The following is a 52899-nucleotide window of genomic DNA, read 5'->3' as shown; positions in this document are numbered from 1 at the left end:
TGGGGATCGCCGACACGCTGGGCGCGGCCTGGGCGCTGGCGCGGTTCGCGGGGCAGGGCGCGGGGCCGGATCGCAGCGGGGACGACATCGACCAGGAGGCCCGCGCCACCCGGTCGCGGGCGGGCCGGCGGCGGCACTGGACCCGGGGCGGGACCGCGCCGCAGATGCCCCCGGCCCCGGTGGGCACGGCCCGGATCGCGCCGCCGGGGCAGTCGCACGGGGCACTGTCGCCACTACCGGTGGCGGCGCTGCGGCTGGACGAGGCGACGGTGGCGCAGCTGTTGCGTCTTGGCCTGCGGCGGGTCGGCGACTTGCTGGGGCAGCCTCGCGCCGCCCTGGCCCGGCGCTTCGGGCGGGGGCTGGTGCATCGGCTGGACCAGGCGCTGGGCAGTACGCCCGAGCCGATCTCGCCCGCCCGCCCGGCCGAACGTTTCGCCGTGCGCCTGACCCTGCCCGAACCGATCGGGCTCAAGGACGACATCCTCGCCGGAATCGACCGGATGCTGCCGCGGCTCTGCGCCCGGTTGCGTGACCGCGGGCAGGGGGCGCGGGCGATCCGGCTCGAGGCGCACCGCACCGACCGGGCGGCCGAGGTGGTGACGGTGGGGCTGGCCCGCCCTTCGTGGGACGCCGACCGCATCCGCCCGCTGCTCGAGATGAAGCTGGATGCGATCGATGCGGGCTTTGGCATCGACCTGCTGCGGCTCGAGGCGGCGCGGACCGAACCCGTCCATGACCGCCACGCGGTGGGGCATCTCGAGGCCAGCCGGGCGGTGGCCGAAAGGTTCTCCGGAGGCTCCGCGCTGGATGACCTGATCGGGCGGCTCGGCGCGCGGGTCGGGATGGAGGCGATCACGCGCCTGCATCCGGCCTCCAGCCATATCCCGGAAAAGACGGCGACCGTGCTGGCGGCGGCCTGGTCCGAACCGGCCCGCGACTGGCCCATGCCGGCCGCGCCCCGTCCGCTGATCCTGTGGCGGCCCGAACCGGTGACGGCGCCCGCGGTCCCCGACCCGCCCACTCGGTTCCGCTGGCGCGGGCAGAAGCACGAGGTCGCCCACACCGCCGGGCCGGAACGGATCGCCCCGGAATGGTGGCTGGACGACCCTGACTGGCGGTCGGGGGTGCGCGACTACTGGGTGGTGGTCACCGCGCGGCAAGAGCGGCTGTGGCTGTTCTACGCCCATGGGAATGCCATGTCGGCAGGGTGGTTCTGCCACGGGCAGTTCGCCTGATACCGGCACGGTTCTTGGTGCCACAGGGGCACAAGCCCGTGCGCGTGACCGGCGGGGGACTTGATTCGCGCGGAAAATGCCGCAACTCTGATCCCATGACCATCCAGCCCCCCAGCCCCATGGCAACTGGCCCGGCTCCGGTTCAGGTCTCGTTCGACCGCCGCGAACTCTCGGTCATCCTGTCGCTCTACGGGCGCATGGTGGCGGCCGGCGAATGGCGCGACTACGGGATTTCCTGCCTGCGCGACGTGGCCGTGTTCTCGATCTTCCGCCGCACCGCAGAACACCCGATCTACCGCGTGGAAAAGGCGCCGCGCCTGCGCAACCGGCAGGGGCAGTATTCGGTGGTCGGCATGGACGGGCGCATCCTCAAGCGCGGGCACGACCTGAAAACCGTGCTGCGCGTGCTGGAGCGCAAGCTGATCCGCCCGATCGAGTAGGGCAAGGCGCAAACCGGCGCCCGCCCGACCGAATCCGACCGGCTCCCAACCCCTTCATCTTGCCCAAAATACTCCGGGGAGCGCGAGGGGCAGCGCCCCTCGCACCGGTCGGATTGGCGCAGCCAATCCGAAACCGGAATACCGGCTTCGACAGCGGCTCACCCTGTCCGTCTAGCGCAACCGCCTGTCCGTCTAGCGCAACCGTTTGTGCGCCGTCACCGGCCCGTCGCCCTGCCCCGCGATGCGGTCGATAGCCTTCTGCAACGGTTCAACCGCCACGGCCATGTGATGCGCATTGGCATGAAGCAGCACATCGGCATCCGCGAAGAACGCCACATGCCCCTTCCAGAACAGAAGGTCGCCGCGCTGCGGCGGCATGTTCGGCGGCAGTAGCTCTCCCAACTCCGCCTCTTGCTGGTCGCTGTCGCCGGGGCAGGGGATGCCGCAGGCCAGCATCGCCGCCTGCACCAGCCCGGAACAGTCGATCCCCCACCAGCTGTTGCCACCCCAGAGATAGGGCGTGCCAAGAAACAGTCGCGCCACGGCGACCGGATCGGACATCGGGACGCCGATCTCGCGCAAATGCACCCACGGCACAAAGCCATCCGGCGTTTCGGCAAACCGGCCCCGCGTGCCGGTCACGGTCAATCGGCTGCCCAGGCTCAGCGCCATGAGGTCGGGCGATTTCATGTCGGGCTCCGCGTAGGCATGCGTTGCCGGAGTCGCGACCCAATGCGTTGCCGTCCGTGCCGGGGCCAGCATGTCCGTGCGCAGATAGCCGACATAGCCGTCCCGTTCGGCCTGCACGAAGGCCCAGCCGTCACGATCCTCGTAAACCGTGACCGTTTCGCCGAACAAGAGCTGCCGATCCCGCGCGCCGCCCGGCACACGCAACAGATCGATGACCGGTCGGGCGATGCGGCGCGGCGCGCCCGACACCCGGACCGCGCCCGGCGCGGCATCGGGCAGATGCGCGGCCACCACGCGGGAATTGGCCGGAGTGCGGCGCGGATCGCTCATTCCGGCAACAGCCGGGGCAAGGCCTGCAGGATCGCCCGGGCACCCTGGCCCGTGCCGCCCTTGGGGCGCGCCGGGGCCGGCTTGGGCTGCCAGGCGTAGATGTCGAAATGCACATAGCGCGAAGCCGTCACGAACCGGCGCAGGAACAGCGCCGCTGTGATCGACCCGGCAAAGCCGCCGGCCGGGGCGTTGTCCAGATCGGCATTGGCCGGTTCGATCATCTCCTCATAGGGGGCATGGAACGGCATCCGCCAGACCGGATCGGCCACAGTTTCCGCCGCCTCGGCCAAGGCCGTCGCCGCGGCATCGTCATCGGTATAGAACGGCGCAAGATCCGGCCCCACCGCCACCCGTGCCGCCCCCGTCAGGGTCGCCATCGACAGGATCAATTCCGGCGCCTCTTCATCCGCCAGCGCCAGCGCATCGGCCAGCACCAGCCGCCCTTCGGCATCAGTATTGTTGACCTCCACCGTCAGCCCCTTGCGCGAGGTCAGGATGTCGCCCGGCCGCATCGCGCTGCCCGACACGGCATTCTCCACCGCCGGGATCAGCACCCGCAGCCGCAGCTTCTGGCCCAGCCCCATGATCGCGCGGGCCAGCCCCAGAACCGTCGCCGCGCCGCCCATGTCCTTTTTCATCAGCGCCATGGCCGAGGCGGGTTTCAGATCCAGCCCGCCGGTGTCGAAACACACCCCCTTGCCGACCAGCGTCAGCCGCGGCCCGGTCTCGCCCCAGCGCATGTCGATCAGGCGCGGCGCGCGCGCGGCGGCGCGGCCCACCGCGTGGATCATCGGAAAGTTGGCCGACAGCAGCTCTTCGCCCTCGGTCACCTGGACCGAGCCGCCAAAGGCCGCGGCAAGATCCCGTGTGGCGGCTTCCAGCTCATCGGGCCCCATGTCCGCCGCCGGCGTGTCGATCAGGTCGCGGGTCAGCGCCTCGGCCGCGGCCAGCGTTTCGACCCGCGCCGCGTCCACGCCGCGCGGCACCACCAGCCGCGCCTTGACCGGCGTCCGCGCCTTGTAGCGGTCGAACCGATGGGTGGACATCAGCCAGCCGAAACACTCGTTCTCGAGCGCCTGCCCCGTCAGCCCCGAAACGATGTCATAGGCGCCTTCGCCCAGCCCCGCCACCGCGGCGGCCAGCACGAAGCGGTGCCGCGCCCGGTCCTGCGCGTCGCCCAGCCCCGCGAGCGCCATGACCGGCGCGCCCTCCGGCCCCGGCACCATGAGCGCCTGTCCCCGCGCGCCGGTGAACCCGTTGGCATGAACCCAGCGCCCGACCGCGGCGTCCTGGCCCTTCAGCCAGTCGTCCAGATCGTCCTTGCCAATGGCGTGAAGCGGAATCGTGCCGTCTTCGCGTCGGGCGAATGTCGGGGCCATGTCGCGTCTCCTGCAGTTGTCGCGCCGAAGACTATCCCGGTGGTCGCTGCCTGCAAGTCCCGTCTCGTCACCCCGACAGATCCTGCAGATCCCATATTGCGGTCAGCGACCGTTCCCCCACCCGGATCAGGCGAAAGAGCGTCGCGCCCACCGCGGCGCTGTCCCCGGCGCGCGCGGCCTGGACCACGTCGCCGGCGATTCGGGCGAGCTTGGTCATGCCGACCTGATCGGCGATCGCGATCAGCGACCGCGCGGTCCGGGCCATTTCGTGCCAGTCGCCGTTGCGCCACTGCTGCTCTGTCCGCGTCAGGCGTATCGCAAGCTCTTCGACCGCGCGGCAGATCACGTCGTCGGCGGCGGCCTCTCCCATCTGGCTGTAGAGCAGCTCCAGCCGGTCCGGATCCAGCCGGACGGTTTCCACCTGTCTGAGCGTCAACAGTTGTCCCACCACATTCACCCCGATTGTTTCGTGGCCCCCACGACCGGGGGCGATCATGCGCCGGGCGGGGTTTGCAAATGGTTTCCGCGTAGGGCAGAAATGCGTCGAATTTTCCGTCAACCCGGTGTATCCGGGCGCGTGGAATAGAGGGAAGTGGGGTCATGACGAAACATGCAAGCCCGTTGCCGGGCTATCTGGTCCAGCGCTATCACGGATGGAGAGCCACCGCCTAGAAGGAAAACCAGGCCTGGTACCGCCACCTGGCCAGCGAGGGCCAGCATCCCCGCGCAATGGTGATTTCCTGCTGCGACAGCCGCGTGCATGTGACCTCGCTGTTCGGCGCCGACCAGGGCGAGTTCTTCATCCATCGCAACATTGCCAATCTGGTGCCGCCCTACGAACCCGACGGCGGGCATCACGGCACGTCGGCGGTTCTGGAATATGCTGTTCTGGCGCTCAAGGTCGCGCATGTGATCGTGATGGGCCATTCGCAATGCGGCGGGGTGAAGGGCTGCATCGAGATCTGCAAGGGAAATCCGCCGGTGCCGGGGGCGCAGGACAATTTCGTCGGCCGCTGGATGGACATCCTGCGGCCGAAATACGACCTGGTCGCCGGGATCGAGGACGCCGCCGCGCAGGAACGCGCGTTCGAGAAACAGGCGGTCGTGGCCTCGCTTGAAAACCTGATGACCTTTCCCTTCGTTCAGGAGGCCGTCAGCGCGGGCGTGCTGACCCTGCACGGCCCGTGGCACGACATCGGCGAGGGCGGGCTGGAATATTACGACCCGGAAACCGGCGCCTATCGACCGGTCTGAGGCAACGCGTCCGGTTCCGGCCGGGTGCGCAGGTAGGCGTCGATCCGCGCCACCTGCGCGTCGGTCAACTTCAGCCCCAGCCGGGTGCGGCGCCACACGAAATCCTCGGCGCAGCGCACCCATTCGTGGGCAGCGCCCCAGTCGAGTTCGCGGGCGGTGATCGTTGCGCCGAAATCCTCGCCCAGGTCCTCGCGCCGATCCGCGCCCTGCAAGATGGTCCGGGCCTCGGTGCCGTAGGTGCGCACCAGCCGCCGCGCCCAGGCAAGATCCAGGAAGGGATACGCTTGCCGCAGTTCGGCGATCAGGGCATCGACGCCATCCACCGGGAAATCCCCGCCCGGCAGCGCCACGCGCGCCGTCCAGTTGCCGCCGGCCGCGGGAAAGAACGTATTCAGCTTTGCCATCGCCGCCTCGGCCAGGCGGCGGTAGGTGGTGATCTTGCCGCCAAAGACATTCAGCAGCGGCGCGCCGCCCGTGCTATCCAGCGACAGCACATAATCGCGCGTCGCCGCGGTCGCCGACTTGGCCCCGTCGTCATAGAGCGGCCGAACCCCGGAATAGGTCCAGACGATGTCGTCCTCGGTCACCGGGTTGGCGAAATATTCCGACGCGCGCTCAGCCAGGTAGCGCTTTTCCTTGTCGGTGCAGACGGGCGGTTCGTCGGCGTCGGGGTGATCCTCGTCGGTGGTGCCGATCAGGGTGAAATCGTCCTCATAGGGTATGGAAAAGATGATCCGCCCGTCTGTGCCCTGAAAGAAATAGCACTTGTCGTGGTCGTAAAGCCTGCGCGTGACGATATGGCTGCCGCGCACCAGCCGCACGCCCTCGCGCGAGGGCACATGAATCGTATCGCGGATGATCTCGGCCACCCAGGGGCCGCCGGCATTGACCAGCGCGCGGGCGCGCAGGGTTTCTGACTGTCCCGATGCCTCGTCCAGCAAATCAACCAGCCACAGATCGCCCTCGCGCCGGGCCGAGGTGACGCGGGTGCGCGGCATGATCCGCGCGCCGCGGGCGGCTGCATCACGGGCGTTCAGCACCACCAGCCGCGAATCCTGCACCCAGCAGTCGGAATATTCATAGGCTTTGCGGAATTTCGGCTTGAGCGGGCGCCCGGCGGGGTCGTTGCGCAGATCCACCGAGGTCGTGCCCGGCAGGATCCTTCGCCCGCCCAGGTGATCATAGAGAAACAGTCCCAGCCGGATCAGCCAGGCCGGTCGCCGCCCCTTGAGCCACGGCATGAAGATCGACAGCAACCGCGAGGTCGGCGTGTCGCTGTCGAATCGCATGTCCGGGTGATAGGGCAGCACGAACCGCATCGGCCAGCTGATATGCGGCATCGCCGTCAGCAGAACCTCGCGCTCTTCCAGCGCTTCGCGGACCAGCCGGAACTCGAAATACTCCAGATAGCGCAGGCCGCCGTGGAACAGCTTGGTCGAGGACGATGACGTGGCCCAGCCCAGATCGCCCATCTCGGCCAGGGCCACCGACAGGCCGCGCCCAGCCGCGTCGCGGGCGATGCCGCAGCCGTTGATGCCGCCGCCGATGACGAACAGGTCGTAAACCTCGTGCCCGCTATCGTTCATCGTCCCCGTCCGCGATGACGATTTCGGTTCCCGCCTCGGCGGCGGCCCGGGCAAAGGCGGCCGGCGGGGGGGCGTCGGTGACGAAATAGTCCAGTTCGGCCAGATTGCAGATCCGCACCGGCGCGGTGCGGTCGAACTTGGAGTGGTCGCAGACCAGGACCGTCGTGCGCGCATTGCGCAAGATGGCGCGGGCCACCGACACCTCGCGCGGGTCGTGATCCAGCACGGCGCCGTCTTCGTCCAGCGCCGAGGCGCCGATCACCGCATAGTCCACCTTGTAGCGCGAGATGAACTCGACCGCGTCCTCGCCGACGATGGCGCCGTCGCTTTGCCGGACCGCGCCGCCGACCAGGACCAGCTCCTTCGACGGCGCCCCCAGCATCATGTTGATGATATTGATGTTGTTGGACAGCACCATCAGGTTTTCATGCCCCACAAGGGCGCGGGCGACCTGTTCGGTCGTGGTGCCGATATTCAGGGTGACCGAGCAGTCGTTGGGGATCAGCGATGCCGCCATCCGCCCGATCCGTTCCTTGGCGCCGGCATTCAGCTTGCGCCGTTCGTTGTAGTCGCGGTTCGACGCGGAGGTGACGCGCCGCGCGCCGCCATGCGTGCGAGCCACCAGCCCCGCCTGCGCCAGATCGCGCAGGTCGCTGCGAATCGTCTGTGTGCTCACGCCGAAGCGACGCGAGAGATCCTCGACGTTCACGCGGTCCTTTTCGCGCAGGAGATTCAGGATCTCCTCTTTCCTGTTGGTCACGCTCACGGTTGGTGTCTCCTCCACGGGGCGACATCTCGTTGCAATTTGTAGGCGGCGCGGCAAGGTTGAACAACGATTTTTTTCGTTTGACTTTCACTTTGTTTCCTACAACCATCTCGCCGCAGATTGACGCAAGCAATCTGAAACCAATTGGGAGGGCAACATGCGAAGAAGGGAATTCCTGACCGGAACCGCGGCGACCGCGCTGTCAACCGCGATGGTGGCAGGGGGCGGTAGCTTCTGGGCCACGCGCGCGGCGGCGCAGGGCATGGACGCGGCGCAGAAGTGGATCGAGACCGAATTCACCCGGTCCGCGCTCAGCAAGGACGAACAGCTGGCCGAGATGGAGTGGTTCATCAAGGCCGCCGAGCCGTTCAAGGGCATGGAAATCAACGTGCTGTCGGAAACCATCCCGACGCACAGCTACGAATCCGAAGTCCTGACCAAGGCGTTCGAGGAAATCACCGGCATCAAGGTCAACCACCAGCTTCTGGGCGAGGGCGAAGTCGTGCAGGCGGTGCAGACCCAGATGCAGACCAAGCGCAACCTGTATGACGGCTACATCAACGACTCCGACCTGATCGGCACGCACAGCCGGATGCAGCTGGCCTATACGCTGTCGGACATGATGGCGGGCGAATGGGCCGACGTGACCAACCCGGGCCTGGATCTGGACGACTTCATCGGCAAGTCGTTCACCACCGGCCCCGACGGCAAGCTCTATCAGCTGCCCGACCAGCAGTTCGCGAACCTCTACTGGTTCCGCAAGGACTGGTTCGACCGCGAAGATCTGAAGAAGAAGTTCAAGGAGCTCTACGGCTACGACCTGGGCGTGCCGGTCAACTGGTCGGCCTACGAGGACATCGCCGAGTTCTTTACCGAGCATGTGAAGGAAATCGACGGCGTGCGGGTCTATGGTCACATGGACTATGGCAAGCGCGCGCCCGACCTCGGCTGGCGGATGACCGACGCCTGGCTGTCGATGGCCGGCGCGGGCTCCAAGGGGCTGCCGAACGGCGTTCCGATCGACGAATGGGGCATCCGCATGGAGGCGGGTTCGTGCAACCCGGCCGGTGCCTCGGTCACGCGCGGCGGCGCGGCGAACGGCCCGGCGGCGGTCTATGCGATCCGCAAATGGGATGAATGGCTGCGCAAATACGCCCCGCCGGGGGCCGCGTCCTACGACTTCTACCAGTCGCTGCCGGCGCTCAGCCAGGGCAATGTGGCTCAGCAGATCTTCTGGTACACCGCCTTCACCGCCGACATGGTCAAGCCGCGGTCGGAAGGCAACAACACCGTGGACGAGAACGGCATGCCGCTGTGGCGGATGGCACCCAGCCCGCACGGCCCTTATTGGGAAGAGGGGCAGAAGCTGGGCTATCAGGACTGCGGATCGTGGACCTTCTTCAAGTCCACGCCGATGGACCGGGCCAAGGCAGCCTGGCTCTATGCCCAGTTCGTCACCTCCAAGACCGTGGACGTGACCAAGAGCCATGTCGGCCTGACCTTCATTCGCGACTCCACCATCCGGCACGACAGCTTCACCGAGCGCGCCCCGAAACTGGGCGGCCTGGTGGAATTCTATCGCTCGCCCGACCGGGTGCTGTGGACGCCGACCGGCATCAACGTGCCGGATTACCCCAAGCTCGCGCAGATCTGGTGGCAGCAGATCGGCGACGTGAACTCGGGCGCGTTCACCCCGCAAGAGGCGATGGACCGTCTCGCCTCCGAGATGGATCAGGTCATGGCGCGTATGGAGCAGGCCGACAAGGCGGCCGGCGTCTATGGCGGCTGCGGCCCGCGGCTCAACCCCGAAAAGCCGGCCGAGGAATGGCTGGGCAAGGGCGGCGCCAAGGCCAAGCTGGCGAACGAAAAGCCGCAGGGCGAAACCATCGACTATGACGAACTGATCAAGCGTTGGGCCAGCGCGAACTGATCGCGCGAACCTGACGGCCAAGATCGCGGCCGGGGCCTTTCGGGGCCCCGGCCTGTCGGCTGACCTGCCCGCCAAGGCGCGGGCACGGGGATGGAAGGACATGACGCTCGAACTGAGAAACGTCACCAAGCGTGTCGGTGCGGACACGCATATCCACGAGACGTCGCTGCGGCTCGAACCGGGGGAGTTCAATATCCTCCTCGGCGCGACCAACGCGGGCAAGAGCACGCTGATCAAGCTGATGGCCGGGCTGGAAAAGCCGACCAGCGGCGAGATCCGGGTGGATGGCGAGAACGTCACCGGCCTGTCGCCGCAAAAGCGCAACATCAGCCTGGTGCACCAGTTCTTCATCAATTACCCGCACATGACGGTGTTCGACAACATCGCCTCGCCGCTGAGGGTGGCCGGCATACCGAAATCCGAGATCGCCGGCCGGGTCGAACAAGCCGCCGATATCCTGCAATTGCGTCCGATGCTGCACCGTCGCCCCGACGAACTGTCCGGAGGGCAACAGCAGCGCTGCGCCCTGGCCCGCGCCATCGTCAAGGAAAGCAAGGCGATCTTTCTGGACGAACCGCTGGCGAACCTCGACTACAAGTTGCGCGAGGAGTTGCGCGAACAGCTGCCCGACCTGTTGGCCGGGCGCGGCACGGTGATCGTCTATGCCACCTCCGAGCCGACCGAGGCGCTGCTGCTGGGCGGGCGCACGGCGCTGGTGCATGAAGGGCGGATCGTGCAGTTCGGCCCGACCACCGAAATCTACCACAATCCGGCGAACCAGCTTTCGGCCACCGTGTTCTCGGACCCGCCGGTAAACCTTGCCCCGGTGGTGAAGCGCGGCAACCGGATCGAGCTGGCGGGGGGCCACGGCTGGACCGTCGAGGGCGCCGTCGCCGCGATCCCCGACGGCGCCTATACCGTCGGAGTGCGCCCCCATTTCGTGAGCCCGGTTCCGGTGCACGAACGCACCGTGCCGATCCGCGGCGTCGTGCGCATCACCGAACTGAGCGGATCCGAAAGCGTGGCGCATTTCGAGATGGGCGGCCATGTCTGGGTGTCGCTGTCCCCCGGTGTCCACGCTTACAAGGTGGGCGAAGAGCACGAATTCTACATGGCGCCCGAACATTGCTTCTATTTCGGGGAAAACGGCGATCTGGTGATCAAGGGGGATGCCGATGGCTAAGATCACGCTGGACAAGTTGCGCCACAGCTATCTGCCCAACCCCGCGGGGCCGGACGATTTCGCGCTGAAGCAGATCGACCTGGACTGGACCGATGGCGGGGCCTACGCGCTGCTCGGGCCATCCGGCTGCGGCAAGACCACGCTGCTGAACATCATCTCGGGGCTTCTGACCCCCAGCCACGGGCGCGTGCTGTTCGACGGGCAGGACGTGACGCATCTGCCGCCCGACAGACGCAACATCGCGCAGGTGTTCCAGTTCCCGGTGATCTACGACACGATGACGGTCTACGACAACCTGGCCTTTCCGCTGCGCAACCGCGGCGTGGACGAAGCGCGGGTCGATGCCCGCGTGCGCGAGATCGCCGCGATGCTGGAGCTTGAGGACCGGCTGGCGATGCGCGCGTCGAACCTGTCGCCGGACAACAAGCAGAAGATCTCGATGGGGCGCGGGTTGGTGCGCGAAGACGTGAACGTGATCATGTTCGACGAGCCGCTCACCGTGATCGACCCCGAGCTGAAATGGCGGCTGCGGTCCAAGCTTAAGGAACTGCACCAGCGCATCGCGGTGACCATGATCTACGTCACCCACGACCAGACCGAGGCGCTGACCTTTGCCGATCAGGTGGTGGTGATGCAGCTGGGCGAGGTGGTGCAGATCGGCACCCCGGTCGAACTGTTCGAGCGGCCCCAGCACACCTTTGTCGGCCATTTCATCGGCTCGCCGGGGATGAACATCCTGCCGGTCGAGGTCGACGGCGGCGTGGCCCGGTTTGCCGGTCATGCGGTGCAACTGGAAGGCCCGATCGTCCGACAGGGCGACCGGACCGAGATCGGCGTGCGTCCCGAATATGTCCGTCTTGCCGACAGCGGCATCCCCGCCACGGTGCGCAAGGCCGCCGATATCGGCCGCTACACCGTGGTCGAGACGATGGTCGGCGACCACGTTGTCAACGCGATCACCGACCGCCTCCCGCCCGCGCCCGGCGCGCGGGTGTTCCTGCATTTCGAACCCTCGCAGACCCGGCTTTACGCCGATGGCTGGATCGCCACGGAGGTATGGAAATGAAGACCGAGAACCAGCGCGGCTGGCTGTTCGTCCTGCCGGTCCTGATCCTTGTGGCGTTCAATGCGCTCGTGCCGCTGATGACGGTGGTCAACTATTCGGTGCAGGAAACCTTTGGCGACAACCTGTTCTTCTGGCACGGGGTGGGCTGGTTCGAGGACGTGCTGCGATCCGACCGCTTCCACGCCGCGCTGGGGCGGCAGGCGCTGTTCACCTTCACGATCCTGCTGATCGAGGTGCCGCTGGGCGTCGCCATCGCGCTGGCCATGCCGCGCAAGGGGTTCTGGGTATCGGTCTGTCTGGTGCTGATGGCGCTGCCGCTGCTGATCCCGTGGAACGTGGTGGGGGCGATGTGGAACATCTTCACCCTGCCCGACATTGGGCTGTTGGGCTATTTCATGAATCATGTGCTTGGCATCGACTACAACATGACGCAAAGCCCGTTGGCGGCCTGGGTCACAATCATCGTCATGGATGTCTGGCACTGGACCTCGCTGGTGGTTCTGCTGGCCTATGCCGGGCTGATCTCGATCCCCGAAGCCTATTACCAGGCGGCCAAGATCGACGGGGCGTCGAACTGGGCGGTGTTCCGCTACATCCAGTTGCCCAAGATGAAGCGGGTGCTGACCATCGCCGTGTTGCTGCGGTTCATGGACAGCTTCAACATCTATACCGAACCCTTCGTGCTGACCGGGGGCGGCCCCGGAAACTCGACCACGCTTCTGTCGATCGACCTGGTAAAGGTGGCGCTGGGGCAGTTCGACCTCGGCATCGCCGCGGCGATGAGCCTGATCTACTTTGCCTTCACGCTGCTGGTGAGCTGGCTGTTCTACACCATCATGACGAGGAACGAGCAATGAGACCCCGCGCGCTGATCCCGATCCTCTACATCCTGTTCCTGCTGCTGCCGATCTACTGGCTGGTGGCGATGAGCTTCAAGACCACCAACGAGATCCTGGGCGGCTTCTCGCTGTTCCCGCAGGAATGGACCTTTGCCAGCTACCGCACGATCTTTACCGACCCGACCTGGTATTGGGGCTATATCAACTCGATCATCTACGTGTCGCTGAACACGGTGATCTCGCTGCTGGCGGCGCTGCCCGCGGCCTATGCGTTCTCGCGGTTCCGGTTTCTGGGGGACAAGCATCTGTTCTTCTGGCTGCTGACCAACCGGATGGCGCCGGCGGCGGTGTTCGCGCTGCCGTTCTTCCAGCTCTATTCGGCGGTGGGGCTGTTCGATACCCACCTTGCGGTGGCGCTGGCGCATTGCCTGTTCAACATACCCCTTGCCGTGTGGATTCTCGAAGGCTTCATGTCCGGGGTGCCCAAGGAACTGGACGAAACCGCCTATGTGGACGGCTATTCCTTCCCGCGCTTCTTCATCCGGATCTTCGTGCCGACGATCAAGGCGGGGATCGGGGTGGCCGCGTTCTTTTGCTTCATGTTCTCGTGGGTGGAACTCCTTCTGGCCAAGACGCTGACTGCCGTCGAGGCCAAGCCCATCGCCGCGGTGATGACCCGCACCGCCTCAAGCGCCGGCTATGAACTGGGCCTGCTGGCGGCCGCGGGCGTTCTGACCATCATCCCCGGCGCAATCGTGATCTGGTTCGTCCGAAACTACATCGCCAAGGGCTTTGCCCTGGGGAGGGTGTGATGAAGCGCGCGATCTACGTCCTTCTGACGCTCGGGGTGATACCGACCGCGCTTGCGGCGGCAGGCTGGGGCGACCTGGGCAAGCAGCAGGAAGAGGCGTTCACCTGGGCCAAATGGTGGACCGAGCCGGTCTGGCCCGGCTTCTGGATGGCTTGGACGCGGGCGACGTTGGCCTTCTTCATCTTCATCTTCGCCAGCATCGCGCTGATGGCGATTCTCGAGATCCGCAACCCCGGCGGCAACGAACGCGTCGGCGTGCTGGGCCTGACCACCACCCGTGGTGATCGGCTGTTCATCTCGCTCTTGGGGTCGGCTTATATCTTTCTGGCCTGGCTGGGCCTTGTGGGCACGCCGCTCTGGGCGCCGCTGGGGATCGCGTTCCTCTGGACCGCGTTCTGCTTCTGGAAGGTCTGAGGCCTCAGATCTCGGTGTGCAGGCGATAGCCCGGCGCGAAGAGCAGCCGCACCGTCGTCAGTATCCGCGTGCCGTGCCAGGTGGTGCGTTCGGTCAGGAACAGCGCGGCGCCGGGGGCGCAGTCCAGCGCCGCCGCGTCCTCGCGGGTCGCGGTGGTGGCCGAAAACGCAATGTCGCCGCCTTCGAAGGGCACGTTCAGCACCAGCCATTCGTTGGGGCTGATCGTCGAGAAATCGGCGTCGCGCACACCCGGCACCGCGTCCGCGTCGATCCAGCGATCCTCGAGCGCATGGGGCCGCCCGCCGGCCATGTGCAGTCCCACCACATGCATCAGCGGCGTGTCGGGGGCGGTCTTCATCCGGGCCCGGATCGCGGGCGGCGGCAGTTCGTCGCTCTTCGACGTCAGGCTGAAATGATAGGGCAGTCCGCGGCTTTCGACCTCGACCCGGATTACAGGGATGTCGAGACGGGCCTTGCGCACCGGGTGCAACGCGACGCGGCTGCCAGCGCGGCGGCGGCGTTCGATCAGCCCGTCTTCGGCGACCGCTCGCAGGGCGCGGTTCACCGTGGCCCGCGCGCAGCCCAGTTCGCGGGCCAGATCCGCCTCGTGGGGGATCCGATCGCCGGGTTTCCATTCACGTTCGCGGATGCGCCGCAGGACTTCGTCCCGCACGGCCTGCCACGACGTCGCACCGTCGGTGTTCATGATGCCTCGACCAGTTCCGCCATTGCCCGCGCATAGCGGATCACGATTTCGTCGCGCCGGATATGGCGGCCGTTCTTTACCATATGCCGTCCCGCCGACCAGACGTCGCGCACCATGGCATTGCCGCCTGCAAAGATGAAGCTGTCAAGCAGCCGGTCGCCGGATCGGCCGGCCAGATCCACATGAGCCGCGTCCAACGCCACCAGATCGGCCCAGAGCCCCGGCGCGATCGCCCCGTTGTCGCGCCCCGCCGCGTGCGCCCCGCCGGCAAGCGCGGCATCATAGAGCCGCCGCCCGGTCGAGCCGCCGGGCTCCGCCAGAACCGCGCGCGCCCGGTCCCGCAGCCGCTGGGAATACTCCAGAAGCCGCAGTTCTTCGGCAAGCGCAATGCGCAGGTTGCTGTCCGATCCCACGGCGATTGCGCCGCCAGAACCGAACCAACGGACGCCATCGAAAATGCCGTCGCCCAGATTGGCCTCGGTGATCGGGCACAGCCCGGCCACGGCGCCGGTGCGGGCCAGCCTCTCGGTTTCATGTGGCTTCATATGGGTGCAGTGAATGAAGCAGCACTGTTCGTCCGGCTGCATGTGGTCCAGCACCCATTCCACGGGTCGGGCGCCGTGGGTGGCCTGGACTTCCTCCACCTCGGCCACCTGTTCGGCAAGGTGCATGTGAAACGGCCCGTCCCCGGCCAGCGCGCGCAAGCGCGGCAGATCCTCGGCCGCTACAGCGCGCAGCGAATGCGGCGCCGCGCCCAGCCGGGCATCCGGGGGAAGGGCGGCAATCGCCGCGCCGCTGGCCTCAAGCAGCCGGGTAAAGCGGTCAAGGTCGTTGCCGAACCGCAGCTGCCCGGGGCCGACCGGCCGCCGGTCGCAGCCGCTGAACTGGTAGTGAACCGGCAACAAGGTCAGGCCGATTCCCGTCTGATCCGCCGCCGCCGCGATCCGTTCGGCCATTTCGGCGAGGTTGGCATAGGGGCGGCCGTCCGGAGCATGATGGAGATAGTGAAACTCCACGCAGCAGGCATATCCCGCTTCCAGCATCTCCATCTGCACCAGCGCGGTGATGGCTTCCGCCCGGTCGGGGTCGATCCGGTCGAGGAACCGATACATCAGCTCGCGCCAGGTCCAGAACGTGTCGCGCGGGTCGGGTCCGCGTGATTCAGTCAGCCCGGCCATGGCGCGCTGAAAGGCGTGGCTGTGCGCGTTCGCCGGCGCCGGCAACAGGATGCCGCAGCGCCGGCCGGACGGGGGGGCGTCCAGCGTCGTGGAAACGATCCGCCCGCCGTCGATGTCCACCCGCACGTTTTCCGCCCACCCTTCCGGCAACAGCGCCGTCCTGGCCCAGATCACGGTCATTCGGATTCACCTTGACTCGAAAATATGTCTGCACTTATTGCGAAAACAGGCGATCAAATCAAGGCGGCACATGATTCTGGGCAATGCAATGCTGGCGACCATGACCGGAGCGGCGCCTTACGGCCTGATCCCCGGCGGCGCGGTGGCGGTGGGGGACGGTCGCATCCTCTGGGTCGGGCCGCAAAGGGACATCCCCGACGAACTTCGCACCGGGGAGGAGGTGGACTTGGGCGGGCGTCTCGTGACGCCGGCGCTAATCGACTGCCACACGCATCTGGTGCATGGCGGCAACCGGGCACGCGAGTTCGAGATGCGGCTGGAGGGGGCGAGCTACGAAGAAATCGCCCGCGCCGGTGGCGGCATCCGCTCGACCGTGGCGGCAACCCGGGCCGCGGGCGAAGAGGCCCTGTTCGCCACAGCGCTGCCCCGGGTCGATGCGCTGATCGCCGAGGGCGTGTCGGTCATCGAGATCAAGTCCGGCTATGGGCTGGACCGCGACACCGAACTGGCCATGCTGCGCGTTGCCCGCCGGATCGGCCGCGCGCGGCCGGTCCGGGTGCGCACGTCGTTTCTGGGCGCGCACGCGATCCCGGCCGAATATGATGGACGTGCGGACGCCTATATCGACGAGGTTTGCCTGCCCGCTCTGCGCGCGGCCCATGCGCAGGGGCTGGTGGACGCGGTGGACGGGTTCTGCGAAACCATCGCCTTTTCCACCGACCAGATCCGCCGCGTGTTCGAAGCCGCGCGCGAACTGGGGCTGCCTGTCAAGCTTCATGCCGAGCAGCTGTCGCATCAGGGCGGCGCGGCGTTGGCGGCCGAATACGGCGCGCTGTCGGCGGATCATCTGGAACATGCGACCGAAGATGACACGGCACGCATGGCCTGGGCCGGCACGGTGGCGGTGCTGCTGCCCGGCGCGTTCTACACCCTTCGGGAAACGCGCCTTCCGCCGATCGACGCCTTCCGCGCCCGCGGCGTGCCGATGGCGCTGGCGACCGATCTGAACCCCGGATCGTCGCCGATGAATTCGCTGCTATTGGCGATGAACATGGGCTGCACCCTGTTTCGCCTGACGCCCGCCGAGGCGCTGGCCGGCGTCACCTGTCACGCCGCCCGCGCGCTGGGGCTGGAGGATACGGGCCGCATCGCGCCGGGGCTGCGGGCCGATCTTGCGGTATGGGACGCCGAGCATCCGGCCGAGCTGAGCTATCGCATCGGCGTCAACCCGCTTCATGCCCGTTTCTTCGGAGGCGCTAAATGACCACCCTTGTCACCCTGCGCCCCGGCGCGACAACGCTGGAGGATCTCGAACGCCTCTGGCGCCACGGCGGACCGGTCGTGCTGGACCGCGCCGCCCGCCCGGCGATAGAGGCCGCCGCCGCGCAGGTGCGCCGCGCCGCCGAGGGTGACGTGGCGGTCTATGGGATCAACACCGGTTTCGGCAAGCTGGCGAGCGTCAAGATCGCGGCGGGCGATACCATGGCGCTGCAACGCAACCTGATCCTCAGCCATTGCTGCGGTGTGGGTGATCCGCTGGACGCTCCGACGACCCGGCTGATGATGGCGCTGAAGCTCTTGTCGCTGGGGCGGGGGGGCAGCGGCACGGAATGGGCGACCGTGGAACTGATCGAGGACATGTTGAACCGGGGGGTGCTGCCGGTGATCCCCGATCAGGGATCGGTCGGCGCGTCCGGCGACCTGGCCCCGCTTGCGCATATGGCGGCGGTGATGATGGGCGAAGGGCGGGCCGTGTTCGACGGTGACACCCTGCCGGGCGGCGAGGCGCTGTTGCGGGCCGGGCTGGCGCCGATCACGCTGGGGCCGAAAGAGGGGCTCGCGCTCATCAACGGCACGCAATTTTCCACCGCCTGCGCGCTGGCGGGGCTGTGGGGGGCGCATGGCAATCTCGGCGCCGCCACCGTGACCGGCGCGCTGTCCACTGACGCAATCATGGGCTCGACCGCGCCGCTGAACCCGGAAATCCACCTGCTGCGCGGGCATCGGGGCCAGATCGACTTTGCCGCCGCGCAGGCGGCGCTCCTGGCGGGGTCCGAGATTCGCGAAAGCCACCGCGACGGCGACACCCGCGTGCAGGACCCCTATTGCATCCGCTGCCAGCCGCAGGTGATGGGCGCGGCGCTGGACCTGTTGCGCTTTGCCGCGCGCACGCTGGAAACCGAGGCCAACGCCGTTACCGACAACCCGCTGGTGCTGACCGATCAGGGGCGCATCCTTTCGGGCGGCAATTTCCATGCCGAGCCGGTGGGCTTTGCCGCCGACCAGATCGCGCTGGCCATCGCCGAGATCGGCGCCATCGCCCAGCGGCGGGTGGCGCTGATGGTTGATCCCACGCTCAGCCACGATCTTCCGCCGTTCCTGACGCCGCAGCCGGGGCTGAACTCTGGCCTGATGATCGCCGAGGTGACCAGCGCGGCGCTGATGAGCGAGAACAAGCATCTCGCCAATCCCTGCACGATCGATTCCACGCCGACCTCGGCCAACCAGGAGGACCACGTCAGCATGGCCGCCCACGGCGCGCGGCGGCTGAAACGGATGAACCGGAACCTCGCGGTGATCCTCGGGATAGAGGCGCTGGCCGCAGCGGCGGGGATCGAGTTCCGCGCGCCGCTGCGGACGAGCCCCGCGCTGCAAGAGGTTCTGGCCCGCATCCGCGCCGTCGTCCCGGCGCTCGAACAGGACCGATACCTTGCCCCAGATCTGGACGCCGCTGCCGGGTTGGTGCGAGAGGGCAGGCTGGCCGAGGGGTTCGACCTGCCGGGACTGGGCGCATGACGCCGGTCGAGGTGGTCCGCGGCGACGGCCCCCTGGTGCTGGGTCTGCCGCATTCGGGCACCTGGCTGCCGGACGACATCGCCGCGCGGCTCAACGACCGGGGGCGGCGGCTGGCGGATACCGACTGGCATGTGGACCGGCTCTATGACGGGCTCCTGCCCGGCGCCTCCGTGGTGCGGGCAACCTTCCACCGCTATGTGATCGACGCCAATCGCCCGCCGTCGGGCGAAACGCTCTATCCGGGGCAGAACACGACCGGGCTGGTGCCGCTGACCGATTTTGACGGGCGCCCGATCTGGGACGCGCCCCCGGATGCCGAGGAGATCAAGACCCGGCGGCAGGCCTTTCACACCTCCTATCACGCCGCGCTGGAGGCCGAGATGAAGCGGGTTCACGCTCGCCACGGCGTTGCGGTGCTCTACGATTGCCACTCGATCCGGTCGGAAATTCCGTTCCTGTTCGACGGTCGCCTGCCGGATTTCAACATCGGCACGAATGGCGGCGCCACCTGTGCGCCCGAGTTCGAAACCGCCGCGCGCGAGATCTGCACCGCCGCCGAAGGTTACGCAACCGTGGTGAACGGACGTTTCCGGGGCGGCTGGACCACGCGGCACTATGGCCGGCCGAACGAGGGCTGGCACGCGATTCAGATGGAGCTCGCGCAGCGCACCCATCTGACCGCCGAAGCGCCGCCCTTTGCCTATGACCCGGCCCGCGCCGCGCGGCTGCGCGTCGTGCTGGGCGCACTGCTGCAACGGATCGAAGAAATCGCCTTGTCCTTGGGAGACACGACATGACCGACCCCCGTCACAACCTGCGCGACGTCTATCCCCCCACCGGCCCCGAAATCACCGCCAAGTCCTGGCTGACCGAGGCGCCGATGCGGATGCTGATGAACAACCTGCACCCCGACGTGGCCGAGAACCCGCATGAGCTGGTGGTCTATGGCGGTATCGGCCGCGCCGCGCGCACATGGGAGGACTTCGACCGGATCGTCGCCAGCCTCAAGGATCTGGAGGCGGATGAAACGCTCGTCGTGCAGTCGGGCAAGCCGGTCGCCATCGTGCGCACCCACCCGGACGCGCCGCGGGTGCTGATCGCCAATTCCAACCTCGTGCCGCATTGGGCCACCTGGAAGCATTTCAACGAACTCGACCGCAAGGGGCTGATGATGTATGGCCAGATGACCGCCGGGTCGTGGATCTACATCGGCACGCAGGGCATCGTGCAGGGCACCTATGAAACCTTTGCCGAGGCCGGACGCCAGCACTACGGCGGCGATCTGCGCGGGCGCTGGATCCTGACCGCCGGACTGGGCGGCATGGGTGGGGCGCAGCCGCTGGCGGCGGTGATGGCCGGGGCGTGCTGTCTGGCGGTGGAATGCGACGAGGCGCGCGCCGATTTCCGCATCCGCACCAGCTATCTGGACGAAAAGACCCGCGATCTGGACGAAGCGCTGGCGATGATCGACCGCTGGACGCGGGCGGGAGAGGCGAAATCGGTGGGCCTGATCGGCAACGCCGCCGAGATCTTACCCGAACTCGTGCGCCGGATGCAGGCGGGCGGCCCGCGCCCCGACATCGTCACCGACCAGACCAGCGCCCATGACCCGGTGCATGGCTACCTGCCCAAGGGCTGGAGCCTTGCCGAATGGCGGACCCGGCAAGAAACCGATCCGGCGGCCGTCGAGGCGGCGGCACGCGCCTCGATGAAGGACCACGTCGCAGCGATGGTGGCGTTCTGGAACGCCGGCGTGCCGACGCTGGACTATGGCAACAACATCCGGCAGGTGGCGCTGGAGGAAGGGCTGGAAAACGCCTTTGGCTTTCCCGGTTTCGTGCCGGCCTATATCCGCCCGCTGTTCTGTCGGGGCATCGGCCCGTTCCGCTGGTGCGCCCTGTCGGGCGACCCCGAGGACATCTATCGCACTGATGCTGTTATGAAGGAGCTGTTCCCCGAAAACGCGCATCTGCACCGCTGGCTGGACATGGCGCGCGAGCGGATCGCCTTTCAGGGGCTGCCCGCGCGGATCTGCTGGATCGGGCTGGGCGAGCGGCACAAGGCGGGGCTGATGTTCAACGAAATGGTGGCGCGGGGCGAGCTGAAGGCGCCGGTGGTGATCGGGCGGGACCATCTCGATTCCGGCTCGGTGGCCAGCCCCAACCGGGAAACCGAGGCGATGAAGGACGGATCCGACGCGGTCAGCGACTGGCCGCTGCTGAACGCGCTGGTCAACACCGCCAGCGGCGCGACATGGGTGTCGCTGCATCACGGCGGCGGGGTTGGGATGGGCTTTTCCCTGCACGCCGGCATGGTGATCGTAGCCGACGGCACGCCCGAGGCCGCGCGGCGGTTGGAGCGGGTGCTGTGGAACGACCCCGCGTCGGGCGTGTGGCGCCATGCCGATGCCGGGTATGAAGACGCCATCGCCTGCGCCCGCGAACACGGGCTGCGCCTGCCGGGCATTCTGGGCTGAGCGGCGGCAAGGTCGGGTGAGCGCGGCTCAGATCTCGGCGATCACGTCCTCGAGCATGTCGCGCACCTGGCCTGCGACTTCCTTGAGCCGCGGGTTGTCGATCGCGGCCATCGAGGCCTCGGGGTCGATTGCGCTGACCTCGATCCCGCCGTCCACCTCGCGCAGGATCACGTTGCAGGGCAGCATCGCGCCGACACGCGGTTCAATGCCGATCGCCTGCCAGGCCATGTTCGGATTGCATGCGCCCAGAATCTTGTAGCCGGGCATGTCCTTGTCGATTTTCTTCTTCATCGTCGCCTTGACGTCGATTTCCGTCAGCACGCCGAACCCGTGGCTGGTCAGCGCCTTGCGCACGCGCTCTTCGATCTCGGCCATGTCGCCCGAGGCAATCAGCCGATCGATGGTATAGGACATGTCCGTCTCCCTCCATATTCAGGATTTGAGATACTTTATCAGGGCAGCTATGGCGAGCACCAGAAAAATGAAGACCAGCAGCCCGAAAAGCCCGCCGAACAGCCCCATGCCGCCCATGCCGTAACCCATCATCGTTTCCTCCGTTCAAAAAGGAAAGGGCGCGGTATCGCCCGCGCCCGTCCCCGGTGTCAGTTGTTGTCGTCGCCCTGCATCATCCGGCCCATACCGCCGCGGCGCGGGTGGTTTTCCCGCCACTTCTCGCGCATCTTCTGGCGTTGTTCCATCATCCTGGCGGGTTTGGCGATCTCCTCTGCGGTGACCTGTCCATCTCCATCGTCATCGAGGAACTGGAACTTGTCCACCGTGTGTTCGCGCATCATGGCGGTGTGGAGCGCCTCGAATTCGTCCAGCGACAGCGTGCCGTTGCCGTCGGCGTCGAATTCCTTGAGCTTGGCGGTCAGGCCGGCGCGCAGCTCGTCGGGCGTCACCTCGCCGTCATCGTTGGCATCGAACTGCTGCATCATCTGGTGCATCATGCCGCCCATCATTCCGTGACGCATCATCATGCGGCCCATCATGCCGTGCCCTTCGCCCATCATCCGTTCGTGACGGGGACCATCCTTGCCCTTTCCGCCCCAGTCATGGGCGACCGCCGGAACGGTCAGGCCGGCGACGATGGCCGTGGTGGTGGCGAGCGTCAGTGCGTAGAAACTCTTGCGTGTCATGTCTTGCCTCCTTGAGGTTGATGCGGAGCGTTCCGCTTGTGACACCCCCGATCTGGGGCATTTCCGTAACGGGACTACCCCGGGTCTGGTCGTATTTGGTATCGGTTTGTCGCAAGGGACGCGGTTGATACATTCCGTGACAAAAACCCCGGCCGAACGGGTGCCGCCCGTGGCGGGAAGTCGCTAGATATGGGGGCATGAGCGACCGCCCCCATATCCTGATCGTCGATGATCACCGCGAGATCCGCGATGCCGTCAGCCGTTATCTGGAGCGCAACGGCTATCGCGCCACCACCGCCCGCGATGCCGAGGACATGGACGCAAAACTGAAGGCCGGGCGGTTCGACCTGATCGTTTTGGACGTGATGATGCCGGGCGAGGACGGGTTGTCGGTCTGTCGCAGGCTTTCGGCGCAGGGCGTGGCGCCGATCCTGATGCTGACCGCGCTGGGCGAGGACACCGACCGCATCGTGGGGCTCGAGATCGGGGCCGACGACTATCTGCCCAAGCCGTTCAACCCGCGCGAATTGCTGGCGCGGATCAAGGCGATCCTGCGCCGGGCCGCACGCGGGCCCGGGGCCGAGCGGATCGAAGGCCACCGTTACCGCTTTGACCGCTGGGTGCTGGACAGCGACCGGCGGCTGCTGACCGATGACAAGGGGCGCGAGGTGCGCCTGACCACGGCCGAGTTCAAACTGCTGACGGTTTTGCTGGAACGCCCTCGCTTCGTGCTGAGCCGCGATCAGCTGCTTGACCTGACCTCGGGGCGCGAGGCGCATGTCTTTGACCGCACCATCGACAACCAGGTCAGCCGTCTGCGCCGCAAGATCGAACGTGATCCCTCGGCGCCGGAACTGATAACGACGGTGCGCGGCGGCGGCTATTGCCTGGCCTGCGATGTCGAGGTGATGGAATGAGGCTGGCGCCACGATCCCTGCGCGGCCGGTTGCTGCTGGTGATTCTGGCCGCGCTGGGGGTCGCTCAGTTGTTGATCCTGTGGTTCTTTGCCGGCGAGCGCAGCCTGGCCGTGCAGACCGCGCTGGCGCAGGAGGCGGCGGCGCGGGCGGCCAACGTCGCGCAGCTGCTGGACGAATCTCCGCCCGAGCAGGCCCCGGTGATCCTTGCGGCGGCCAATTCGCCCCTGGTTAGGTTTTCGCTGGACGACGAACCCGCGGTGGATCATCCCGAACATGCGAACCCGTTCCTTGCCGCGCGGCTGGCGCGCTATCTTGGCCGCAAGCCGGGGCCGGACGTGCGCGTCGAGGTGCATGAGCGGGTGCGCCTGCGCGACCGGGATCACCGTTGGGCGCCGCAGGTATCGGACGAGATGCGCCGCATGCACCGGGCGATGATGGGCACGACGAGGGTGGCAGCGGTGCGGATGGAGGTGTCGATCCGGGTGGCGTCGGGGAACTGGCTGAATGTCGAGACGCGGTTTCACAGACCGCCCGTGCAATGGGCCTTTCCGGCGGTAATGACCTTTGTCGTCAGCGCGGTGGTGATCGCCCTGGCGGTCTGGGTGGCGTTGGGGCGGCTGACGGGGCCGCTCAGGGCGCTGGCGGATGCGGCCACCCGGTTCGGTCGGGGGGAGCCCGTGGCCCCGGTGCCGGTGGGAGGGCCCGAAGAGTTGCAGCGACTGACGCGGGCCTTCAACGAGATGCAGGATCGGATCCGGCGGTTCGTCGATGACCGCACGCAGCTTCTGGCCGCGCTGGGGCATGATCTGCGTTCGCCGCTGACGGCGCTGCGTGTGCGGGCAGAGATGGTGGATGACGATGAGACGCGCGAACGGCTGGTGGCCTCGATCGAAGAGATGCAGCAGATGGTGGAGGCGACGCTGTCCTTTGCCCGCGGCATGGCGGAAAGCGAACCGGCCGAGACGGTGGATCTGGGCGACTATGTGGGCGCGCTGTGCGCCGAGATGGCGGAGGCGGGCGAAGAGGTGACGTTCATTGCCCCCGAGGGGGCAGTTTCGGCGCGTCTGCGCCCGGCCGCCACGCGTCGCGCCCTTCGCAACGTGATCGGCAATGCCGTGCGCTATGGTGGGCGGGCCCGGGTGGCGGTGCGCGCCGACGGCGTGGTGGTGGTCGAGGATGACGGCCCCGGCATTCCCGAGGCGGAACTGTCGCGGGTGTTCGAGCCGTTCGTGCGGCTGGAGCGGTCGCGGTCGCGCGAAACCGGCGGGACGGGGCTGGGCCTGTCCATCGCCCGCAGCATCCTGACCGCGCAAGGGGGCAGCATCACGCTGGAGAACCGCGCCGAGGGCGGGTTGCGGGTGCTGATGCGGCTGCCGCGTTGAGCGGCGTGCAGGTGTCCGGTGCGGCGGTTTCGGACCGGCGCGGCGCGTCCGACCGGTGCGCGGGGCGTTGCCCGTTGCGCCGGGGGCGGAGCACAGGTGCGAGGGGCGCTGCCCCTCGCGCTCCCCGGAGTATTTTCGGGCAAGATGAAGGGGATGGGCGGTGCGGGGCGGGGAGGCGGGATCAGGCGATCGCGGCCACGAGATCGGGCAAGTCGCCGAGATGGGGCAGGCTGCGATACCGGGGGGCGCCGAGCGGTTCCTCGGCGTGTTCCAGTTCCCATGTCAGGCCGTGTGGAACATAGACGCCCCAACCGCCCGCCTGCAGCGCCGGAAGGACGTCGGATTTCATCGAATTGCCCACCATCATGGACCGTTCGGGCCCTTCGCCATGGCCGGCGAAGATGCGGGCGTAGACGTCCGGGGTCTTTTCGGAGACGATTTCCACCGCGTCGAACAGATCTCCCAATCCCGAGGCGGCCAGTTTGCGTTCCTGGTCGAGCAGCTCGCCCTTGGTGATGAGCAGGATGCGGAAGTCGCCGGCGAGCGCCTCGACCGCATCGCGGGCGTGCGGCAATAGCTCGATCGGATGGGCCAGCATGTCCTGCCCCGCCTCGATCAGCTGCCGGATCACGCGCGCAGGCACCTGTTCCTCGGTGACTTCGATCGCGGTTTCGATCATCGACAGGGTGAACCCCTTGACCCCGTAGCCGTAGCGGCCGACGTTGCGGCGTTCGGCGTCAAGCAGCCGTTCGAGCAGGTGATCCGGCTCGGTATAGTCGCGCAAGAGGCCCGCGAACCGTTCCTGCGTGCCGCGAAAGAAGCGTTCGTTGTGCCAGAGCGTGTCGTCCGCGTCGAAGCCGATCGTGGTGAGAGAACCTGTCATGTAGCCCGGGCCCGTTGCTGTTGCGGTTCAGAAATAGCGCCGGGGAAGCGGGCGATGCAATGGCCGGTCAGTCCCTGATTTCGTCGGGTGCGACACCCCACAGTGCCGTCTTGGGCACCCAGCCTTCGTGGCCGCCGGCGGAGATCTCGCACCAGTCGGGGATGCAGTCGCCCAAGCGCGCCACGACGCCAAGCTCGAAGGCGGCCACTGCCGGCGATTGCGGGTTCGGAAGCGCATGCGCGGTCAGCATGTCCTGTTCGACCAGAACCGTGCGCACCCCCGAAAGCAGCGCGTAATGCACCCAGCCGCCCTGTCCGTCGCGGTCACGCACCCGGCGCCAATGGCCGTATTCGGCGGTCACCTGCAGCGGCATGCCGCGACGGGTGAACACCCAGTCGATGCGATGCGTCAGCGAGGGCCCGCGCCGCGCATTGCCCTTGTCGGTCTTGAGCGAAACGAAGCGCGGCAGCGGCAGGTTGGTCACCGGGCCGCGCGCCTGTCCGGCGGCGGCGGGTACGACCTTTGCGCCATCCGCCCCCGCCGCCCCGGAAATGGTCAGAACCGCCGCGCACGCCGCGGCCAGCGTGCGTTTCACTGTCCCTGAAACTGTCATGTCCTGCCCGATCGAATCGTTGTTTCGAAATTGCCTGCGTCATTTGCGCATGGGGTTCTTGTGCCCCGTGGGATCCTGCGCCACGATGCCACTGCACGGGCTGATTTGAAAAGTGTTGGGAGAGCGCAGGTGCCAAGAGAGCGATTGAGTGTTGTCGTTACGCGACGGTTGCCCGAAGTGGTGGAAACCCGGCTGAGCGAACTGTTCGACGTCAGGCTGCGCGAGGACGACACGCCCATGACCCGCGATGAGCTGATTGCGGCGACGCGCGAGGCGGACGTGCTGGTGCCGACGCTTTCGGATACGCTGGATGCCAGCCTGCTGGGCCAGGTGGGCGATCGGCTGAAGCTGATCGCCAATTACGGCGCCGGGGTGGATCACATCGACGTGGCGACGGCGCGGCAGCGCGGGATCCTGGTTTCGAACACGCCGGGCGTTCTGACCGATGACACCGCCGACATGACCATGGCGCTGATCCTCGCGGTCACGCGCCGCCTGCCCGAAGGCATGGCGGTGATGCAGCGCGGCGAATGGGCCGGCTGGTCACCCACTGCGTTTTTGGGCGGGCGTCTGGGCGGCCGGCGGCTGGGTATCCTGGGCATGGGGCGGATCGGGCAGGCCGTGGCGCGGCGGGCGCGGGCCTTTGGCATGCAGATCCATTACCACAACCGCCATCGCCTGCGGCCCGAGATCGAGGAAGAGCTCGAGGCGACCTATTGGGAGAGCCTCGACCAGATGGTGGCGCGGATGGACGTGATCTCGGTCAACTGCCCCTCGACGCCCTCGACATTTCACCTGATGAACGCGCGGCGGTTGAAGCTGATGAAGCCCACGGCGGTCATCGTGAATACCTCGCGCGGCGAGGTGATCGACGAAAATGCGCTGACCCGCATGATCCGTGCCGGAGAGATCGCGGGCGCGGGGCTGGACGTCTATGAGCACGGCACCGAAGTCAACCCGCGCCTGCGCCAGTTGCCCAACGTGGTGCTGTTGCCGCACATGGGTTCGGCCACGGTCGAGGGCCGGATCGAGATGGGCGAGAAGGTCATCATCAACATCAAGACCTTCGAGGACGGGCACCGTCCGCCCGATCAGGTGGTGCCGTCGATGCTGTGAGCGCATGCGCGCCTTTCTGGCCATCGGTCTGCCCGACGCGGCGGTGCGCGACATTCGCCGCCTGCAGGCCCGATTGCCGGTGGGGCGCGCGGTGCCGCGCGACAACCTGCATCTGACGCTGGCGTTTCTCGACGACCAGCCGGAGGAAGCGCTGGAAGCACTTGATGCCGAGTTGCAGGCCCTGCGCGCGCCGGGGTTCGATCTTCGGCTTTCGGGTTTGGGGGTGTTTGGTGGCCGGACGCCCAGGGTGCTGTTTGTCGTCGCCGATCCGGCGCCGGATCTTCTGGGCCTGCGCGAACAGGTTCTTTCGGCTGCCCGGCGGGCAGGGATTCAGCCGGACCGGACCCGCTATCGCCCCCATGTGACGATCGCCCGGTTCGGGCGCGGGCTGAGCCGGGGCGGGGCGGCGCGGCTGGGGCGGTTCATCGAGGCGCACGGGAATTTCGCGCTGCCGCCGGTCCCGGTCCGCGCCTTCGGTCTGTTCCGGTCGATCCTGCATCACGAGGGCGCGGTGCATGAAGAACTGGCATCCTATCCGTTGGTCGAAGCCGGCGGCTGACCCGCCCGAGGGTCAGAGCTGGCCGCCGATCGGCAGGAGGCCATAGAAGCCGCTGACGACCTTGTTCCAGAACGAAGTGAAGGGTTCCGACCTGTGGCGCGCCCAGGTTCGCGCATCCCGTTTCTCCAGTCAGGTGACCTGGCCGTTTTCATCAAGCTTTAGCCTGTAGGCGCCATCGGCAAGACCCGCTTCGAAATGCCGGACGGCCGGTTCGGCCATGGCCGGCGAATCGATCAGAATCCCCATCTCGCCGTTCATTCGGACCGAGCGCGGATCCCAGTTGAAGGAACCGATGAACATGTAACGGCGATCGATCACGAAGGCCTTGGCGTGCAGGCTGGACTGCGACTGGCCGAGCTTCAGCAGCGATCTGTCGGGTCGGTCCTTGTCGGGGCGCAGCTCCCACAACTCCACGCCGCCCTCCAGCAGTGCCCTTCGCGCGTGGGAATAATGCGCATGCACCGGGGCGACGTCGGTGGACTCAAGCGAATTGGTCAGCACGACGACCCTGAGGCCCCGATCCGCCAACGCCGTGAGATACTGCACCCCGCGACGGCGCGGCACGAAATAGGCCGACACGACGATCAATTCCTTTCGGGCCTGCCGGATGTAGGGCGCCAAGACGTCCGCGAGGATCGACCGGCCGTCATCGGTCTGGCCGCCGGCCTTTTCCGGCGGGTCCGATACCACCTTGTAGGGGGCCCAGGTCAGCCGGAAATCCCTGCGTTCGAAGCGATGGGCGAAGCGACCTTGCAGGGCGGTGCCATACGGGCCCTTGCGCGCCTCTTCTGCCAGCTTTTTCAGGATTCGCCGCGCCTCATCGTAGCTGAGCTGCTTGTCCTTGTCGCGCACGATGGCCGCGACCGGAACCGCGAACCTGCTGTTCCAGAACTCGTCAAAATTCTCGGACACGTCCCGCGCCACCGGACCGGCGCCAAGCACGTCGAGGTCGTCGTAATTGCTGTCTTCGCGCGCGGCGAAATATTCGTCGCCGATATTGCGGCCGCCGACGATGGTCACGACATTGTCGAAGGTCATCGACTTGTTGTGCATCCGGCGGTTCACGCGCCGGAAGTCGAAGGCCGACGACACCAGCTTGAGCGCGCGAGAGAACGGGTTGAAAAGGCGGATCTCGAAATTGGGATGCCGGTCCAGCGCCACCATCATCGCGTCGTATTGCGCGGTGTCCATGTCGTCGATCAGAAGCCGCACCCGCACGCCGCGGTCGGCAGCCTCCAGCAGGCTTTCGGTGAAAAGATGCCCGGCCGCGTCGTCGTGCAGAAGGTAATACTGCGCGTCGATGGTGCGCTGGGCGCGCTCGGCCAGCCCCAGGCGTATCGCCAGCGCCTCGGCGCCATCGTCCAGCAGGTAGAAGCCGCCGCGCCCGTCATGGGGGATGCCCAACGCCTCGACCCGGCGGGCCAGCCAGGTGCCGCCGGTGTCGGTGGACGTGAAGGACGGATCCTTGCGGATGGCATCGAGATCGGGCGCGCAGCCGCCAAAGAACGCCGTAATCGCCAACAGGGCGATCAAGGGAAGGCGAATTCTGAAAGTGCCGTGGCGCGCCATGGTCTGTCCCCAATCGGTTCCGCCGACCTTAGACGGTAGCGGTCCCGAGGCTCAAGCCGGGTGAGGCGCTGTGGCCCACTTGCCCTTTGCCGTTGCAGGCCGCATAAACCGGGCAAACCGGATGCATCAGGAGACTCCCATGATCGGACGCCTAAACCACGTTGCCATTGCGGTTCCCGACCTGGAGGCCGCCGCCACGCAATACCGTGATGCGCTGGGTGCCAAGGTGGGCGATCCGCAGGACGAACCCGATCATGGCGTGACGGTGGTGTTCATCGAGCTGCCGAACACCAAGATCGAACTGCTCTATCCGCTGGGCGAGAACAGCCCGATCAAGGGGTTCCTGGACAAGAATCCCTCGGGCGGGATTCACCACGTCTGCTATGAGGTCGAAGACATCATCGCCGCGCGCGATCACCTGAAGGCGACCGGCGCCCGCGTTCTGGGCAATGGCGAACCGAAGATCGGCGCGCATGGCAAGCCGGTGCTGTTCCTGCATCCCAAGGACTTCAACGGCTGCCTGATCGAACTGGAACAGGTCTGATCGTCAGAGCCGGGGAGGGCCGCCCATGTCCATCGTTTCCGCCATCGTGCTCTACGCGGTTTTCTGGTTCCTGATCTTCCTGATCGTGATTCCGATCCGGCTTCAGACGCAGGGTGACGTGGGCGAGATCGTGCCGGGCACGCATGCCGGTGCGCCCGAAGTGCACAATCTGCGCAAGAAGGCCTGGATCACGACCGGCGTGGCCTTTGTGTTGTGGGCGATCACGGCCGGGATCATCATTTCGGGCGTGATCCCGGTCGAGGCGATCGACATTCGGGGGCGGTTGTCGGCCGAATAGCATCGCGGTGACGCTGTGTATCGCGTTGGTGGTTTCGGATTGGCTGTCGCCAATCCGACCGGGGCGAGGGGGCGCTGCCCCCTCGCGCTCCCCCGGAGTATTTGGGGCAAGATGAAGGAACTGGCGCGGAAGGTCTGCGCCGGTGACGTTCAGCGGCGGTTGCTGAGCGCGTGGTAGATATGGGTAAAGGTCGCCGCCCCGAGGATGGGCACAAGAAGGTTGAGCAGGGGAATGGTCAGCGGCACCGCCATCAGCGTGCCAGCCATCCAGATGGTGAGTGCATTCTCCGCCCGGAGCCGTGCCGCGTCTTCGGCACCCAAGCGGCGGATCGCGGCCAGCGTGAAGTATTCCCGGCCCAGTAGATAGCCGTTCAGCCCCCAGAAGATGAAGGGCGCCAGCGGCGTGAAGATCAGGTAGAGGATCAGAGCGGCAAGGTTCGCCACGATCAGCACGCCCAGAAAGGCCAGGCCGTCCCGGATGGCCTCGGGGATGGAAACGGCGCGCGCCGGGGGAAGGCCGGGGTAGTGCCGGTCCTCGACGGCCTGCGCGACTTCGTCGAGGAACAGCGAAATGAACGCCGAGGCCACCGGCACCATCAGGAAAACCGACAGCGCCAGCATCAGCGCGACCGAGGAATATCCCAGCGCGTCGTTCAGCCAGGTCACCTCGCCGATCAGCGGCAGGGTGACGGCATCGCCGACCAGAACGCCCACCAGCCAGACGAAGGCCACCGTGACGGCCACCAGCAGGCCGACCGTCAGGCCGACACCGAGGAAAAGCACCCGGCGAAAGCGCGGATCGCCGAACTGCCCCAGCGAGAGGAGGAAGGCGCGGAGGATCATTGGTCGAGCCACGATGTCTTGGCGGCGAGATCGGGACGCGGGCGTTCGGGCGGGGCCACGGTTTCGGTGCCGATGTGAATGAAGCCCGCCACGCGTTCATGCGGGGCAAGTCCCAGCCCCTTTTCACAAAACTCGGGGTCATGGGCCATCCAGCCGGTCAGCCAGTTCGCCCCCCAGCCAGAGGCCAGCGCCGTATTCAGCAGCGCCAGGCACACCGCGCCGGCGGAATAGGTCTGCTCGATTGCGGGCACCTTGTCCGAATCCACCGGGCTTTCGATTACCGCGACGATCAGCACCCCCTGATCGAACTGGCCGCGGCCCTTTTCGATGTCGCGTTCGTCCTTGCCGAGCGAGCGACCACGTTCCTCGGCGAGATCCGCCAGCCGGGGCATGGCCGGCTTTTCGATCACGATCAGCCGCCAGGGTTCCAGCTTGCCGTGATCGGGGCTGCGAAGGGCGGCGGTCAGGATTGGCTCGAGCTCGGCGCGCGATGGCCCCGGCGCTGTCAGCGTCTTGGCCGGGCGCGAACGCCGAGTCAGCAGGAAATCGAGGGCGGCCTGATTGCGGTCGGGCATATGTGAAGCCTTTTTACATCTGTCCGTCCCTATCTCGGATGGATGGGCGGCGATTGCAAGGGGATCAGTCGCGCAAAAGCTCCGAGGCAAAGTCGCGCACCACTTCGCGCAGGAACGCGTCGAAACGGGGCGAGGGCTGGCGCACGCGCAACGCTTCGTCCAGCGGATCGGGTGCGGTCACGTCGCTGCCCGACAGCGCCTCGAGCGTGGCGTGGCCGCAGAAGGGGACGTAAACCTCGGAATAGCCGCCCTCGTGCACCAACACCAGCCGGCCTTCGCACCGCCGCCGCGCCGCAGCTTTCAGCCGCAGGGTCATCTGACGGAACGTGTCGGCCGTGGCCAGCATGCGCGCCAGCGGATCCACCGCCGCGGCGTCGAAACCGCAGGCCACCACGATCAGGTCGGGGCGAAAACGAGTCAGGGCGGGCAGGATGATCTCGTCCATCACCGCCAGATAGGCGGTGTGGCCCGCGCCGGCGGGCAGGGGCACGTTCATGTTGAACCCTTCGCCCGCGCCCCGCCCCCGGTCCGTCACATATCCCGTATCCAGCGGATAGTTGCCTTCCTGATGCACCGAGATCGTCAGCGTGTCGTCGCGATCGTAATAGATCGCCTCGGTTCCGTTGCCGTGATGCACGTCCCAATCGACCACCGCGACGCGCATCGCCCCGTGCCGAGCGCGGGCGGCTTCGAGTGCGATGGCGATATTGGCTAGCAGGCAGAACCCGTTGGGAAAATCCGGCAGACAGTGATGCCCCGGCGGGCGCGACAACGCATAGGCGTTTTCCAGATCCCCCGTCACCACCGCCTCGACCGCCGCCTTGGCCAACCCCGCCGACAGCGCGGCGATCTCATACCCTCCGGCGGCAAAGGGCGTGCGCCGCCCCAGCTCTCCGCCACCAGCATCGCTCAGCCGCTTGAACTCATCCAGATAGGCGGCGGGATGCACCCGCGCCAGATCCTCGCGCGTGGCCGGATCCGTCCCGCGCATGTCCAGATCGCGGGTGATCCCGGTCACGTCCATCAGGTTCTTCAACCGCCGCTTGGTCTCGGGGTTTTCCGGCAGACCGCCCGCCGCCAGTGGCTGCACCAGCCCCCCGATCGGCAGGGTAAAGGCATAGTTGCCCCCCGCATGCCAGAAACACCGCTCGTCCCAGAAAAACCCCGTCGCCATGGTGGCTTGTCCCCCTTTTCCTCTTGCTCCAAATATCCCCGCCGGAGGCGGAAAGTCCATGGAACTCCGCCGCCATCTGACGCATCATGGAGCCATGGCGAAACCCAAGTTCAGAAACCTGCCCGATCTGAGCGATCTTGCGGTGCCGGGCGCCGAAATCACCCTGCGCGTGACCCCCAAGGCGTCGCGCGACAGCCTCACGCGCGATGGCGACCGGCTGAAGGCGACGGTCACGGTCGTGCCCGAAAACGGCAAGGCGAACGCGGCGGTTCTGGCGCTTTTGGCCAGCGCGATGGGCGTGGCGCCGTCGTATCTGAAGTTGAAGCGCGGCGAAACCTCGCGGGAAAAGACCTTCGTCTATCTCGGCCCCTGACAAGCCCATCCCGCACCGGATCAGCCCTTCTTCATCAATCGGTCGGCCTTTTTCCGCACCAGAACCGAGCGCAAATCGTGCATCGCCAGCAGCAGCGCGTCGGTGACCTCTTCCAGCTGCTCATCCGTCGCCCGCGACTGCGCCCAATGGGTGGTGAGGTTCAAATAATCCACCGCGCGAAAGATGTCGTCGATGTCGCGTTGCGCCAGGATCTCGCGCCGCTCTTCCATCCAGTCACGGATGACCTCCAGATCGCGCTCGCTGAGTTCCCGCCCGCCATGCGGCTTGATCTCGCCGTTCTTGACGTTGACGACCGCGATCTGGTCCATCTCGATGCGTCGCTGCCGGTTCTCCGTGTCCACGCGGAACACGAAGGCCCCGTTCTCGCGCACGCGAAAGTAATAGTCCGGCAACTCGGCACTCATGCCCCTCTTCCCTTATCGCAGCGACGCGCAAAAGGTCTGGATGCGCGTGCAGGCCTCTTTCAGCGCCTCGTCAGACGTAGCGTAGCTGATGCGGAAATGCGGCGAAAGCCCGAAGGCCGCGCCGAACACCACCGCCACCTTGGCCTCTTCCAGCAGCGCCGTGGCAAAGGCTTCGTCGCTGTCGATCGCGCGGCCCTGTGGCGTGGTCTTGCCGATCAGCCCCGCGATCGAGGGGTAGACGTAGAACGCACCCTCGGGTGTCGGGCAGGTGATGCCCGGCGTGGCGTTCATCATGCCCACCACCAGGTCGCGCCGGCGCTGGAACACTGCCTTGTTGGTCTCGATGAAATCCTGCGGCCCGTTCAGTGCCTCGACCGCCGCCCACTGGCTGATGCTGCACGGGTTCGAGGTCGATTGCGACTGGATCTTGCGCATCGCCGCGATCAACTCGACCGGACCGGCGGCATAGCCGATCCGCCAGCCGGTCATGGCATAGGCCTTGGACACGCCGTTACAGGTCAGGGTCCGGTCGTATAGCCCCGGCTCCACCTGCGCGGGCGTGCAGAATTCGAACCCGTCGAACACGAGGTGTTCATACATGTCGTCGGTCATCACCCAGACATGCGGATGGCGCATCAGCACATCGGTCAGCGCCTTCAGCTCGTCCCGCGCATAGCCGGCGCCCGTGGGGTTGCTGGGCGAATTGAAGATCAGCCACTTGGTGCGCGGAGTGATCGCGGCCTCAAGCTGCTCGGGCGTCAGCTTGAAGCTGTTCTCCAGCGTGGTTTCCACCACCACCGGCGTGCCGCCGCCCAGCAGCACCATGTCGGGATAGCTGACCCAGTAGGGCGCGGGGATGACGACCTCGTCGCCCGGATCCAGCGTCGCCATCAACGCGTTGTAGAGGATCTGCTTGCCGCCCGAAGCCACGCTGACCTGCGCCGGGGTATAATCCAGCCCGTTTTCGCGGGCGAACTTGGCGCATACAGCGGCCTTCAGCTCGGGGATGCCATCGACGGCGGTATAACGGGTCTTGCCCTCGTTGATCGCGCGGATGCCGGCGGCGCGGATGTTCTCGGGCGTGTCGAAATCCGGCTCTCCGGCGCCCAGGCCGATCACGTCGTGGCCGGCCGCCCGTAGCTCCTGCGCCTTGGTGGTCACGGCGATGGTGGGCGAGGGTTTGACGCGGGATAATGTCGCGGAAAGAAAGCTCATGGCGGGCCTCGGTTTGCAGCTTGGGCGCGACTGTCATAGGGTGCGCCCGGAACGCGATCAAGCCGCATTGCCGAGAGGGGCCAGAATGACCGATGTGAACACCGACACGCAGTTCGACTGGTTCGGACCGGACACCGCCACCTTCGGCGACCGCGTGGCCGCCGCACGCGAAGCCGCCGGCATGACGCAGGCGCAACTGGCGCGCCGGCTGGGGGTCAAGAAGGCCACCCTGCAGGCGTGGGAGGACGACATGGCCGAGCCACGCGCCAACAAGCTGCAAATGCTGTCCGGGCTGCTGAACGTCTCGATCCCCTGGCTGCTGACCGGCGAGGGCGAGGGCATGCATGCCCCGCTCGAAGACGGCGAGGTTCGCCAGGATTGCCGGGCCGTGCTGGAAGAATTGCGCGAGGTCCGCACCGAGCTGCGGGCCAATGTTGACCGCGTGGCGCGTCTGGAAAAGAAGCTGCGCCGGTTGCTGAGCGAGCAGGGACAATGACGTTCGAAAGCAGGGAACACCGCCTGAAACGGCTCAGGATGCGGTCGATGCGGCGGGGGATCAAGGAAATGGACCTTGCCCTGACCGCCTTTGCCGAGGCGCGGCTGGCGGGGTTGAGCGATACGGAACTGGACCTGTACGAGGCTCTTCTGCAAGAGCCCGACCAGGACATCTTTCTGTGGCTGACCGGGCGCGCGGCGGCGCCGGACAGGTTCGCAGGCATGATGACCGATATCGCCCACGTCCTGCAGCAGAAGGTCAAGAACGAGATTTAACCGATTTTTCGGTTTTTCGCCCCAGTCTCCGAACCCGAGCAGTTCGAGTCGGAGATTGGGATGAGCTTGGATACGCAGATCGCGCCTGCTGCCCGTCAGGGGTTCATGGTCGGTTACCTGGACACCCTGGCGCTGGTCGAACGTCTGCATCGGCTGCTGCTGGACGTGATCAAGGACGAATTCGAACGCCTCGGGATACTCGAGATCAACGCCGTTCAGGCCTTGCTGTTGTTCAATGTGGGCGACAACGAGGTGACGGCGGGCGAATTGAAATCCCGCGGCTACTATCAGGGCAGCAATGTCAGCTACAACCTCAAGAAAATGGTGGATCTGGGCTACATGCACCACCAGCGATGCGAGATCGACCGCCGGTCGGTCCGGGTGCGCCTGACCCAGCGCGGCCGCGAGATCCGCGACATCGTGGCGGCATTGTTCGCCCGCCATGCCGAGGGGCTTTTGTCAAGGGGCATCATCGACATGGAAGGGATCGAGGACATGACGGCCGCGCTGAAACGGGTCGAGCGGTATTGGACGGACCAGATCCGCTATATCTACTGATCCCGGGGCCGGATGGCTGCCCGGCCGGGGCCGGGTGGAGCGTCGGGTGATCCGGGCCGGATGATCAGGGACCGGTTGAACCGGGAAAGATGCGACATCGCCGGGGCTTCCAGTTCTTTCAGGAGCTTGCGAACCATTGCAGCGCCGTAGTCCTCGAAACCGATGGTCGCCTCGACAAAGGCGCCGGGATCGGTGATGACGAAGGCGCGGAAATAGCTCGACAAGGCGGCGATCTCTTCCTGCCTCCGGTCGGTGCTGCGCGGGGCATCGGCGCCGATCGCCAGCGCGTTGATCGTCACGTCGCGCCGGGCCAGCCGGTCGCGGACATGGCGGGGATGCGGTCCCATGTTGTGCTTGCCATCGCCGGATATGTCGAGGGTGCGGCGCCAGCAATCCGGTTGCCCTGTCAGCAGGTCGGCGCCAAAGGCCATTGCGGCCCCCAATGCGGTGCCCGGCGGGGCCGGGGCGCGGGCGGTGGCTTGCAGCCGCGCGGCAAGGCTGTCGATTGCGGCTGCGCTGCGCAATTCGGTCCATTCTGCAAGGGTGCGTTGATAGCCGGGCCGCTCCATTCGAACACGGCGATGCGCACCGGGGCCGCGGGCATGGCCAGAAGCGCCTGCTTGACCCGCGGATCCCGCAGGGCGGCGGCCAGCCCGTCGAGTTGCAGTCGATATTCCCGCCCATCGACCGACCCGGACACGTCGAGCCCCAGCGCCAAGGCGTGCCGGCAGGCCGCGGCGGCGGGAAGGGGCGGGACAAGACACAGCGCCAACAGGGCCGCGCGGATCATCCCCGAGGCCCCGTTTCTCGGGCTGATCCTATCGCCAGCGCCGACAGTTCGCGCACCAGCTTGCGCCGCATGGCGGTTTCGTAATCGGCGAACCCGTGCGCCCGTTCCAGAAACGCGCCGGGGCCATGCAGAACCTGCGTTCTGTAATAGTCGATGATATCCGGCACCGAACCGTCGTCGATCACCAGACCGTTCACGGTGACCTCGCCGTAGTCGAAAGCGCGGTAGGCCGAAGGCGGCGGAAAGCCTTCGTTGTTCTTGCCGTCCCCGGCCATGTCCACGGTCGCGGTCAGGCAGGCCGGCGCGCGGGCCAGCAACCCCGAGGCATAGCCCAGGGCATAGCCCATGGCCGTGGGATAGTCGTCGCTCTGGCGCACGGACCGGCCGATGGCCTGCGCGATGGCCACAAGATCGTCGGGCGTCGCGACCAGCCGCCAGTCGATCAACAGCCGCTGGTTGTCCCGTCCGCTCCATTCGAACATGGCCAGCGCCACCGGCTCGGGCGCGCTGAAAAAGGCCGCCTGCACCTCGGGCGCGATCAGCGCCGCCGCCAGTCCGCGCCTTTGCAGCGCATCCTCGCGGGCATCCACCGACGAGGACACGTCCATCGCCAGCACCAGCGCCAGCCGGCAGGCCGCCGCCGGGGGCGTGCCCGCCAGCCCCGCCGCCAGCGCCCCGGCGATTACCAGTGACCGATATTGGGCATCGAGACCCATGGTTCCGCCGGTTCCAGCGGCTCGCCGTTCTGCAACAGTTCGATCGAGATGTTGTCGGGCGAGCGCACGAAGGCCATGCGCCCGTCACGCGGCGGGCGGTTGATGGTCACGCCATTGTCCATCAGGTGCTGGCACATCTCGTAGATGTTGTCGACGCCATAGGCGATATGCCCGAAATGGCGGCTGTCGCTGGGCAGGCCCTCGTCGCCGTCCCAGTTGTAGGTCAGCTCGATCGGGCATTCCTCCTGCTCGGGCGGGGCCATGAAGACCAGCGTGAAGCGTCCCTCTTCGTTGTCATACCAACGGGTCTGCTTGAGCCCCAGCAGCTTGTAGAATTCCATGGATTTTTCCAGATCCTTTACGCGGACCATCGTGTGCAGATATCGCAGTGCCATCGCTTCCTCCGGTTGTTCGGGACAAACATTACCCGATCGCGGCCAGAGGGCCAGTGCCCGCGAAGGGAAATCTGCCGATGCGACCGGGCGCGTGGGCCGGGCTGCGGGGGCAATACTGCCGATATGGCGGTTCACGCCGGCGCTTTCGCAATATATAGTATGACCTCAAGAGATTCTGCGCCAAGAGGAGCCCCCGCATGTCCCTGTCACCGGAGCAACAGGCCGAGATCGACGCCCTGCGCGCCAACCCGCAACAGACGCTCCGGACAGTGGCGCCGGGGATGGAGAAACACCTCTATCTCGCGCATCCGGTGCTGGATCACGGGTTCGTTCGGGTAATCGACTACATGGGCGATGACGCCGCGATCTGCCAGGCCGCGCGGGTCAGCTATGGCAAGGGCACCAAGTCGGTGCAGAACGACGAGGGGCTGATCCGCTATCTGATGCGGCACTGGCATTCGACCCCGTTCGAGATGTGCGAGGTCAAGCTGCATGTGAAGCTGCCGGTCTTTGTCGCGCGGCAGTGGATTCGCCACCGCACCGCCAACGTGAACGAGTATTCTGCGCGCTACTCGATCCTGGACCGGGAATTTTACATCCCCGCGCCAGAGCATGTCGCGGCGCAGTCCAGGGTCAACAACCAGGGCCGCGGCGAGGTGTTGCAGGGGGACGAGGCCGCGCGGGTGCTGGAAATCCTCAAGGCGGATTCGGCGCGCTGCTATGACCACTACGAGCAGATGATCAGTCAGGACGGCCAACAAGGCCTTGCGCGGGAACTGGCGCGGATGAACCTGCCGGCGAACATCTACACCCAGTGGTACTGGAAGGTCGACCTGCACAATCTGTTCCATTTCCTGCGCCTGCGCGCGGATGCGCATGCCCAGTACGAGATTCGCGCCTATGCCGACGTGATCTGCGGGATCGTCGCCGACTGGGTGCCCTATGCGTGGCGTGCGTTCGAGGATTACCGGATGAACGCGGCATCGTTGTCGGCGCAGATGGTGGATTGCGTGCGCCGGATGCTGCGGGGCGAGCAGGTCACGCAGGAAAATTCCGGCATGTCCGCCCGCGAGTGGCGCGAGTTCCAAGACATCGTGGGCCTGTGAGCGCCGGTGGGCCACCCGCGGTCCTGTCCGACCGCGGGCGGCGGTCTTCAGGCGGGAATGGTCTTGAGGTCGCTGGCCATTGTGCGGCCATCGCGGCCTTCGGCCAGTTCGAACTCGACCTTCTGGTTGTCGGCCAGCCCGGTCAGTCCCGACCGTTCGACCGCAGAGATGTGAACGAAAACGTCCCGGCCCCCGTCTTCGGGGGCGATGAAACCATAACCTTTCGTGGTGTTGAACCACTTCACGGTGCCGATTGGCATGTCCCGTGTCTCCTTCTGCCTTGCACTTTCCCCGCCCGAAAGGGACGGGGCCTTCGGCGGCACCGGTCTTTCAGGCAACCGGCATTCTTGTCGGAAGGCGGGAAGTCTGATCGGCGGCAGCGCCGTGACACAGGATCGCAGGGTTCGGCGAAAAATCAACGAAAAAGGGGCATGGGGTCGGTTGAGGCCGCCACGGCCCCGCCAAGGAATGGAGGTTGGCATGATCCTTTACGGGCTCAAGTCCTGTGACACCTGCCGCAAGGCATTGAAAGCCCTGCCGCAGGCGCGGTTCGTCGATGTGCGGTCACACGGTGTGCCGACCGAGGTGCTGGCCCAGGCTTTTTCGGAATTCGGCCCGGCGCTGGTCAATACGCGCTCGATCACATGGCGGGGGCTGGACGAGGTCGAACGGGCCCGCCCGCCGCTGGAGCTGTTGACCGAGTATCCGACGCTGATGAAGCGGCCGTTGATCGAGGCCGGCGGGCGGCTCTACCTGGGCTGGACGGCGGAAACCCGCAGGGATCTTGGTGCCGCGTGAGCGGGTGATTATCTGGAGCCGGCACGATCGGGAGGCGGAAACATGCGCAATGCGGCCCTTGTTCTGGGGATCATCGGGGGCATCTTCGGGATGCTGGTGGGCTTTTTCAGCTACGGTTACACCGAGGCGGTGGAGCGGTTCGGCGAAGTCGAAGGGCTGGTCGAACAGGTCGGCAATGTCGAACTGATCCGGGTCACGTCGCTCCTGGCGCCGTTGCTGGCGATCGCCGGGGGCGCGATGGCCCGGACGCGGGCATTGTGGGGCGGGATATTGCTGTTGCTGTCGGCGGGGGGGATGTACCACGCCTTCGGTTTCAATGTGTTCACCATGTTCCCGATCGCCTTTGCCGGCGTGGCGGGGATACTGGCGCTGGCGGCGGGCAAGCCCGACGAGCCCAAGGCGCATTTCTAGGGTCTGGATCCTGGAGCCTGGCGGCGGGGCTTCGGATTGGCGGGGCCAATCCGACCGGGGCGAGGGGGCGTTGCCCCCTCGCGCTCCCCCAGAGTATTTGCAGCAAGATGAAGGACGGGCGATGTCCGGGGTGCCCGGCGGTGGGCGCGGCACGCTATGCCGCGAGCGGTGAGGTTCGGCGGCGCAGGGCCGCGTCGATCGAGAAGACGCCGGCTCCGCGCACCATGATGAAGGTCAGCAGGAACACCCAGAACAGGCGCTGGTCGAGCAGAACGCCATCGGGCAGCCGGTCGAACCAGCGCCCCACGGTGGCCGGATCGGTCAGGCCGTGACCGTAATAGTCGGTCAATGACTGCACCAGCACGAAGCCGATCATGCCCAGTGCGGCGAGCCGCGTTGCAAGTCCGATCACGATCAGGGCCGGAAGGATGAATTCGGCCAGTGTTCCGGCGGTGACGACCGCCCAGTGAAACAGCGTCAGCTGTGAGCTGTCATAGCCCACTGCCTCGAACTGGCGGGGGAAGATCTGTGCATAGGCGCCGACCGAAGGGGACAGGATGCCCAGGATGCCGTCGCCCAGCTTGGTCACGGCAGAGGCCCAGTAGTAGACCAGCAGCGTCGCGGCGAAGACGAACCGGGCGAACAGCGGCATCAGCCAGTCGCCAACGGTTGCCAGCCGGTCGAACAGGGCGTCATGAAGGCCGATCAGGGCGCGCATGGGGACTCCTTTCACGTCAGGGCGGTGATAGCGCCGCCCCGGATGAGAAGGGTCAGCGTTTCGGTCGGGTCGAAACCGGGGGCGGCGGACCGGGTCGTTTCCAGCGCCTCGGCGATGGTGGCCCCGGCCTGCAGCGCGGCGATCCAGTCGGCGCCGCCCGATGGCAGCGGGGCGGGCGCGGGGTCGAATTCGGGTCGTGTCACCAGCACGTCCTGCGCGATGGCGCGAGGCTTGGGGGCGTCCGGCTCCATGTTGAACCGCCAGATGTCGAAGATCGGCCAGGCCGAGCGGACCAGCCGCATGGCCGGGGCGAACCGCATCCGTGCCTCCAACAGGGCCGCCGGGGCGGCCGGGGCCAGCGCAGCGGGGTCGATGGGTGCGGCATCGGCGGCGTGATAGGCGCGGCGGATCGCGAGTTCGAGCCGCGCCACGTCGGGCAGGTAGCCCAGATGCGAAAGTTGCTCCATTTCCCCGAGAAATGCGGGGAAGCCGTCGCCGTAGAACATCATCAGTGGCGAGGATGGCGGGCAGCGGCGCAGAAAGATGCCGGCGAGCCCGCGCATGTTCGCCTCGCCCAGAAGCCGGGTGGTGACCGGAAATCCGATCAGCAGTGCCTCGGTCAGGGAAACCGCCACGTTGTTGCGATAGACGTCGAAGCGGCGGCCGGTGGGACGGCCCTGGCCGTCGCGCAGTCCTTGGGGGGGCGGGTGCGTGGCATCCAGCAGCGCGCCGGCGAAATCGGCCTGGGAGACGGTCATGCTGCGGTCCTTTCGCGGCAGGCGGCCAGCGCGGCCGTCGCGCGCGCGGCCTCGGCCTCGAGCAGCGGCCATTCCGGCACGTCATTGTCCCACTCGATCAGGATCGGCAGCGGGCCGGTGCGCGACAGCGTGTCGTCAAGCAGCGCCCAGACCGGATCGGCCACCTCGCGCCCGTGATTGTCGATCAGCAGCGGCGCGCCGTGGTCGTCGGTCTGTTCGTCATGGCCGCCAAGGTGGATTTCACCCACGGCCTCCAGCGGAAAGGCGTCGATGTAACCCGTGGGCGAAAACCCCAGATTGGTGGCGGATACGAACACGTTGTTGACATCCAGCAGGAGGCCGCAGCCCGTGCGGCGGGCGATCTCGCGCAGGAAATCGGGCTCGGACCAGGTGCTTTCCGCAAAGGCGAGATAGATGGAGGGGTTTTCCAGCAACATCTGCCGGCTGAGCGTGTCCTGAAGCTGATCGATGTGGTCGGCCACGCGGGTCAGCGTTGCATTGGTATAGGGCAGCGGCAGCAGGTCGTTCAGGAATTGCGCGCCGTGGGTGGACCAGGCGAGATGTTCGGAGAAGCTGGCCGGTTGCAGCCAGTCCAGCAGATGTTTCAGCCGGGCCAGATGGTCCTGGTCCAGCGGGCCTTCGCCGCCGATCGACAGCCCGATGCCGTGAACGGAGATCGCAAACCGCTCGGACAGGTGGCGCAGCTGCGCGATCGGGCGGCCGCCGTCGCCCATGTAGTTCTCGGCGTGGATCTCCAGCCAGCGAACGGTGCCGGAGTCGCTGATGATTTGCGCGTAATGCTGCGGCTTGTAACCGACGCCTGCCGCTTTGGGCAGTGCGGCCTCGGGCGTGGTCGCGTGGTTCATCTTCAGCCTCCGGGTCGGCGGGAAAGGACGGGCGGACCGAAGCCCGCCCGCGTTGCAGATGATCAGGAGGGCAGGTCGCGCTTCAACGGCTTGAGCGAGCCCTTGCGCGGGGTGCCATCGGCCATGGCCGGCAGTTCCATCGTCTCGCAGGTGCCGGCATCGACCAGCTTCCAGGCGTTGCCCTGGTAATCGACCTTGGATGTTCCGGCGCAGGTGGTGCCGGGGCCGGCGGCGCAGTCGTTCTGGCCGGCAAGCGCCACGCCATAGCATTTCTCCTTGCCGCCGGCATTGGCGGTGGCGGCCGAGGTGGCGGCAACGGCGGCGGCGAAGGCGCCGGCGACGGCGAGGGTTTTGGCTGTATTCGACATGCGTTGAATTCCCTTTGCTTGTTCAGACTGTCGGTATCGACACCGCTGACGGTAAGGCCTCGCCCCCCCGAAAGAAAATTCACGACCCCGTGGTTCACGCGCCCGTCAAGTGGCGTGAGCAAGGGGGCTGCGCGCAATGCCTTGAAATGCAGGCAAAACCGCCCGGACAAGAGAAAACCGGCCCGCAACGGGGCCGGTTCGATCCTGCAGCGAAAGGCGAATGTTACAAAAGATCGGGCGGAGTCGCCTCGCGCGCGAGCTCTTTTGTTACGCCCTCCAACGGCTGGACGGAGGTCTTTTTCTCGCCCAAGCGGCGGACCGAGACGGTGCGCTCTTCGACTTCGCGCGCGCCGACGGCCAGGATTACCGGTACCTTGCCCACCGAATGTTCGCGGACCTTGTAGTTGATCTTTTCGTTGCGGATGTCGGCCTCGGCCCGGATGCCGGCGGCGCGCAGGGTGGCGACGACCTCGTGCACGTAATCGTCGGCCTCGGACGTGATCGAGGCGACCACCACCTGCCGCGGGGCCAGCCAGAAGGGCAGCTTGCCGGCATGTTCCTCGATCAGGATGCCGATGAAGCGTTCAAAGCTGCCCAGCGTTGCGCGGTGCAGCATGACGGGACGGTGCTTGGCGCCATCCGCGCCCACATAGGTCGCATCCAGCCGTTCGGGCAGGACGAAATCCACCTGGAAGGTGCCGCACTGCCAGTCGCGCCCGATCGCATCCGTCAGCACGAATTCCAGCTTGGGACCGTAGAACGCGCCTTCACCGGGGTTCAGCTCGGGCTCGATCCCGGCCTTGCGGGTGGCCGACAAGAGCGCCTCTTCGGCCTTGTCCCAGACCGCGTCGGACCCCGCCCGGGTTTCGGGGCGGTCCGAGAACTTGACCTTGAATTCGGGGAAGCCGAGATCGGCGTAGATGCGGCCGAGAAAGCGGATGAATTCGGCGGTTTCGCTCTCGATCTGGTCCTCGGTGGCAAAGATATGCGCGTCGTCCTGGGTAAAGCCGCGCACCCGCATGATCCCGTGCAGCGCGCCCGAGGGTTCATAGCGGTTGCAGGATCCGAATTCGGCCATGCGCAGCGGCAGATCGCGATAGGATTTCAGCCCCTGCTTGAAGATCTCCACATGGCAGGGACAGTTCATCGGCTTCAGCGCGTTCACGGTCTTTTCGCGCGCGTGTTCCTCGTCCACTTCGACGATGAACATGTTTTCCTGATACTTGTCCCAGTGGCCCGAGCGTTCCCACAGCTTGCGGTCCACCACCTGCGGCGTGTTGACCTCGACATAGCCGCCGTCGCGCTGACGCCGGCGCATGTAGTCCTGCAGTGTGGTGTAGATGGTCCAGCCGTTGGGGTGCCAGAACACCTGGCCGGGGGCCTCTTCCTGCATGTGAAAGAGGTCCATCTCGCGGCCCAGCTTGCGGTGGTCGCGCTTGGCGGCCTCTTCCATCATGTGCAGATAGGCCTTGAGCTTGTCCTTGTTCTGGAAGCCCACGCCATAGATGCGCTGCAGCATCGGACGGGTGGAATCCCCGCGCCAGTAGGCCCCGGCCACATGGGTCAGCTTGAACGCGTCGCCGGGCACCTGGCCGGTATGCTGCAGATGCGGGCCGCGGCACAGATCCTGCCAGTGGCCGTGCCAGTACATGCGGATCGGCTCGCCTTCGGGGATCGCCTCGACCAGTTCGACCTTGTAGGGTTCGTTGTTCGCCTCGTAATAGCGGATCGCGCGGTCGCGCTCCCAGACCTCGGTGGTGACGGGATCGCGGCGGTTGATGATTTCCTTCATCTTCTTCTCGATCACGCCGAGGTCTTCGGGGGTGAAGGGTTCCTCGCGGTCGAAATCGTAATACCAGCCGTTGTCGATCACGGGGCCGATCGTGACCTTGGTGTCGGGCCAGATCTCCTGCACCGCGCGGGCCATGATGTGGGCGAGGTCGTGGCGGATCAGTTCCAGCGCGGGCGCCTCGTCCTTCATCGTGTTGATCCGGATCTCGGCGTCTTCGGTGATCGGCCACTGCAGATCCCAGTGTTGGCCGTTGACAAAGGCCGAGATCGCCTTTTTCGCCAGCGAGCTGGAGATGGACGCGGCCACTTCGGCCGGGGTGACGCCGGCGTCGAAGGTTTTCACGTTGCCATCGGGAAAGGTCAGCGAGATCTTGGCCATGTCGGCTCTCCTCGTCGGTTTGGCGCCCACGGAACGCCCGGTTGCGGGTATCTGGTGTCGCGCCCGTGTGGCAGGGGCGGGCGCGGCTGTCAACCATCGCCGCGCCAACCGGGGCAACAGGGCGTGCCGGCGCGACGTTCCTGCCCGGCCGCACTTGCCTAAACCGCTCAAGTTGCGCAATCGTGCCGGGCATGGAGTTCGGACCATATCTGATGCTCGCCACGCTCGAAGGCGCGGTGACGGCGGCGGTGCTGGCGCTGACGGCCGTGGGGCTGAGCCTGGTTTTCGGCGTGATGCGCGTGGTGAACGTGGCGCATGGCGAATTCTTCATGCTGGGCGCGGTGCTGGCATGGTGGGTGGCGCATCTAGCCGGCGGGCACGCCGCGGTCGGGTTTGGGCTGGCGCTGGTGGTCGCACCGGTGCTGGTGGGGCTGATCGCGGCGCTGGCGGACGTGGCCGTGCTGAAGCGTGTCGGATACGATCCCGAACGCACCATCGTGGCCACCATCGGCATCCTCTACATCATCCAGCAGGTCACGCTGATGACCTATGGCCCCGACGCCCGCCCGGTCGAGCCGCCCTTCAACACCCGGATTCCGCTGCCGTGGTTCGAGTTCACGGATCAGGGCTTCGCGCTCTACTGGCCCTGGGGGCTGTCCACGACCAGCTACAAGCTCGCCGTGATCGGCGCGTCGGGCGTGGTTCTGCTGACGGTGCGCCTTCTGATGACGCGCACCCGGATCGGGCTGCTGATGCGGGCCACGCAGCTGGATCGTGAAACCGCCCTGGCCTTCGGCATCCCGGTCGATCGCGTCTACGCCGTCGTCTTTGCCATCGGGGCCGGTCTGGCGGCGCTGGCGGCGGTGCTGATCGTGCCGATCAGCCAGGCGCATTACCTGATGGGGGGCGATCCGCTGCTGCTGTCCTTCATCGTGGTGATCATCGGCGGGCTGGGCAGCCTGCCCGGCACGGTGGTCGCAGCGATCCTGATCCGTCTGAGCGACGGCATCATCTCGGTCTTCTTCTCGCCGACGCTGGCCAAGATCCTGGCCACGCTGCTTGTTGCGCTGGTGCTGGTCTTTCGCCCGCAGGGCCTGTTCGGAGGCGCAAGGGCATGATCTCGCGTTCCCTTGCCCTTCACGGCGGGCTGATTGCGCTTCTGTGCGTGCTGCAGTTCGTCCTGCCGGCCTATCACCACGGGAATCTGGCCCGGATCATGGTGCTGGCGACCTATGCCGGCGCCTACAACATCATGTTCGGATATACAGGACTGCTGAGCCTTGGTCATGCGCTGTTCTTTGCCGCCGGTATGTATGGCATGGGGCTGGCGATGCAGCATGGCGGGCTGTCGCCGGCGCCGGCGATGGCGGTCGGCCTGCTCGCGGGTCTGGCGGTGTCGGCGGTGCTGGGGGTTCTGGCCCTGCGCACGGCGGGGGTGGCCTTCATGATCGTGACGCTGATGTTCGCGCAGGCGGGGTATCTGGCGATTCTCTATTTCGGCAACTGGACCCGCGGCGACGAGGGCTTTGTCATTCAACAGGCCGAGAGGGCGCTGGCCGGCATCGACCTGTCCGACCCGACCAACCGCTATTTCGCGGCGCTTGTCCTCTTTGCGCTGGGCATGGGGTTGACGCTCCGGCTGGTGCGTAGCCGCTTCGGCCGCGTTCTCGTCGCCATCCGCGAGAACGAGGAACGCACGCGGATGCTGGGCTATGACGTCTTTGCGCACAAACTGGGGGCGGTGATCCTGTCGGGCACGCTCTCGGCGGTGGCGGGCGCGGCCTATGGTCTGCTGTTCGGCTATGTCGGCGCGACCTTCGGCGCGGTGCAGTATTCGATCTTTCCGCTCCTGTGGGTGCTACTGGGCGGGGCGGGAACGGTGATCGGGCCGTTTCTCGGCACGCTCTTCATGTTCTACCTGATCGACCTCTCCAGCGGCATCACCAGCGCCTACATGCTGGTCGCGGGCGTGGCGCTGGTGCTGCTGACGCTCTTTGCGCCGCAGGGGCTGGCGGGCGAGATCCGCGCCCGCCTCTGGAGGTGGCTGCCATGACCGTGCTGCTCTCCACCCGTGGCCTGAGCAAGCATTTCTCGGGGCTGCACGCGGTCGAAAACGTGGATTTCGATCTGCCTGCGGGACAGATCCGCGCCCTGATCGGCCCCAATGGCGCAGGCAAGACGACCTTTGTCGGGATGCTCTGCGGGCGGATCACGCCCAGCGCGGGCGCCGTGATCTTCGACGGGCAGGACATCTCGCACCTGCCCGCGCATCGGCGGATCCGGCTGGGCATGGCCTATACGTTCCAGATCACCTCGGTCTTTCCCGGGCTGAGCGTGGCCGAGAACGTCGCGCTCGCCGCGCGGCCGCACCTGCGCGGCGAAGCCGAAGTTGCCGCGGCGGTGCAGGACGCGCTGGACCGGGTCGGGCTGGGCGGGCGGACCGGACAGGTGGCGGGCGATCTCAGCTATGGGCATCAACGCCTGCTGGAAATCGCGATGGGGATTGCACAGGCGCCGCGTCTGCTGATCCTTGACGAGCCGACCCAGGGGCTCTCGGACGGCGAGATCGCCGCCTTCAAGGCGCTGATCCGCGATCTGTCCGCCACCACCACGATCCTGCTGATCGAACACAACATGAGCGTGGTGATGGAAACCGCCGACATGGTGACGGTGATGAATTTCGGCGCGATCCTGGCGGAGGGCCGCCCCGAGGAGATCCGCGCCGACCCGGCGGTGCAGGCGGCCTATCTGGGGACCGATGCCGATGCTGGAACTTGACGCCATCAATGCCGGCTATGGTCGCGCGCAGATCCTGCGGGACGTGTCGCTGACCGTTGCGCCGGGCGAAATTCTCTGCCTTCTGGGCCGCAACGGCGCAGGCAAGACGACCACGATGAAGGCGATCATGGGGCTGTTGCCGCTGATGTCGGGGGCAGTTCGCTTCAAGGGCGAGCCGATCAGCGACCTGCCCGCGCACAGGATTCCGGGCCTCGGCATAGGCTACGTCCCGCAGGGCCGGCGGCTGTTCGGAGAGCTGACCGTGGCGCAGAATCTCGAGATCGGCCTGATGGTGCGCCGTGCGGGGCGGGATACGCTTGAGGACGTGCTCGGCCTCTTCCCGCGCCTGCGGGAGCGGATGCAGCAGCGCGCCGATACGCTCTCCGGCGGCGAACAGCAGATGCTGGCAATGGCCCGCGCGCTGTGTCTTGAGCCGGAGCTGCTGCTCATGGACGAACCGACCGAAGGCCTGCAACCCTCGATGATCGAGGCGATCCGCCAGGTGGTCGTCCTGATGCGCGACCGCGGCACGGGCATCCTTCTGGTCGAACAGCGCGTGGATGCGGTCCTCTCCATCGCCGACCGCGTCGCCTTCATCGAGAACGGCCGCAACGTCGATACCCTGGACGCATCAGCGCTGCGCGCCGATCACAGCCTGATCGAACGCCACCTGGGCGTTTGACCCGCCCTTCATCTTGCTGAAAATACTCCCGCCGGAGGCATGGCGCGCCAGCGCCATTCCGCTCCGCTCTCCGCTCAGACCAGACGGCGCAAAAGCGAAAGAAACGTCTCCCGCTCGCCGTCCGACAAGGGCGCCAGCGTTTCCGCAGTGATCGACGCCGCCCGCGCCTGCAACGACCTGAACAATGCCCTGCCCGCCTCGCTGGGGGCCAGCACGACCCGCCTCTGGTCGACCTCGTCCGGTGTCACTTCCACCAGCCCACGCGCGCGCAGCCGGTCCACGACCCCCTTGATCGTCGCCGCATCCATCGCCGTGGCCCGACCCAGCGCATTCTGCGACACCCGCTCCAACTCGCACAGGCGGGCCAGCGCGGCGAATTGGGTAGGCGTCAGGTCGGGGATCGAACGGGCAAAGATGGCCAGGTGTCGCTGGTTGGCGCGACGCATGAGAAAGCCCACCTGTTCATCCAGAACGTAGTCGTCGGTCCCGTCCATGCCTGTCCCTTGCGTTGAATCGTTGACAGCCGCGCCCGCGCGGCCTCAAAATCCGCTTGTATACCAACAATCGCGGCTGGTCCAAGCCGCAGGGAGGAGCCTTGGCCGACCAAGCACGGCCAGAAACGCTGCGCGAGGCGCTCGCCATTCTCTCGGATGGCGGCCGGGTGGCTGCGGCGGGGTGCACGGATCTGTTCCCGGCCACCGAGTCCCAGACCTTGCCCGGCGCGGTTCTCGATCTGACCGCGGTTTCCGGCTTGCGCGGGATCTCGGCCACGGCGCGGGGCTGGCGCATCGGGGCAACCACCACCTGGACCGACGTCCTGCGTGCCGATCTGCCGCCCGCCTTCGACATGCTCAAACAGGCCGCGCGCGAGATCGGCTCGGTGCAGATCCAGAATGCGGGGACGGTGGCGGGCAATCTGTGCAACGCCTCGCCGGCCGCCGATGGCGTCCCGCCGCTGCTGGCGCTGGAGGCGGAGGTCGAGATCGCCTCGGTCAATGGCGCCCGGCGCCTGCCTCTGGCTCGTTTCATCGCCGGCCCGCGCCGCACCGCGCTGCGTCCAGGCGAACTCGTCACCGCGGTTCATGTCCCGATGGACACGGGCAAGGGGCGCAGCCGCTTTCTGAAACTGGGTGCGCGGCGCTATCTGGTCATCTCGATCGTCTCGGTTGCCGCGCGGGTGGTCGAAACCGATGGCGTGGCCGAGGCGCTGGCCCTTGCCGTGGGCGCCTGCAGCCCCGTTCCGCTGCGGCTGACCGAGGTCGAACGTGCCCTGGCGGGGCGGCCTGTGGGCGAGTTGGCCGAAGCGCTTGATGTCGGTGCCGTGCACGCCGCGCTGTCTCCGATCGATGACGTGCGCGCCGAGGCGGCCTATCGGCGCGAAGCGGCGGTCACCCTGCTGCGCCGGGCGCTGGCGGACCTGACAGGGCAGGGACGGCGATGAAGGACACGGGAGCGATCCGGCTGACCGTGAACGGCGCCCGCCACGACATGATCGCGCCGCCGGGGCGGCGCCTGTCCGCCGTGCTGCGCGAGGATCTGGGTCTGACCGGCACCAAGGTCGGCTGCGATGCCGGCGATTGCGGGGCCTGCACGGTGTTGCTGGACGCCGAGCCGGTCTGCGCCTGCCTGACGCCTCTGGCCCGCGCGGCGGGGGGCGAGATCACCACCGTCGAAGGGCTGACCGATGAGACGGGCACACGGCTGAAGGCAGCCTTCCTGCGGCACGGGGCGGCGCAATGCGGAATCTGCACGCCGGGGATGCTGATGGCGGCGGCGGCGCTGTTGCGGCGCGACCCGTCGTCGGACCGGGCGGCGGTCGAGGACGCGCTGGGCGGGGTGCTGTGCCGCTGCACCGGATATGCGAAGATCGTCGATGCGGTGCTGGACGTGGCCGGGCAGGACCGGCCCGTCACTGCTGCCACCGGCGCCGCGGTGGGGGCGGCGATCCCGCGGCTCGACGGCGGGCCCAAGGTGGACGGCACCGAAAGCTATGGCGCGGATCTGTTCCCGGCCGGCGCGCTGCTGGTGCGGGTGGTGCGGTCGCCGCATTTCGCGGCCCGGTTCGCGTTTGGCGACATCGCCGCCTGGGCGCCCGAGGGCGTGCGGGTCTTTACCGCTGCCGATCTGCCCGGCGAGAACCGCTTTGGCACGATCCCGCCCTTTGCCGACCAGCCCGCGCTGGCCGAGGGATGCGTGCGGATGCGGGGCGAGGTCGTCGCCGTGGTGGCTGGCCCGCCGGAGGTGGTGGAAGGGCTGGATCTTGACCGCTTTCCGGTGGAATGGATGCCGGAGCCCCCGATCCTGACCCTCGACGACGCGCGGGCGGCCGGGGCGGTTCAGCTGCACGGAAGCCGCGAGGGCAACATTCTGATCGCGGGCAGGGTGCGCTGCGGCGACCCCGGTGCCGCCCTTGATGGCGCGGAGGTGGTGGCCGAGGTGGCGATCGAGACGCCTTTCGTGGAGCATGCCTATATCGAGCCCGAGGCGGGGGCGGCCTGGATGGAGGGCGGTGTGCTGGTGATTCGCGCCTGCACGCAGGCGCCGATGATGGACCGCGATGACACCGCCCGCCTTCTGGGCCTGCCGCCAGAGCGGGTGCGGATCATCCCGGCGGCGACGGGCGGGGGGTTCGGCTCGAAGCTGGACATCACGCTGCAACCCTATCTGGGGCTGGTCACGCTGAAGACCGGCCGGCCCTGCCGCATGGTCTATACCCGGCGCGAAAGCATGGCCTCGACCACCAAGCGGCACCCGGCGCGCCTGCGCGCGCGGGCGGCGGCGGATGCGGCGGGTCGGCTGGTGGCGATGACGGTGGACGGGGATTTCGACACCGGCGCCTATGCCAGCTGGGGGCCGACCGTGGCGGTGCGGGTGCCGGTTCATGCCTCGGGGCCCTTTCGCGTTCCGAACTATCACGCCGAGGCGCGGGCGGTGCATACCAACAACCCCATCGGCGGGGCGTTCCGGGGCTTTGGCGTGCCGCAGGCGGCGATCCTGCAGGAGACGCTCTTTGACGATCTGGCGATCCGGGGCGGGTTCGACCGGCTGGCGTTTCGCCGGGTGAACGCGCTGCGCGACGGGGACAGGACCGTCTGCGGGCAGCGGCTGCAGGGCGTCGGGATCGGCGCGTGCCTCGATGCGCTGGCCGAGCCGTGGCGGGACGCGCTGGCCCGCGCCGAGGCGTTCAATGCCGCGCATGGCGGGGTCCGGCGCGGCGTGGGGGTGGCGAGCTGCTGGTATGGCTGCGGTAATACCGCGTTGCCCAACCCCTCGACGATCCGTCTGGGGGTGACGGCCGAGGGGCGGATCCGGCTGCATCAGGGGGCGACCGATATCGGGCAGGGGGCGAATACGGTGATCGCGCAGATCTGCGCCGACGCGCTGGGCGTGGCGGTGGCGGATCTGGATCTGGTCGGGCCGGATACGGCGCTGACACCCGATTGCGGCAAGACGTCGGCCTCGCGCCAGACCTACATCACCGGAAAGGCGGCGGAGATGGCGGGGCGGGCGCTGCGGGCGCGGATCCTTGCGATGACCAACATGGGCGAGGATGCGGTGATCCGGCCCGAACCCGGCGCGCTGCGGGTGAGTGACGGGCGCGGCGAGCGGCGGATCGACTTGGTCGCGCTGGAGCCGGACGGGAACGGCTATGTGCTGGCGGCCGAGGAAAGCTATGACCCGCCGACCGGCGCGCTGGACGAGAGCGGGCAGGGCGTGCCCTATGCGGTTTACGGCTATGGCGCGCAGATGGCCGAGGTCGAGGTGGATATGGGGCTCGGCACGGTGAAGGTGCGGCGGATCACGGCGGCGCATGACGTGGGCCGCGCGATCAACCCGGCCCTGGCCGAGGGGCAGATCGAAGGCGGGATCGCGCAGGGGCTGGGGCTGGCGCTGATGGAGGAGTTCGTCCCCGGCCGCACCGAGAACCTGCATGACTACCTGATCCCGACCGTGGGCGACATGCCCGAGATCCGGTCGATCCTGATCGAGGTGCCCGATCCCGAGGGCCCGTTCGGGGCCAAGGGGCTGGGGGAACACGTCCTGATTCCCACCGCACCGGCGATTCTGAACGCGATCCGGCATGCTTGCGGCGCGCGGATCACCCGGCTGCCGGCACGGCCCGACCGGGTG

Annotated in this window: 57 protein-coding genes and 2 pseudogenes (2 of these 59 only partly in view); 32 read left to right on the top strand and 27 right to left on the bottom strand. The window is 67.0% G+C overall.

All coding sequences use genetic code 11. From position 1 onward, the window contains the following. Positions 1-1235, top strand: the 3' portion of a protein-coding gene (locus tag C4S70_RS03815; protein ID WP_104006784.1) for a Y-family DNA polymerase. Its footprint begins 418 nt before the window's first position; only the last 1235 of its 1653 coding nucleotides appear in the window; the start codon falls outside the window, past its left edge; it ends in the stop codon at positions 1233-1235. Between the two features lie 95 nt (positions 1236-1330). Then, complete coding sequence (locus C4S70_RS03810; RefSeq protein ID WP_104006783.1) at positions 1331-1675, top strand: DUF2794 domain-containing protein; 345 nt, start codon at positions 1331-1333, stop codon at positions 1673-1675. A gap of 192 nt (positions 1676-1867) precedes the next feature. Here the strand turns inward: C4S70_RS03810 and C4S70_RS03805 are convergent, their stop codons facing one another. The 3 genes from C4S70_RS03805 to C4S70_RS03795 all read right to left on the bottom strand — a co-directional run bounded on the left by C4S70_RS03805 (position 1868) and on the right by C4S70_RS03795 (position 4531). Beyond that, on the bottom strand, positions 1868-2695 hold the full coding sequence (locus tag C4S70_RS03805; RefSeq protein ID WP_104006782.1) for a C40 family peptidase: 828 nt from the start codon (positions 2693-2695) through the stop codon (positions 1868-1870). Further along, positions 2692-4074 carry a leucyl aminopeptidase family protein gene (locus C4S70_RS03800; protein ID WP_104006781.1) on the bottom strand — a complete coding sequence of 461 codons (1383 nt, stop codon included), beginning with the start codon at positions 4072-4074 and terminating at the stop codon, positions 2692-2694. The genes C4S70_RS03805 and C4S70_RS03800 overlap by 4 nt, the downstream gene beginning before the upstream one ends. A gap of 67 nt (positions 4075-4141) precedes the next feature. Then, complete coding sequence (locus tag C4S70_RS03795) at positions 4142-4531, bottom strand: hypothetical protein (protein ID WP_104006972.1); 390 nt, start codon at positions 4529-4531, stop codon at positions 4142-4144. Between the two features lie 143 nt (positions 4532-4674). Between C4S70_RS03795 and C4S70_RS03790 the strand changes: the two are divergent. Continuing rightward, positions 4675-5328, top strand: a pseudogene (locus C4S70_RS03790) (carbonic anhydrase). Here the strand turns inward: C4S70_RS03790 and glpD are convergent. Both glpD and C4S70_RS03780 read right to left on the bottom strand, forming a co-directional pair. After that, positions 5313-6914 (bottom strand): glycerol-3-phosphate dehydrogenase, encoded by a 1602-nt coding sequence (glpD, locus tag C4S70_RS03785; protein WP_104006780.1) that lies wholly within the window; start codon positions 6912-6914, stop codon positions 5313-5315. The pseudogene C4S70_RS03790 and the gene glpD sit on opposite strands and share 16 nt — an antisense overlap. Further along, positions 6904-7680, bottom strand: a complete 777-nt coding sequence (locus tag C4S70_RS03780) for a DeoR/GlpR family DNA-binding transcription regulator (RefSeq protein ID WP_104006971.1) — start codon at positions 7678-7680, stop codon at positions 6904-6906. Before C4S70_RS03780 ends, glpD begins: the two co-directional genes overlap by 11 nt. Before the next feature lie 211 nt (positions 7681-7891). On the opposite strand from C4S70_RS03780, the gene C4S70_RS03775 reads away from it, so the two are divergent. The 6 genes from C4S70_RS03775 to C4S70_RS19380 all read left to right on the top strand — a co-directional run bounded on the left by C4S70_RS03775 (position 7892) and on the right by C4S70_RS19380 (position 13923). Next, positions 7892-9610: an ABC transporter substrate-binding protein gene (locus C4S70_RS03775; RefSeq protein ID WP_104006970.1), complete on the top strand. Its 1719-nt coding sequence runs from the start codon at positions 7892-7894 to the stop codon at positions 9608-9610. A 100-nt stretch (positions 9611-9710) separates the two neighbouring features. Next, a complete protein-coding gene (locus tag C4S70_RS03770; RefSeq protein WP_104006779.1) occupies positions 9711-10793 on the top strand; it encodes an ABC transporter ATP-binding protein in 1083 nt (360 codons plus the stop codon). Then, positions 10786-11859 (top strand): ABC transporter ATP-binding protein, encoded by a 1074-nt coding sequence (locus tag C4S70_RS03765; RefSeq protein WP_104006969.1) that lies wholly within the window; start codon positions 10786-10788, stop codon positions 11857-11859. The genes C4S70_RS03770 and C4S70_RS03765 overlap by 8 nt, the downstream gene beginning before the upstream one ends. Beyond that, positions 11856-12716, top strand: coding sequence for a carbohydrate ABC transporter permease (locus tag C4S70_RS03760; protein ID WP_104006968.1), 861 nt, complete (start codon positions 11856-11858; stop codon positions 12714-12716). The genes C4S70_RS03765 and C4S70_RS03760 overlap by 4 nt, the downstream gene beginning before the upstream one ends. Next, entirely contained in the window at positions 12713-13510 is a 798-nt protein-coding gene (locus tag C4S70_RS03755; RefSeq protein WP_104006778.1) for a carbohydrate ABC transporter permease, read from the top strand. The genes C4S70_RS03760 and C4S70_RS03755 overlap by 4 nt, the downstream gene beginning before the upstream one ends. Positions 13511-13656: 146 nt before the next feature. Next, positions 13657-13923: a DUF2160 domain-containing protein gene (locus C4S70_RS19380; RefSeq protein WP_327314855.1), complete on the top strand. Its 267-nt coding sequence runs from the start codon at positions 13657-13659 to the stop codon at positions 13921-13923. Positions 13924-13927: 4 nt separating this feature from the next. On the opposite strand, the gene C4S70_RS03745 is transcribed toward C4S70_RS19380, so the two are convergent. Together C4S70_RS03745 and C4S70_RS03740 are read right to left on the bottom strand one after the other, a co-directional pair. Further along, the gene (locus C4S70_RS03745; protein ID WP_104006776.1) at positions 13928-14629 is read right to left on the bottom strand and encodes a GntR family transcriptional regulator; all 702 of its coding nucleotides are present in this window, start codon (positions 14627-14629) and stop codon (positions 13928-13930) included. Next, positions 14626-15987 (bottom strand): formimidoylglutamate deiminase, encoded by a 1362-nt coding sequence (locus C4S70_RS03740; protein ID WP_104006775.1) that lies wholly within the window; start codon positions 15985-15987, stop codon positions 14626-14628. Before C4S70_RS03740 ends, C4S70_RS03745 begins: the two co-directional genes overlap by 4 nt. A gap of 70 nt (positions 15988-16057) precedes the next feature. On the opposite strand from C4S70_RS03740, the gene hutI reads away from it, so the two are divergent. The 4 genes from hutI to hutU are packed head-to-tail and all read left to right on the top strand — an operon-like array spanning position 16058 to position 21259. Next, on the top strand, positions 16058-17251 hold the full coding sequence (gene hutI, locus C4S70_RS03735) for an imidazolonepropionase (RefSeq protein WP_104006774.1): 1194 nt from the start codon (positions 16058-16060) through the stop codon (positions 17249-17251). Further along, a complete protein-coding gene (gene hutH / locus C4S70_RS03730; RefSeq protein ID WP_104006773.1) occupies positions 17248-18783 on the top strand; it encodes a histidine ammonia-lyase in 1536 nt (511 codons plus the stop codon). Before hutI ends, hutH begins: the two co-directional genes overlap by 4 nt. Continuing rightward, on the top strand, positions 18780-19580 hold the full coding sequence (gene hutG, locus C4S70_RS03725; protein ID WP_104006772.1) for an N-formylglutamate deformylase: 801 nt from the start codon (positions 18780-18782) through the stop codon (positions 19578-19580). The genes hutH and hutG overlap by 4 nt, the downstream gene beginning before the upstream one ends. Beyond that, complete coding sequence (hutU, locus tag C4S70_RS03720) at positions 19577-21259, top strand: urocanate hydratase (RefSeq protein ID WP_104006771.1); 1683 nt, start codon at positions 19577-19579, stop codon at positions 21257-21259. The genes hutG and hutU overlap by 4 nt, the downstream gene beginning before the upstream one ends. Before the next feature lie 27 nt (positions 21260-21286). Here hutU and C4S70_RS03715 read toward each other — a convergent pair whose 3' ends face one another. Together C4S70_RS03715 and C4S70_RS03710 are read right to left on the bottom strand one after the other, a co-directional pair. Further along, positions 21287-21673 carry a DUF302 domain-containing protein gene (locus tag C4S70_RS03715; protein WP_104006770.1) on the bottom strand — a complete coding sequence of 129 codons (387 nt, stop codon included), beginning with the start codon at positions 21671-21673 and terminating at the stop codon, positions 21287-21289. 188 nt (positions 21674-21861) lie between these two features. Continuing rightward, on the bottom strand, positions 21862-22398 hold the full coding sequence (locus C4S70_RS03710) for an EF-hand domain-containing protein (RefSeq protein WP_235003684.1): 537 nt from the start codon (positions 22396-22398) through the stop codon (positions 21862-21864). Between the two features lie 197 nt (positions 22399-22595). Here C4S70_RS03710 and C4S70_RS03705 point away from each other — a divergent pair, with 197 nt between their 5' ends. Together C4S70_RS03705 and C4S70_RS03700 are read left to right on the top strand one after the other, a co-directional pair. After that, complete coding sequence (locus C4S70_RS03705; RefSeq protein ID WP_104006769.1) at positions 22596-23315, top strand: response regulator; 720 nt, start codon at positions 22596-22598, stop codon at positions 23313-23315. Next, positions 23312-24697 (top strand): ATP-binding protein, encoded by a 1386-nt coding sequence (locus C4S70_RS03700; RefSeq protein ID WP_104006768.1) that lies wholly within the window; start codon positions 23312-23314, stop codon positions 24695-24697. The genes C4S70_RS03705 and C4S70_RS03700 overlap by 4 nt, the downstream gene beginning before the upstream one ends. Before the next feature lie 181 nt (positions 24698-24878). Here the strand turns inward: C4S70_RS03700 and C4S70_RS03695 are convergent, their stop codons facing one another. Both C4S70_RS03695 and C4S70_RS03690 read right to left on the bottom strand, forming a co-directional pair. Then, positions 24879-25580: an HAD family hydrolase gene (locus tag C4S70_RS03695; protein WP_104006767.1), complete on the bottom strand. Its 702-nt coding sequence runs from the start codon at positions 25578-25580 to the stop codon at positions 24879-24881. 67 nt (positions 25581-25647) lie between these two features. Beyond that, a complete protein-coding gene (locus C4S70_RS03690) occupies positions 25648-26193 on the bottom strand; it encodes an SH3 domain-containing protein (RefSeq protein WP_104006766.1) in 546 nt (181 codons plus the stop codon). A gap of 129 nt (positions 26194-26322) precedes the next feature. On the opposite strand from C4S70_RS03690, the gene C4S70_RS03685 reads away from it, so the two are divergent. Beyond that, the gene (locus tag C4S70_RS03685; protein ID WP_104006765.1) at positions 26323-27309 is read left to right on the top strand and encodes a 2-hydroxyacid dehydrogenase; all 987 of its coding nucleotides are present in this window, start codon (positions 26323-26325) and stop codon (positions 27307-27309) included. 4 nt (positions 27310-27313) lie between these two features. Then, the gene (gene thpR / locus C4S70_RS03680) at positions 27314-27868 is read left to right on the top strand and encodes an RNA 2',3'-cyclic phosphodiesterase (protein WP_104006764.1); all 555 of its coding nucleotides are present in this window, start codon (positions 27314-27316) and stop codon (positions 27866-27868) included. Between the two features lie 129 nt (positions 27869-27997). Here the strand turns inward: thpR and C4S70_RS03675 are convergent, their stop codons facing one another. Then, entirely contained in the window at positions 27998-29401 is a 1404-nt protein-coding gene (locus tag C4S70_RS03675; RefSeq protein ID WP_160114839.1) for a phospholipase D family protein, read from the bottom strand. Between the two features lie 175 nt (positions 29402-29576). On the opposite strand from C4S70_RS03675, the gene mce reads away from it, so the two are divergent. Continuing rightward, a complete protein-coding gene (gene mce, locus C4S70_RS03670; protein ID WP_104006966.1) occupies positions 29577-29981 on the top strand; it encodes a methylmalonyl-CoA epimerase in 405 nt (134 codons plus the stop codon). Between the two features lie 25 nt (positions 29982-30006). Next, complete coding sequence (locus C4S70_RS03665; RefSeq protein ID WP_104006762.1) at positions 30007-30279, top strand: DUF1467 family protein; 273 nt, start codon at positions 30007-30009, stop codon at positions 30277-30279. Between the two features lie 149 nt (positions 30280-30428). Here the strand turns inward: C4S70_RS03665 and C4S70_RS03660 are convergent, their stop codons facing one another. The 3 genes from C4S70_RS03660 to C4S70_RS03650 form a co-directional block, all read right to left on the bottom strand. After that, complete coding sequence (locus C4S70_RS03660; RefSeq protein ID WP_104006761.1) at positions 30429-31121, bottom strand: EI24 domain-containing protein; 693 nt, start codon at positions 31119-31121, stop codon at positions 30429-30431. Further along, complete coding sequence (locus C4S70_RS03655; RefSeq protein WP_104006760.1) at positions 31118-31696, bottom strand: nitroreductase family protein; 579 nt, start codon at positions 31694-31696, stop codon at positions 31118-31120. The genes C4S70_RS03660 and C4S70_RS03655 overlap by 4 nt, the downstream gene beginning before the upstream one ends. Before the next feature lie 64 nt (positions 31697-31760). Then, entirely contained in the window at positions 31761-32870 is a 1110-nt protein-coding gene (locus C4S70_RS03650) for a class II histone deacetylase (RefSeq protein WP_104006759.1), read from the bottom strand. Positions 32871-32964: 94 nt separating this feature from the next. On the opposite strand from C4S70_RS03650, the gene C4S70_RS03645 reads away from it, so the two are divergent. Further along, on the top strand, positions 32965-33243 hold the full coding sequence (locus tag C4S70_RS03645; RefSeq protein ID WP_104006965.1) for a DUF167 domain-containing protein: 279 nt from the start codon (positions 32965-32967) through the stop codon (positions 33241-33243). A gap of 20 nt (positions 33244-33263) precedes the next feature. Here C4S70_RS03645 and C4S70_RS03640 read toward each other — a convergent pair whose 3' ends face one another. Further along, positions 33264-33668 carry a hypothetical protein gene (locus C4S70_RS03640; protein ID WP_104006758.1) on the bottom strand — a complete coding sequence of 135 codons (405 nt, stop codon included), beginning with the start codon at positions 33666-33668 and terminating at the stop codon, positions 33264-33266. Between the two features lie 12 nt (positions 33669-33680). Continuing rightward, positions 33681-34883 (bottom strand): pyridoxal phosphate-dependent aminotransferase, encoded by a 1203-nt coding sequence (locus C4S70_RS03635; protein WP_104006757.1) that lies wholly within the window; start codon positions 34881-34883, stop codon positions 33681-33683. Positions 34884-34968: 85 nt separating this feature from the next. Here C4S70_RS03635 and C4S70_RS03630 point away from each other — a divergent pair, with 85 nt between their 5' ends. Genes C4S70_RS03630 through C4S70_RS03620 form a run of 3 tightly spaced genes read left to right on the top strand, consistent with a single transcriptional unit; the run spans position 34969 to position 36212 of the window. Next, the gene (locus C4S70_RS03630; RefSeq protein ID WP_104006756.1) at positions 34969-35379 is read left to right on the top strand and encodes a helix-turn-helix domain-containing protein; all 411 of its coding nucleotides are present in this window, start codon (positions 34969-34971) and stop codon (positions 35377-35379) included. Next, entirely contained in the window at positions 35376-35654 is a 279-nt protein-coding gene (locus tag C4S70_RS03625) for a succinate dehydrogenase assembly factor 2 (protein ID WP_104006755.1), read from the top strand. Before C4S70_RS03630 ends, C4S70_RS03625 begins: the two co-directional genes overlap by 4 nt. Before the next feature lie 60 nt (positions 35655-35714). Further along, the gene (locus C4S70_RS03620; RefSeq protein WP_104006754.1) at positions 35715-36212 is read left to right on the top strand and encodes a MarR family winged helix-turn-helix transcriptional regulator; all 498 of its coding nucleotides are present in this window, start codon (positions 35715-35717) and stop codon (positions 36210-36212) included. Here C4S70_RS03620 and C4S70_RS03615 read toward each other — a convergent pair. From C4S70_RS03615 to C4S70_RS03605, 3 genes and pseudogenes are all read right to left on the bottom strand, one after another. Next, a pseudogene (locus tag C4S70_RS03615) lies at positions 36206-37002 on the bottom strand (DUF1194 domain-containing protein). The gene C4S70_RS03620 and the pseudogene C4S70_RS03615 sit on opposite strands and share 7 nt — an antisense overlap. After that, complete coding sequence (locus C4S70_RS03610; RefSeq protein WP_104006753.1) at positions 36999-37718, bottom strand: DUF1194 domain-containing protein; 720 nt, start codon at positions 37716-37718, stop codon at positions 36999-37001. Before C4S70_RS03610 ends, C4S70_RS03615 begins: the two are co-directional and overlap by 4 nt. After that, positions 37685-38113 (bottom strand): VOC family protein, encoded by a 429-nt coding sequence (locus C4S70_RS03605; protein ID WP_104006752.1) that lies wholly within the window; start codon positions 38111-38113, stop codon positions 37685-37687. The genes C4S70_RS03610 and C4S70_RS03605 overlap by 34 nt, the downstream gene beginning before the upstream one ends. Positions 38114-38310: 197 nt before the next feature. On the opposite strand from C4S70_RS03605, the gene thyX reads away from it, so the two are divergent. Further along, a complete protein-coding gene (gene thyX / locus C4S70_RS03600) occupies positions 38311-39219 on the top strand; it encodes an FAD-dependent thymidylate synthase (protein ID WP_104006751.1) in 909 nt (302 codons plus the stop codon). A 47-nt stretch (positions 39220-39266) separates the two neighbouring features. Here thyX and C4S70_RS03595 read toward each other — a convergent pair whose 3' ends face one another. Then, entirely contained in the window at positions 39267-39479 is a 213-nt protein-coding gene (locus C4S70_RS03595) for a cold-shock protein (protein ID WP_104006750.1), read from the bottom strand. 220 nt (positions 39480-39699) lie between these two features. On the opposite strand from C4S70_RS03595, the gene C4S70_RS03590 reads away from it, so the two are divergent. Then, positions 39700-40017 (top strand): ArsC/Spx/MgsR family protein, encoded by a 318-nt coding sequence (locus tag C4S70_RS03590; protein ID WP_104006964.1) that lies wholly within the window; start codon positions 39700-39702, stop codon positions 40015-40017. A gap of 42 nt (positions 40018-40059) precedes the next feature. Further along, entirely contained in the window at positions 40060-40428 is a 369-nt protein-coding gene (locus tag C4S70_RS03585) for a hypothetical protein (RefSeq protein ID WP_104006749.1), read from the top strand. A gap of 154 nt (positions 40429-40582) precedes the next feature. Here the strand turns inward: C4S70_RS03585 and C4S70_RS03580 are convergent, their stop codons facing one another. The 5 genes from C4S70_RS03580 to thrS form a co-directional block, all read right to left on the bottom strand. Next, complete coding sequence (locus tag C4S70_RS03580) at positions 40583-41146, bottom strand: DoxX family protein (protein ID WP_104006748.1); 564 nt, start codon at positions 41144-41146, stop codon at positions 40583-40585. An 11-nt stretch (positions 41147-41157) separates the two neighbouring features. Then, on the bottom strand, positions 41158-41904 hold the full coding sequence (locus tag C4S70_RS03575; protein WP_104006963.1) for an HvfC/BufC N-terminal domain-containing protein: 747 nt from the start codon (positions 41902-41904) through the stop codon (positions 41158-41160). Next, a complete protein-coding gene (gene bufB / locus C4S70_RS03570) occupies positions 41901-42770 on the bottom strand; it encodes an MNIO family bufferin maturase (protein ID WP_104006747.1) in 870 nt (289 codons plus the stop codon). The genes C4S70_RS03575 and bufB overlap by 4 nt, the downstream gene beginning before the upstream one ends. 62 nt (positions 42771-42832) lie before the next feature. Next, positions 42833-43138 carry a BufA1 family periplasmic bufferin-type metallophore gene (locus C4S70_RS03565; protein WP_104006746.1) on the bottom strand — a complete coding sequence of 102 codons (306 nt, stop codon included), beginning with the start codon at positions 43136-43138 and terminating at the stop codon, positions 42833-42835. Positions 43139-43361: 223 nt separating this feature from the next. Then, on the bottom strand, positions 43362-45308 hold the full coding sequence (gene thrS / locus C4S70_RS03560) for a threonine--tRNA ligase (protein WP_104006745.1): 1947 nt from the start codon (positions 45306-45308) through the stop codon (positions 43362-43364). A gap of 191 nt (positions 45309-45499) precedes the next feature. Between thrS and C4S70_RS03555 the strand changes: the two genes are divergently transcribed. From C4S70_RS03555 to C4S70_RS03540, 4 genes are read left to right on the top strand one after another with little or no spacing between them, the layout of a single operon-like run. Beyond that, positions 45500-46426 (top strand): branched-chain amino acid ABC transporter permease, encoded by a 927-nt coding sequence (locus C4S70_RS03555; RefSeq protein WP_104006744.1) that lies wholly within the window; start codon positions 45500-45502, stop codon positions 46424-46426. Continuing rightward, the gene (locus C4S70_RS03550) at positions 46423-47361 is read left to right on the top strand and encodes a branched-chain amino acid ABC transporter permease (RefSeq protein WP_104006743.1); all 939 of its coding nucleotides are present in this window, start codon (positions 46423-46425) and stop codon (positions 47359-47361) included. The genes C4S70_RS03555 and C4S70_RS03550 overlap by 4 nt, the downstream gene beginning before the upstream one ends. Next, a complete protein-coding gene (locus C4S70_RS03545) occupies positions 47358-48086 on the top strand; it encodes an ABC transporter ATP-binding protein (RefSeq protein ID WP_104006742.1) in 729 nt (242 codons plus the stop codon). The genes C4S70_RS03550 and C4S70_RS03545 overlap by 4 nt, the downstream gene beginning before the upstream one ends. Further along, complete coding sequence (locus C4S70_RS03540; protein ID WP_104006962.1) at positions 48073-48768, top strand: ABC transporter ATP-binding protein; 696 nt, start codon at positions 48073-48075, stop codon at positions 48766-48768. Before C4S70_RS03545 ends, C4S70_RS03540 begins: the two co-directional genes overlap by 14 nt. Positions 48769-48842: 74 nt before the next feature. On the opposite strand, the gene C4S70_RS03535 is transcribed toward C4S70_RS03540, so the two are convergent. Further along, positions 48843-49262: a MarR family winged helix-turn-helix transcriptional regulator gene (locus tag C4S70_RS03535; protein ID WP_104006741.1), complete on the bottom strand. Its 420-nt coding sequence runs from the start codon at positions 49260-49262 to the stop codon at positions 48843-48845. A 101-nt stretch (positions 49263-49363) separates the two neighbouring features. Between C4S70_RS03535 and C4S70_RS03530 the strand changes: the two genes are divergently transcribed. Both C4S70_RS03530 and C4S70_RS03525 read left to right on the top strand, forming a co-directional pair. Next, a complete protein-coding gene (locus C4S70_RS03530; protein ID WP_104006961.1) occupies positions 49364-50209 on the top strand; it encodes an FAD binding domain-containing protein in 846 nt (281 codons plus the stop codon). Further along, positions 50206-52899 carry the 5' portion of a molybdopterin-dependent oxidoreductase gene (locus C4S70_RS03525; protein ID WP_104006740.1) on the top strand. It continues 30 nt past the right edge of the window, so only the first 2694 of its 2724 coding nucleotides appear in the window; its start codon is at positions 50206-50208; its stop codon lies beyond the right edge, outside the window. The genes C4S70_RS03530 and C4S70_RS03525 overlap by 4 nt, the downstream gene beginning before the upstream one ends.

It is taken from the genome of Jhaorihella thermophila (assembly GCF_900108275.1).
Lineage (GTDB): Bacteria > Pseudomonadota > Alphaproteobacteria > Rhodobacterales > Rhodobacteraceae > Jhaorihella > Jhaorihella thermophila.
Note: the sequence above shows the minus strand (reverse complement) of the source record. Positions and strands in the feature narration are given on the sequence as shown.

What these genes read in the sequence shown, in the direction of transcription:
- C4S70_RS03810 (WP_104006783.1), top strand. Translation starts at nt 1,331, where the DNA reads ATGACCATCCAGCCCCCCAGCCCCATGGCAACTGGCCCGGCTCCGGTT.
- C4S70_RS03805 (WP_104006782.1), bottom strand. Translation starts at nt 2,695, where the DNA reads ATGAGCGATCCGCGCCGCACTCCGGCCAATTCCCGCGTGGTGGCCGCG.
- C4S70_RS03800 (WP_104006781.1), bottom strand. Translation starts at nt 4,074, where the DNA reads ATGGCCCCGACATTCGCCCGACGCGAAGACGGCACGATTCCGCTTCAC.
- glpD (WP_104006780.1), bottom strand. Translation starts at nt 6,914, where the DNA reads ATGAACGATAGCGGGCACGAGGTTTACGACCTGTTCGTCATCGGCGGC.
- C4S70_RS03775 (WP_104006970.1), top strand. Translation starts at nt 7,892, where the DNA reads ATGGTGGCAGGGGGCGGTAGCTTCTGGGCCACGCGCGCGGCGGCGCAG.
- C4S70_RS03770 (WP_104006779.1), top strand. Translation starts at nt 9,711, where the DNA reads ATGACGCTCGAACTGAGAAACGTCACCAAGCGTGTCGGTGCGGACACG.
- C4S70_RS03765 (WP_104006969.1), top strand. Translation starts at nt 10,786, where the DNA reads ATGGCTAAGATCACGCTGGACAAGTTGCGCCACAGCTATCTGCCCAAC.
- C4S70_RS03760 (WP_104006968.1), top strand. Translation starts at nt 11,856, where the DNA reads ATGAAGACCGAGAACCAGCGCGGCTGGCTGTTCGTCCTGCCGGTCCTG.
- C4S70_RS03755 (WP_104006778.1), top strand. Translation starts at nt 12,713, where the DNA reads ATGAGACCCCGCGCGCTGATCCCGATCCTCTACATCCTGTTCCTGCTG.
- C4S70_RS19380 (WP_327314855.1), top strand. Translation starts at nt 13,657, where the DNA reads ATGGCTTGGACGCGGGCGACGTTGGCCTTCTTCATCTTCATCTTCGCC.
- C4S70_RS03745 (WP_104006776.1), bottom strand. Translation starts at nt 14,629, where the DNA reads ATGAACACCGACGGTGCGACGTCGTGGCAGGCCGTGCGGGACGAAGTC.
- C4S70_RS03740 (WP_104006775.1), bottom strand. Translation starts at nt 15,987, where the DNA reads ATGACCGTGATCTGGGCCAGGACGGCGCTGTTGCCGGAAGGGTGGGCG.
- hutI (WP_104006774.1), top strand. Translation starts at nt 16,058, where the DNA reads ATGATTCTGGGCAATGCAATGCTGGCGACCATGACCGGAGCGGCGCCT.
- hutH (WP_104006773.1), top strand. Translation starts at nt 17,248, where the DNA reads ATGACCACCCTTGTCACCCTGCGCCCCGGCGCGACAACGCTGGAGGAT.
- hutG (WP_104006772.1), top strand. Translation starts at nt 18,780, where the DNA reads ATGACGCCGGTCGAGGTGGTCCGCGGCGACGGCCCCCTGGTGCTGGGT.
- hutU (WP_104006771.1), top strand. Translation starts at nt 19,577, where the DNA reads ATGACCGACCCCCGTCACAACCTGCGCGACGTCTATCCCCCCACCGGC.
- C4S70_RS03715 (WP_104006770.1), bottom strand. Translation starts at nt 21,673, where the DNA reads ATGTCCTATACCATCGATCGGCTGATTGCCTCGGGCGACATGGCCGAG.
- C4S70_RS03710 (WP_235003684.1), bottom strand. Translation starts at nt 22,398, where the DNA reads ATGACACGCAAGAGTTTCTACGCACTGACGCTCGCCACCACCACGGCC.
- C4S70_RS03705 (WP_104006769.1), top strand. Translation starts at nt 22,596, where the DNA reads ATGAGCGACCGCCCCCATATCCTGATCGTCGATGATCACCGCGAGATC.
- C4S70_RS03700 (WP_104006768.1), top strand. Translation starts at nt 23,312, where the DNA reads ATGAGGCTGGCGCCACGATCCCTGCGCGGCCGGTTGCTGCTGGTGATT.
- C4S70_RS03695 (WP_104006767.1), bottom strand. Translation starts at nt 25,580, where the DNA reads ATGACAGGTTCTCTCACCACGATCGGCTTCGACGCGGACGACACGCTC.
- C4S70_RS03690 (WP_104006766.1), bottom strand. Translation starts at nt 26,193, where the DNA reads ATGACAGTTTCAGGGACAGTGAAACGCACGCTGGCCGCGGCGTGCGCG.
- thpR (WP_104006764.1), top strand. Translation starts at nt 27,314, where the DNA reads ATGCGCGCCTTTCTGGCCATCGGTCTGCCCGACGCGGCGGTGCGCGAC.
- mce (WP_104006966.1), top strand. Translation starts at nt 29,577, where the DNA reads ATGATCGGACGCCTAAACCACGTTGCCATTGCGGTTCCCGACCTGGAG.
- C4S70_RS03665 (WP_104006762.1), top strand. Translation starts at nt 30,007, where the DNA reads ATGTCCATCGTTTCCGCCATCGTGCTCTACGCGGTTTTCTGGTTCCTG.
- C4S70_RS03660 (WP_104006761.1), bottom strand. Translation starts at nt 31,121, where the DNA reads ATGATCCTCCGCGCCTTCCTCCTCTCGCTGGGGCAGTTCGGCGATCCG.
- C4S70_RS03655 (WP_104006760.1), bottom strand. Translation starts at nt 31,696, where the DNA reads ATGCCCGACCGCAATCAGGCCGCCCTCGATTTCCTGCTGACTCGGCGT.
- C4S70_RS03650 (WP_104006759.1), bottom strand. Translation starts at nt 32,870, where the DNA reads ATGGCGACGGGGTTTTTCTGGGACGAGCGGTGTTTCTGGCATGCGGGG.
- C4S70_RS03645 (WP_104006965.1), top strand. Translation starts at nt 32,965, where the DNA reads ATGGCGAAACCCAAGTTCAGAAACCTGCCCGATCTGAGCGATCTTGCG.
- C4S70_RS03640 (WP_104006758.1), bottom strand. Translation starts at nt 33,668, where the DNA reads ATGAGTGCCGAGTTGCCGGACTATTACTTTCGCGTGCGCGAGAACGGG.
- C4S70_RS03635 (WP_104006757.1), bottom strand. Translation starts at nt 34,883, where the DNA reads ATGAGCTTTCTTTCCGCGACATTATCCCGCGTCAAACCCTCGCCCACC.
- C4S70_RS03630 (WP_104006756.1), top strand. Translation starts at nt 34,969, where the DNA reads ATGACCGATGTGAACACCGACACGCAGTTCGACTGGTTCGGACCGGAC.
- C4S70_RS03625 (WP_104006755.1), top strand. Translation starts at nt 35,376, where the DNA reads ATGACGTTCGAAAGCAGGGAACACCGCCTGAAACGGCTCAGGATGCGG.
- C4S70_RS03620 (WP_104006754.1), top strand. Translation starts at nt 35,715, where the DNA reads ATGAGCTTGGATACGCAGATCGCGCCTGCTGCCCGTCAGGGGTTCATG.
- C4S70_RS03610 (WP_104006753.1), bottom strand. Translation starts at nt 37,718, where the DNA reads ATGGGTCTCGATGCCCAATATCGGTCACTGGTAATCGCCGGGGCGCTG.
- C4S70_RS03605 (WP_104006752.1), bottom strand. Translation starts at nt 38,113, where the DNA reads ATGGCACTGCGATATCTGCACACGATGGTCCGCGTAAAGGATCTGGAA.
- thyX (WP_104006751.1), top strand. Translation starts at nt 38,311, where the DNA reads ATGTCCCTGTCACCGGAGCAACAGGCCGAGATCGACGCCCTGCGCGCC.
- C4S70_RS03595 (WP_104006750.1), bottom strand. Translation starts at nt 39,479, where the DNA reads ATGCCAATCGGCACCGTGAAGTGGTTCAACACCACGAAAGGTTATGGT.
- C4S70_RS03590 (WP_104006964.1), top strand. Translation starts at nt 39,700, where the DNA reads ATGATCCTTTACGGGCTCAAGTCCTGTGACACCTGCCGCAAGGCATTG.
- C4S70_RS03585 (WP_104006749.1), top strand. Translation starts at nt 40,060, where the DNA reads ATGCGCAATGCGGCCCTTGTTCTGGGGATCATCGGGGGCATCTTCGGG.
- C4S70_RS03580 (WP_104006748.1), bottom strand. Translation starts at nt 41,146, where the DNA reads ATGCGCGCCCTGATCGGCCTTCATGACGCCCTGTTCGACCGGCTGGCA.
- C4S70_RS03575 (WP_104006963.1), bottom strand. Translation starts at nt 41,904, where the DNA reads ATGACCGTCTCCCAGGCCGATTTCGCCGGCGCGCTGCTGGATGCCACG.
- bufB (WP_104006747.1), bottom strand. Translation starts at nt 42,770, where the DNA reads ATGAACCACGCGACCACGCCCGAGGCCGCACTGCCCAAAGCGGCAGGC.
- C4S70_RS03565 (WP_104006746.1), bottom strand. Translation starts at nt 43,138, where the DNA reads ATGTCGAATACAGCCAAAACCCTCGCCGTCGCCGGCGCCTTCGCCGCC.
- thrS (WP_104006745.1), bottom strand. Translation starts at nt 45,308, where the DNA reads ATGGCCAAGATCTCGCTGACCTTTCCCGATGGCAACGTGAAAACCTTC.
- C4S70_RS03555 (WP_104006744.1), top strand. Translation starts at nt 45,500, where the DNA reads ATGGAGTTCGGACCATATCTGATGCTCGCCACGCTCGAAGGCGCGGTG.
- C4S70_RS03550 (WP_104006743.1), top strand. Translation starts at nt 46,423, where the DNA reads ATGATCTCGCGTTCCCTTGCCCTTCACGGCGGGCTGATTGCGCTTCTG.
- C4S70_RS03545 (WP_104006742.1), top strand. Translation starts at nt 47,358, where the DNA reads ATGACCGTGCTGCTCTCCACCCGTGGCCTGAGCAAGCATTTCTCGGGG.
- C4S70_RS03540 (WP_104006962.1), top strand. Translation starts at nt 48,073, where the DNA reads ATGCTGGAACTTGACGCCATCAATGCCGGCTATGGTCGCGCGCAGATC.
- C4S70_RS03535 (WP_104006741.1), bottom strand. Translation starts at nt 49,262, where the DNA reads ATGGACGGGACCGACGACTACGTTCTGGATGAACAGGTGGGCTTTCTC.